This window comes from Dyadobacter sp. HNCC25DJ183 (genome assembly GCF_056895175.1).
The window spans coordinates 345059-402729 of sequence record NZ_JBXHAP010000007.1 but is presented as its reverse complement, the minus strand read 5'-3'; the positions used below and the strand labels follow the sequence as shown (position 1 = coordinate 402729).

The 57671-nt window shown below is 46.9% G+C and carries 49 protein-coding genes and 1 riboswitch (2 of these 50 running past the window's edge); of the genes, 18 read left to right on the top strand and 31 right to left on the bottom strand.

What is annotated here, in order from left to right; translation table 11 throughout:
- The 3 genes from AC1XTG_RS19555 to AC1XTG_RS19545 form a co-directional block, all read left to right on the top strand.
- Nucleotides 1-3056 carry the 3' portion of a DUF7948 domain-containing protein gene (locus AC1XTG_RS19555; protein WP_484843096.1) on the top strand. 403 nt of this gene lie to the left of the window's left edge, so the window shows 3056 of its 3459 coding nt (coding positions 404-3459); its start codon lies beyond the left edge, outside the window; it ends in the stop codon at nucleotides 3054-3056.
- A 77-nt stretch (nucleotides 3057-3133) separates the two neighbouring features.
- Nucleotides 3134-3583 carry a DUF4920 domain-containing protein gene (locus AC1XTG_RS19550; RefSeq protein WP_484843095.1) on the top strand — a complete coding sequence of 150 codons (450 nt, stop codon included), beginning with the start codon at nucleotides 3134-3136 and terminating at the stop codon, nucleotides 3581-3583.
- A gap of 70 nt (nucleotides 3584-3653) precedes the next feature.
- The gene (locus AC1XTG_RS19545; protein WP_484843094.1) at nucleotides 3654-5432 is read left to right on the top strand and encodes an SGNH/GDSL hydrolase family protein; all 1779 of its coding nucleotides are present in this window, start codon (nucleotides 3654-3656) and stop codon (nucleotides 5430-5432) included.
- A 1-nt stretch (nucleotide 5433) separates the two neighbouring features.
- Here AC1XTG_RS19545 and AC1XTG_RS19540 read toward each other — a convergent pair whose 3' ends face one another.
- The 4 genes from AC1XTG_RS19540 to argS all read right to left on the bottom strand — a co-directional run bounded on the left by AC1XTG_RS19540 (nucleotide 5434) and on the right by argS (nucleotide 9233).
- On the bottom strand, nucleotides 5434-6327 hold the full coding sequence (locus tag AC1XTG_RS19540; RefSeq protein WP_056285468.1) for a 1,4-dihydroxy-2-naphthoate polyprenyltransferase: 894 nt from the start codon (nucleotides 6325-6327) through the stop codon (nucleotides 5434-5436).
- 26 nt (nucleotides 6328-6353) lie between these two features.
- Nucleotides 6354-6737 carry a DUF5618 family protein gene (locus tag AC1XTG_RS19535; protein ID WP_056285465.1) on the bottom strand — a complete coding sequence of 128 codons (384 nt, stop codon included), beginning with the start codon at nucleotides 6735-6737 and terminating at the stop codon, nucleotides 6354-6356.
- 77 nt (nucleotides 6738-6814) lie between these two features.
- A complete protein-coding gene (locus tag AC1XTG_RS19530; RefSeq protein ID WP_484843093.1) occupies nucleotides 6815-7372 on the bottom strand; it encodes a glutathione peroxidase in 558 nt (185 codons plus the stop codon).
- A gap of 82 nt (nucleotides 7373-7454) precedes the next feature.
- Nucleotides 7455-9233: an arginine--tRNA ligase gene (argS, locus tag AC1XTG_RS19525; protein ID WP_056285459.1), complete on the bottom strand. Its 1779-nt coding sequence runs from the start codon at nucleotides 9231-9233 to the stop codon at nucleotides 7455-7457.
- Between the two features lie 128 nt (nucleotides 9234-9361).
- On the opposite strand from argS, the gene AC1XTG_RS19520 reads away from it, so the two are divergent.
- On the top strand, nucleotides 9362-10945 hold the full coding sequence (locus AC1XTG_RS19520; protein ID WP_229238631.1) for a hypothetical protein: 1584 nt from the start codon (nucleotides 9362-9364) through the stop codon (nucleotides 10943-10945).
- Nucleotides 10946-10950: 5 nt separating this feature from the next.
- On the opposite strand, the gene pyrR is transcribed toward AC1XTG_RS19520, so the two are convergent.
- Nucleotides 10951-11490: a bifunctional pyr operon transcriptional regulator/uracil phosphoribosyltransferase PyrR gene (gene pyrR, locus AC1XTG_RS19515; protein ID WP_056286515.1), complete on the bottom strand. Its 540-nt coding sequence runs from the start codon at nucleotides 11488-11490 to the stop codon at nucleotides 10951-10953.
- A gap of 66 nt (nucleotides 11491-11556) precedes the next feature.
- On the opposite strand from pyrR, the gene pth reads away from it, so the two are divergent.
- Nucleotides 11557-12117: an aminoacyl-tRNA hydrolase gene (gene pth, locus AC1XTG_RS19510; protein ID WP_056285456.1), complete on the top strand. Its 561-nt coding sequence runs from the start codon at nucleotides 11557-11559 to the stop codon at nucleotides 12115-12117.
- A 559-nt stretch (nucleotides 12118-12676) separates the two neighbouring features.
- Here the strand turns inward: pth and AC1XTG_RS19505 are convergent.
- Nucleotides 12677-14065 (bottom strand): OmpA family protein, encoded by a 1389-nt coding sequence (locus AC1XTG_RS19505; RefSeq protein WP_056285451.1) that lies wholly within the window; start codon nucleotides 14063-14065, stop codon nucleotides 12677-12679.
- Between the two features lie 73 nt (nucleotides 14066-14138).
- Here AC1XTG_RS19505 and AC1XTG_RS19500 point away from each other — a divergent pair, with 73 nt between their 5' ends.
- Nucleotides 14139-15023, top strand: coding sequence for a DMT family transporter (locus tag AC1XTG_RS19500; protein WP_056285446.1), 885 nt, complete (start codon nucleotides 14139-14141; stop codon nucleotides 15021-15023).
- On the opposite strand, the gene AC1XTG_RS19495 is transcribed toward AC1XTG_RS19500, so the two are convergent.
- The gene (locus AC1XTG_RS19495; RefSeq protein ID WP_056285441.1) at nucleotides 15020-15811 is read right to left on the bottom strand and encodes a PhzF family phenazine biosynthesis protein; all 792 of its coding nucleotides are present in this window, start codon (nucleotides 15809-15811) and stop codon (nucleotides 15020-15022) included. The two genes, AC1XTG_RS19500 and AC1XTG_RS19495, sit on opposite strands and share 4 nt — an antisense overlap.
- A gap of 122 nt (nucleotides 15812-15933) precedes the next feature.
- Nucleotides 15934-17484: an alpha,alpha-trehalase TreA gene (gene treA, locus AC1XTG_RS19490; RefSeq protein ID WP_056285436.1), complete on the bottom strand. Its 1551-nt coding sequence runs from the start codon at nucleotides 17482-17484 to the stop codon at nucleotides 15934-15936.
- 232 nt (nucleotides 17485-17716) lie between these two features.
- Nucleotides 17717-17824, top strand: a riboswitch (SAM riboswitch).
- Between the two features lie 156 nt (nucleotides 17825-17980).
- On the opposite strand from treA, the gene AC1XTG_RS19485 reads away from it, so the two are divergent.
- Nucleotides 17981-19030 carry a homoserine O-acetyltransferase family protein gene (locus AC1XTG_RS19485; protein ID WP_056285431.1) on the top strand — a complete coding sequence of 350 codons (1050 nt, stop codon included), beginning with the start codon at nucleotides 17981-17983 and terminating at the stop codon, nucleotides 19028-19030.
- Between the two features lie 21 nt (nucleotides 19031-19051).
- On the opposite strand, the gene AC1XTG_RS19480 is transcribed toward AC1XTG_RS19485, so the two are convergent.
- From AC1XTG_RS19480 to AC1XTG_RS19460, 5 genes are all read right to left on the bottom strand, one after another.
- On the bottom strand, nucleotides 19052-19822 hold the full coding sequence (locus AC1XTG_RS19480; protein WP_056285428.1) for a glycerophosphodiester phosphodiesterase: 771 nt from the start codon (nucleotides 19820-19822) through the stop codon (nucleotides 19052-19054).
- Nucleotides 19823-19935: 113 nt separating this feature from the next.
- Nucleotides 19936-22260: an FdhF/YdeP family oxidoreductase gene (locus AC1XTG_RS19475; protein ID WP_484843092.1), complete on the bottom strand. Its 2325-nt coding sequence runs from the start codon at nucleotides 22258-22260 to the stop codon at nucleotides 19936-19938.
- A gap of 2 nt (nucleotides 22261-22262) precedes the next feature.
- Nucleotides 22263-22631, bottom strand: a complete 369-nt coding sequence (locus AC1XTG_RS19470; protein WP_056285422.1) for a DUF7009 family protein — start codon at nucleotides 22629-22631, stop codon at nucleotides 22263-22265.
- Complete coding sequence (gene fdhD, locus AC1XTG_RS19465) at nucleotides 22628-23467, bottom strand: formate dehydrogenase accessory sulfurtransferase FdhD (RefSeq protein WP_484843091.1); 840 nt, start codon at nucleotides 23465-23467, stop codon at nucleotides 22628-22630. Before fdhD ends, AC1XTG_RS19470 begins: the two co-directional genes overlap by 4 nt.
- Nucleotides 23460-24062: a molybdenum cofactor guanylyltransferase gene (locus AC1XTG_RS19460; RefSeq protein WP_484843090.1), complete on the bottom strand. Its 603-nt coding sequence runs from the start codon at nucleotides 24060-24062 to the stop codon at nucleotides 23460-23462. Before AC1XTG_RS19460 ends, fdhD begins: the two co-directional genes overlap by 8 nt.
- Nucleotides 24063-24134: 72 nt before the next feature.
- On the opposite strand from AC1XTG_RS19460, the gene AC1XTG_RS19455 reads away from it, so the two are divergent.
- Nucleotides 24135-25178 (top strand): hypothetical protein, encoded by a 1044-nt coding sequence (locus AC1XTG_RS19455; RefSeq protein WP_056285414.1) that lies wholly within the window; start codon nucleotides 24135-24137, stop codon nucleotides 25176-25178.
- Nucleotides 25179-25321: 143 nt separating this feature from the next.
- Nucleotides 25322-26425 carry a tRNA 2-thiouridine(34) synthase MnmA gene (mnmA, locus tag AC1XTG_RS19450; RefSeq protein ID WP_484843089.1) on the top strand — a complete coding sequence of 368 codons (1104 nt, stop codon included), beginning with the start codon at nucleotides 25322-25324 and terminating at the stop codon, nucleotides 26423-26425.
- A gap of 159 nt (nucleotides 26426-26584) precedes the next feature.
- On the opposite strand, the gene rlmB is transcribed toward mnmA, so the two are convergent.
- The 4 genes from rlmB to AC1XTG_RS19430 form a co-directional block, all read right to left on the bottom strand.
- Nucleotides 26585-27361 carry a 23S rRNA (guanosine(2251)-2'-O)-methyltransferase RlmB gene (gene rlmB / locus AC1XTG_RS19445; RefSeq protein WP_484843088.1) on the bottom strand — a complete coding sequence of 259 codons (777 nt, stop codon included), beginning with the start codon at nucleotides 27359-27361 and terminating at the stop codon, nucleotides 26585-26587.
- A complete protein-coding gene (locus AC1XTG_RS19440) occupies nucleotides 27337-28623 on the bottom strand; it encodes a GWxTD domain-containing protein (protein WP_484843087.1) in 1287 nt (428 codons plus the stop codon). The genes rlmB and AC1XTG_RS19440 overlap by 25 nt, the downstream gene beginning before the upstream one ends.
- A gap of 71 nt (nucleotides 28624-28694) precedes the next feature.
- On the bottom strand, nucleotides 28695-29585 hold the full coding sequence (locus AC1XTG_RS19435) for an SDR family oxidoreductase (RefSeq protein WP_484843086.1): 891 nt from the start codon (nucleotides 29583-29585) through the stop codon (nucleotides 28695-28697).
- 30 nt (nucleotides 29586-29615) lie between these two features.
- Nucleotides 29616-30536: an aspartate carbamoyltransferase catalytic subunit gene (locus AC1XTG_RS19430; protein WP_056285402.1), complete on the bottom strand. Its 921-nt coding sequence runs from the start codon at nucleotides 30534-30536 to the stop codon at nucleotides 29616-29618.
- A 360-nt stretch (nucleotides 30537-30896) separates the two neighbouring features.
- Between AC1XTG_RS19430 and AC1XTG_RS19425 the strand changes: the two genes are divergently transcribed.
- Entirely contained in the window at nucleotides 30897-32609 is a 1713-nt protein-coding gene (locus AC1XTG_RS19425) for a T9SS type A sorting domain-containing protein (RefSeq protein WP_484843085.1), read from the top strand.
- 78 nt (nucleotides 32610-32687) lie between these two features.
- Nucleotides 32688-33134: a hypothetical protein gene (locus AC1XTG_RS19420; RefSeq protein WP_056285397.1), complete on the top strand. Its 447-nt coding sequence runs from the start codon at nucleotides 32688-32690 to the stop codon at nucleotides 33132-33134.
- Here the strand turns inward: AC1XTG_RS19420 and AC1XTG_RS19415 are convergent.
- Nucleotides 33131-33844, bottom strand: coding sequence for a YebC/PmpR family DNA-binding transcriptional regulator (locus tag AC1XTG_RS19415; protein ID WP_031526785.1), 714 nt, complete (start codon nucleotides 33842-33844; stop codon nucleotides 33131-33133). The genes AC1XTG_RS19420 and AC1XTG_RS19415 overlap by 4 nt on opposite strands.
- Nucleotides 33845-33945: 101 nt before the next feature.
- Between AC1XTG_RS19415 and AC1XTG_RS19410 the strand changes: the two genes are divergently transcribed.
- Both AC1XTG_RS19410 and metF read left to right on the top strand, forming a co-directional pair.
- Nucleotides 33946-34422 carry a GNAT family N-acetyltransferase gene (locus AC1XTG_RS19410; protein WP_484843084.1) on the top strand — a complete coding sequence of 159 codons (477 nt, stop codon included), beginning with the start codon at nucleotides 33946-33948 and terminating at the stop codon, nucleotides 34420-34422.
- 433 nt (nucleotides 34423-34855) lie between these two features.
- A complete protein-coding gene (metF, locus tag AC1XTG_RS19405; RefSeq protein WP_056285396.1) occupies nucleotides 34856-35812 on the top strand; it encodes a methylenetetrahydrofolate reductase [NAD(P)H] in 957 nt (318 codons plus the stop codon).
- Nucleotides 35813-35824: 12 nt separating this feature from the next.
- Here metF and AC1XTG_RS19400 read toward each other — a convergent pair whose 3' ends face one another.
- Nucleotides 35825-36145 carry a heavy metal-binding domain-containing protein gene (locus tag AC1XTG_RS19400; RefSeq protein ID WP_056286506.1) on the bottom strand — a complete coding sequence of 107 codons (321 nt, stop codon included), beginning with the start codon at nucleotides 36143-36145 and terminating at the stop codon, nucleotides 35825-35827.
- A gap of 217 nt (nucleotides 36146-36362) precedes the next feature.
- Here AC1XTG_RS19400 and AC1XTG_RS19395 point away from each other — a divergent pair, with 217 nt between their 5' ends.
- Nucleotides 36363-36938 (top strand): nitroreductase family protein, encoded by a 576-nt coding sequence (locus AC1XTG_RS19395; protein WP_484843083.1) that lies wholly within the window; start codon nucleotides 36363-36365, stop codon nucleotides 36936-36938.
- The gene (locus AC1XTG_RS19390; protein WP_484843082.1) at nucleotides 36938-37909 is read left to right on the top strand and encodes an ABC transporter ATP-binding protein; all 972 of its coding nucleotides are present in this window, start codon (nucleotides 36938-36940) and stop codon (nucleotides 37907-37909) included. The genes AC1XTG_RS19395 and AC1XTG_RS19390 overlap by 1 nt, the downstream gene beginning before the upstream one ends.
- A gap of 3 nt (nucleotides 37910-37912) precedes the next feature.
- On the opposite strand, the gene AC1XTG_RS19385 is transcribed toward AC1XTG_RS19390, so the two are convergent.
- The 5 genes from AC1XTG_RS19385 to AC1XTG_RS19365 all read right to left on the bottom strand — a co-directional run bounded on the left by AC1XTG_RS19385 (nucleotide 37913) and on the right by AC1XTG_RS19365 (nucleotide 46522).
- Entirely contained in the window at nucleotides 37913-40483 is a 2571-nt protein-coding gene (locus tag AC1XTG_RS19385; RefSeq protein ID WP_484843081.1) for a DUF5686 and carboxypeptidase-like regulatory domain-containing protein, read from the bottom strand.
- Entirely contained in the window at nucleotides 40467-41072 is a 606-nt protein-coding gene (locus tag AC1XTG_RS19380; protein ID WP_056285390.1) for a SanA/YdcF family protein, read from the bottom strand. The genes AC1XTG_RS19385 and AC1XTG_RS19380 overlap by 17 nt, the downstream gene beginning before the upstream one ends.
- Before the next feature lie 165 nt (nucleotides 41073-41237).
- Entirely contained in the window at nucleotides 41238-44018 is a 2781-nt protein-coding gene (locus AC1XTG_RS19375) for a DNA gyrase/topoisomerase IV subunit A (RefSeq protein ID WP_056285386.1), read from the bottom strand.
- A 156-nt stretch (nucleotides 44019-44174) separates the two neighbouring features.
- Nucleotides 44175-44831: an NUDIX hydrolase gene (locus tag AC1XTG_RS19370; RefSeq protein ID WP_484843080.1), complete on the bottom strand. Its 657-nt coding sequence runs from the start codon at nucleotides 44829-44831 to the stop codon at nucleotides 44175-44177.
- A 116-nt stretch (nucleotides 44832-44947) separates the two neighbouring features.
- A complete protein-coding gene (locus tag AC1XTG_RS19365) occupies nucleotides 44948-46522 on the bottom strand; it encodes an NAD(P)/FAD-dependent oxidoreductase (RefSeq protein ID WP_484843079.1) in 1575 nt (524 codons plus the stop codon).
- Nucleotides 46523-46661: 139 nt separating this feature from the next.
- On the opposite strand from AC1XTG_RS19365, the gene AC1XTG_RS19360 reads away from it, so the two are divergent.
- A complete protein-coding gene (locus AC1XTG_RS19360; RefSeq protein ID WP_484843078.1) occupies nucleotides 46662-47585 on the top strand; it encodes a sugar phosphate isomerase/epimerase family protein in 924 nt (307 codons plus the stop codon).
- A 59-nt stretch (nucleotides 47586-47644) separates the two neighbouring features.
- On the opposite strand, the gene AC1XTG_RS19355 is transcribed toward AC1XTG_RS19360, so the two are convergent.
- From AC1XTG_RS19355 to AC1XTG_RS19345, 3 genes are all read right to left on the bottom strand, one after another.
- Entirely contained in the window at nucleotides 47645-48616 is a 972-nt protein-coding gene (locus tag AC1XTG_RS19355; RefSeq protein ID WP_484843077.1) for a sterol desaturase family protein, read from the bottom strand.
- Between the two features lie 155 nt (nucleotides 48617-48771).
- Complete coding sequence (locus tag AC1XTG_RS19350; RefSeq protein ID WP_056285364.1) at nucleotides 48772-50262, bottom strand: helix-turn-helix domain-containing protein; 1491 nt, start codon at nucleotides 50260-50262, stop codon at nucleotides 48772-48774.
- A 177-nt stretch (nucleotides 50263-50439) separates the two neighbouring features.
- Nucleotides 50440-51111 (bottom strand): porin family protein, encoded by a 672-nt coding sequence (locus AC1XTG_RS19345; protein ID WP_056285361.1) that lies wholly within the window; start codon nucleotides 51109-51111, stop codon nucleotides 50440-50442.
- 288 nt (nucleotides 51112-51399) lie between these two features.
- On the opposite strand from AC1XTG_RS19345, the gene leuS reads away from it, so the two are divergent.
- Complete coding sequence (gene leuS / locus AC1XTG_RS19340) at nucleotides 51400-54267, top strand: leucine--tRNA ligase (RefSeq protein WP_484843076.1); 2868 nt, start codon at nucleotides 51400-51402, stop codon at nucleotides 54265-54267.
- Nucleotides 54268-54341: 74 nt separating this feature from the next.
- Here leuS and AC1XTG_RS19335 read toward each other — a convergent pair whose 3' ends face one another.
- Nucleotides 54342-54719, bottom strand: a complete 378-nt coding sequence (locus AC1XTG_RS19335) for a DUF3244 domain-containing protein (RefSeq protein ID WP_056286498.1) — start codon at nucleotides 54717-54719, stop codon at nucleotides 54342-54344.
- 159 nt (nucleotides 54720-54878) lie between these two features.
- Here AC1XTG_RS19335 and AC1XTG_RS19330 point away from each other — a divergent pair, with 159 nt between their 5' ends.
- A complete protein-coding gene (locus AC1XTG_RS19330; RefSeq protein ID WP_484843075.1) occupies nucleotides 54879-55679 on the top strand; it encodes a glycoside hydrolase family 25 protein in 801 nt (266 codons plus the stop codon).
- 130 nt (nucleotides 55680-55809) lie between these two features.
- Here AC1XTG_RS19330 and AC1XTG_RS19325 read toward each other — a convergent pair whose 3' ends face one another.
- From AC1XTG_RS19325 to AC1XTG_RS19315, 3 genes are all read right to left on the bottom strand, one after another.
- Nucleotides 55810-56868, bottom strand: a complete 1059-nt coding sequence (locus AC1XTG_RS19325; RefSeq protein ID WP_484843074.1) for an agmatine deiminase family protein — start codon at nucleotides 56866-56868, stop codon at nucleotides 55810-55812.
- An 82-nt stretch (nucleotides 56869-56950) separates the two neighbouring features.
- Nucleotides 56951-57532 (bottom strand): Hint domain-containing protein, encoded by a 582-nt coding sequence (locus AC1XTG_RS19320; RefSeq protein WP_484843073.1) that lies wholly within the window; start codon nucleotides 57530-57532, stop codon nucleotides 56951-56953.
- On the bottom strand, nucleotides 57529-57671 hold the 3' portion of the coding sequence (locus AC1XTG_RS19315) for an AEC family transporter (RefSeq protein ID WP_056285352.1). 952 nt of this gene lie beyond the right edge of the window; 143 of the gene's 1095 nt are visible here — the last part of the coding sequence; its start codon lies beyond the right edge, outside the window — the gene reads right to left on this strand; the stop codon is at nucleotides 57529-57531. The genes AC1XTG_RS19320 and AC1XTG_RS19315 overlap by 4 nt, the downstream gene beginning before the upstream one ends.

Below are 57671 nucleotides of genomic sequence, written 5' to 3'. Positions count from 1 at the left end.
TCCGCGGGTTTGAAGAAGTTTTATATGAAAATATCTACCCCGGCATTGACCTGCGTGTATATCTCCACCGTTTGAAACTCAAATACGAGTTTGTCGTCAGACCTAATGCCGATCCATCGCTGATCAGATTGAAATACAATGGGGCACAGGAAGTTACACTCAATAGTGATAAGCAGATTCTCGTAAAAACGTCGGTCGGGCAATTCAAAGAAGCAGCGCCTTATTCATTTCAGACGGTCCGTAACAAAGCGGTGGAGGTACCTTCTGCCTTCAGGCTGTCGGGCAGCACAGCTGAATTTATTCTCCCAAATGGTTTTGATAGAAAATTGCCTCTGACGATAGATCCGGAGCTTATTTTTTCAACTTATTCTGGTTCCGTTGCAGACAATTGGGGGCACACTGCTACCTACGATGCACAAGGAAATCTGTATTCCGGAGGTACGGTGTTCGGGGCTAACTTCCCGGCAACAGTAGGCGCATTTCAGACGAAATTTGAAGGTTTGGTTGATGTTTCGATCCTGAAATTCACACCCGATGGAAGCAGCCTGGTTTTTGCCACATTCCTGGGCGGGGAAGATACCGATGTACCGAATAGTCTGATTGTCAATTCTAAAAACGAGCTGTTGATCCTGGGTACAACATCTTCCAAGAACTTCCCGACGCGGGTCAATGCATTTCAAAGGGCTTTTGGCGGCGGTACACCCAGCATACCTATCTCGGGCCTCGACATGGCCAATGGAGCGGATATCTTTATATCAAAACTGAGCGCAGACGGAAAACAGCTCGCCGCTTCCACTTACCTGGGAGGCAATGGAAACGATGGGGTAAGTAACAGTCCCGCATTCACGATCCGAAACTACGGAGATACTTTTCGTGGTGAAATCGTGGTAGATCAAAGCGATAATGTGCTGGTGGTTTCGTCAACAGGCTCCGGTAATTTTCCATTAAAAAATGCGGTACAAAACAAGCTTAACGGATCGCAGGACGGAATTGTGTCTAAACTCAATCCCGGCCTGAGCACCCTTCTGTGGAGCACTTATCTGGGGGGCGAAAAGGCTGACGCGGCACATTCATTGAAATCGCTGCCAAATGGAGATATCTACGTAACAGGATCTACCAAAAGCGCACAGCTGACCACCAGCGCCACTTCTTACCAGAAAATGCTAAAAGGTACCGAGGACGGATTTGTGGCAAGGTACAATGCAGACAAGCTTTTAAATATCACCTATATCGGTACCGACAAAGAAGACGGCGCATATCTGCTCGATACCGATGCCGGCGGAAACGTTTTTGTGTACGGACTTACGACCGGCGACTATCCCGTCAGCGCAGGTGTTTATAACAATGCAAAAAGTGGCCAGTTTGTCCATTCACTTGACGCGTCACTTTCAAAAAGCAATTTTTCCACAGTTATCGGCTCCGGCCGGGGCGCACCTGATATTTCTCCTACTGCTTTTCTGGTCAGTGAGTGCGGCAACATTTATATAGCGGGCTGGGGTGGCAATGTAAATAACAGCACCAATAATAATCCGCTTAGCAGCACCGTGGGACTTCCTGTTACAGAAGACGCGATTCAGCCTGTAACGAATGGACATAATTTTTACATCGCTATCCTCGAACAAGGCGCGAAGTCGCTTTTGTACGCTACTTATTTTGGCAGCCAGAGCAACACGCCGGGTATTCAGGGCGACCACGTGGACGGCGGTACAAGCCGGTTTGATAAAAATGGAACGATTTACCACGCGACTTGCGCTTGCGGCGGCAGCCATTTTCCAGTAACACCACAAGCGTGGTCAGAAACGAATAATAGTGATAATTGTAACAATGCAGCATTCAAAATAGATATCGATCGGTTGAAGGCTGACTTCGACGTGTACTCGGGCAGCTCCAAAAATGTACTCCGTGGATGTGCGCCATTGTCGCTGTCTTTCGTCAATACCAGTGAAGGTGGCATTGATTATATCTGGGAAGTGGGCGGCAGTACAATCTCGCGGGAAGATGATCAGGCAGAATATGTTTTTACAAAACCGGGGGAATATAAGGTGACGCTGAAAGCATACAACCGGCTGAGTTGCAAACGGATCGATATCGCAGAAAAAACGATCATAGTAGAGACGCTCAATGCGAAAGTGACGGCAGATACGGCTGTTTGCGAGAATTCATCCGTACAATTACTCGCACAAGGTGGTACGCAGTACAAATGGTCTCCGGCCACCGGACTGAGTAATGCTTCCATTGCCAATCCGGTTGCGATCGTAAAAGAAACCACTGAGTACAATGTGGAAATCAGCAATGCAAGTGGCTGCAAGGTTGATAAGAAAGTCAAAGTGTTGGTAGAAAAGAAAAACGATTTCGTGGAAATGGCGGATACCGAAGCTTGCCAGGGAGTGAGTGTGGTACTTACGGTATCCGGCGAAGCAACCCGGTACCGCTGGTTACCCGTAAAAGGACTGCCCGAAACAATCGGGAAAACGGTAACTGTAAAGCCCGAGGAAACAACAACGTATGTTGTTGAAGGAATTTATGCTGACGGTTGCCGGCCAGTGCGTGAGATAACGGTGAAAGTGGATAAAGCACACGCGCCTGATTTCGAGATTGTCACTTCCGGCGGCGCATGCAATGAACCTTTCAGCTACTCACTATCTAATAAAACGCGCAATGCAGCCCGCTACGAATGGAACCTTGGCTTTGGTAATACAATCACCGATGAGCAGGTGGGAGAGTACCAGTATGAAACGCCGGGAGAATATACGGTTGTGTTGACCTCCTACAATGCAGCCGGCTGCCCGCTGACAACATCCAGGAAAGTAAAAGCGTCGCCTCCATTTACGCTGACTAATGTGATTACGCCAAATGGGGACGGTAAGAATGACACTTTCATAGTTCCGGTGTCGCCCGCTTCGCTTGAAGTATTTAATCGGTGGGGGAAATCGGTTTTCAAAGCAGCTTACTACAAAAATGACTGGGGTAAAGGGATCGGCAACGGGACTTACTTTTACGTGGTCGATACGCCGCAGGGAAATCACTGCAAAGGCTGGGTGGAGGTTCTGGAATAAACGGATTTGTACATTCGTGATAAGTTGTAGTACATTTGAAATCAGGTAATTATTTGATCATTTAATATTTAATTAAAATGAAAAAACTATTCATACTACTATGCATGACAGTAAGCAGCTATGTAGCCAGCGCGCAATCTGCAAACACTTTTGGAAAAGAAATCAATGATAAAAAGGCGATAGAAGCGAGTGCATTGCCAGCTAAAATGGGCGACAAGTCGGAGATGGAAGCGAAGGTAAGCGGCACAGTTGAGTCGGTTTGTCAGGTGAAAGGCTGCTGGATGAAAGTGAAGCTGGATAATGGGGAGACAATGCGTGTAATGTTCAAGGATTACGGTTTTTTCGTGCCCAAAGATATTGCTGGTAAAACCGTCGTTTTCGAAGGAGAAGCTCAGAAGAAGATGGTACCTGTTGAGCATTTACAGCATTATGCGAAAGATGCCGGTCAGAGCAAAGAGGAAATTGCAAAAATCACCGAAGGAAAGCAGGAACTTACATTTGTTGCCGATGGCGTGCTTGTGAAATAGTTGCCCGATATAGAAAAGAAAATGACCGGTGGGTACTTTGTAGCAATACAAGTACCCATTTTTTGTGTTTATGAAAATCAAGCTCCTTATCCCTGCTTTCGTTTGCTATTGCTTTGCCCTGCAAGCTCAAAATTTAAAAACCAGTTGGTGGAATCCGCAGAGCGCGTCTTTTCCGGTCATTGAAGGTCAGGCTTGGCCTGCGAAGGAGTTGAAAAATCCTTATGACAGGTTACCTGCGAAAGCGGAAAAGCAGGTGAGGGAAGCAATTTGGGGATTGTCAAACCAATCTGCCGGATTGATGATCAGGTTCCGGTCGAACTCTTCCGAGATCAAGATAAGATATACCGTCGGCGGTAAACATGCATTGCCTCACATGCCGGCTACAGGCGTGAGCGGCGTAGACTTGTATGCGGTCAGCAGCGACGGTGCGTCGAGGTGGTGTGCCGGGAAGTATGCATTCGGCGATACGATTACCTATACTTTCAGGGGACTGGAACCTAACGATAACTACCACCAGAAAGGGAGGGAGTACCGGCTGTTTCTGCCACTTTATAATAATGTGAAATGGCTGGAAGTAGGGGTGCCGGAAGGTGTTGTGTTTACTCCGCTGCCTGTTCGGCCCGAGAAGCCGATTGTTGTATATGGTACCTCCATTGCGCAGGGGGCCTGCGCGTCGCGGCCGGGTATGGCGTGGACTTCCATTGTCGGCCGGAAAATGGGCAGGCCGCTGATCAACCTGGCGTTTTCGGGTAATGGCCGACTGGAAAAGGAAGTGGTGGATCTGGTGAATGAGATTGACGCCCACATTTTCATTTTAGACTGTTTACCCAACCTGACAATCCGCCCAGACTCCAAGATGCCCGTTACGGCGGAGGAAGTTCGTGACAGGATATTGGCTACTGTTAAATCACTGCGTCAAAAACATCCGCAAACTCCCATTGCACTCGCCGAGCATGCGGGCTATACCGATGAAGACATAAATCCGGAAAGCAAGCATTTTTATGAAGAGGTGAATGTAATCCTGAAAGCCGCGTTTGCCAGGTTAAAATCAGAAGGAATTGCGAATCTTTATCTGATCCCAAAAAAGGACTTTAACCAGGATATCGAAACAACCGTGGACGGCACGCATCAGACAGACTTAGGTATGATGCGGTATGCGGAAGGTTATGAGAAGCACTTGCGCAGCATTTTACATGAGTATACCGGTGAAGCTTCCACAACAAAGCCTATCACCCAACTTCGCGAGCTCAATAATTATGACTGGGAAGTGAGGCACAGGGAAATTCTTGAATCAAACAGGAAATCGGCACCTGAGATGATTGTGATCGGCAATTCCATTACGCATTTCTGGGGAGGCTTGCCAAAAGGTCCGCGTGCTGTGAGCGATGCTTCGTGGAACGACACTTTCGGGAAGGATTCACGTAACCTGGGCTACGGCTGGGACCGCATTGAAAACGTACTCTGGCGAATATATCACGGCGAGCTGGCCGGGTTCAGTGCCAAGCAGATTTTTGTGAACATTGGTACAAATAACCTTCACCTGAATACAGATGCGGAGATCGTGGAAGGCTGGAAGCTGCTGATCAAGGCATTGAAATACCACCAGCCTGATGCAAAAATTACGATGCTGGGGATTTACCCGCGGAGAGACCAGGAGGCCCGTGTCGCTGCATTAAACGAACAGCTTGCACAACTGACTGGTGAGGAAAGTGTAGGTTATATGGATCCCGGAAAGGTGTTTCTGACATCCAGCGGAAAAATAGATGAAACACTGTTCAGCGACGGCCTGCACCCGAATGCGAAGGGTTATACCTTGCTAGGGAATGCAATTAAGCAGTACATGAAATAGCTTACAGTACTACGCCAATGCCAAACAGGATTACAAAAAACAAGGTTGAAAGCGCCATTTGTTTGAGGTAGGGGTCAAGTTCCTGTGCTTTCTTCAACGTGGAAATTGCCAGTCCATTCCTGATAAATAATGGGAAGCTGAGCAGGAACAGCAGGTTTTGTAACCCGGAAAAATGAAGGTATGTATAAACCGACACGCAGAGCATCCCTGTAACCAGGATAAACCAGTGATAAGCTATTGCTTTTTCACGTCCAAGCCGAACGGGAATTGAGTTCTTGCCTGTGGCTCTGTCGGAATCGATATCGCGAATGTTGTTGATATTCAATACGCCCACTGCAAATAAGCCGCAGCTGCTTGCAGGAAGTAAAAGCGACCAGTCCCATAAATGCGTGTGCAGGTAGCTGCTTCCGAGTACGCCTACCCAACCGAAAAAGATCAGCACGGATAAGTCGCCAAGTCCCACGTAGCCGTAGGGCCGCTTGCCGGCAGTGTAGGTAATCGCTGCAATTATGCAGGCCACACCAACTCCGAAGAATACCCAGAATGCGCTCTTTGGTGCATCGTTCAATGCGATTACCAGCAGGGAAATGCCGGATATCAATGCCAGCGCAGAAAACCAGATAATCGCTTTCAACATCAAAGAGGCCGTAATGTGGCCGGAATGAACAGCACGGCGCGGACCCTCGCGTAAATCGGTATCTTTTCCATTTACAGCGTCACCATAATCGTTGGCAAAATTGGAAAGTACCTGTAAAATAATGGTGGTAAGTACGCTCAATGCAGCAACCGACCAATGGAAATTTCCCGTTGAAGCCGCCAGGAAGCAGCCCATGATAATGCAGGATAATGACAGAGGTAACGTTCTTGGCCGGGCGGCCTCAATCCAGGGGTTCATTCTAGGTAATAAATTGTTGGGAAATGCTAAGCCTCGGCTTTTGTCTTTTGCTCGGCCCAGTTAATGATTTTTTCTGCAAGGTACAGGCCATCTGCTGAAACACTAGCTCTCAATATTCCATCGTAGCTCATGGAAAGATGGAGAATGTCATATACTGCCATAAAATCAGATAAAATCTTTTTGTCGAGTGAAGCCAGTTCCTTCTGGTACCATTCCAGGCTCTTTCTCGTTTTCTTCTTCTTTTCTCCTAAAATGCTGTCAAGAGCAACAAGCACGCCGGCGTAAGCAGTGTGTCCCGCCATCTTTACATATTTTCTATCTTTATAATAACCGTCCTCTTTTTGTGCTTTCTCGCTCAGTATCGCTTTTGCATTTGACAGATAGCGTTTGGCTTCGATAATGTCTTTCATGTTAATGTGTGTTTGATTTTGATGGAGAAGGTAATGCGAGCTGCCGATGTAACACTGGCAGCTCGCATTTTGGAATATTAAATTCCGACAGATTTCAAAAACTCAGGATCTGTTGGCAATACTTTTGAAGCGAAGAAGTTGGTCAGCTCGCCATTTTCATTAATAACGTACTTGCAGAAATTCCAGGTTGGTACTTTGTCATTCCAGCCGTTCAATTCTTTTGTGCTCAGCCACTTGTAAATAGGCGCCTGGTCTTCTCCCAAAACAGACACTTTCTCAAACATCGGGAAAGTAACGCCATAAGTAGCGGAGCAGAATGTCGCGATTTCTTCGCTCGTACCTGGTTCTTGTCCGCCGAAATTATTAGCCGGGAAGCCGAGTACAACCACTTTGTCGCCATGCTCTTTGTTGAATTTTTCCCAATCAGCATATTGCTTGGTGTAGCCGCATTTGGAAGCAACATTGAGTATAACCACCTTTTTACCTTTGTACTTGCTCAAATCCACTGTTTTCCCGCCAACCAGTGATTTTACCTTGAAATCGTAGAGTGTTTGTTTCGCAGCTTCGTGTGTAGCAGGACGCGATGCGGTTTCACTTTTATCAGCAAACAAACCGCCGATCAGAGATGTACTCATAATTAAAATCGATTTAAGAAAGCTCATATTAGTTTTGGTTATGGTTTATACAAATCTATCAATAAACGCGTGAAACTCAGCTTTACATACGCTCCGGAACTTCTATTCCCAATAACCCTAAACTTTTTTGAATTGTTTCCGAAACAACCTGCGATAATGCAACCCTGAAACGAACTGCGTCCGGATTTGGATCGGAGAAAATGGATACCTCTGCATAGAACTGGTTATAAACTTTGGCCAGCTCAAATGCATATAGCGAAATAATCGACGGGGCAAACTCGCTTGCTGCTGACGTCACCTTGGACGGAAACTGGGCCAATGCGAAAATCAGCTCGCGTTCCGACTGGTGCATTGCGTAATCGGGGCTTGGAATAACCGCTTCAATACCCGCTTGCTCCGCCTTTCTCATAATGGAGCGTATCCGGGCGTAAGTATATTGAATAAATGGCCCCGTGTGTCCCTGGAAATCAATGGATTCGGCCGGGTTAAAGAGCATTCTCTTCTTCGGATCCACTTTAAGTAAAAAGTATTTCAGCGCGCCCATTGCCAGCTGGTTATAAAGCTGCTTCGCTTCTGCACTGTCAAAATCGTCTATCTTTCCCAGTTCCTGGGTGCGGTCGGCGGCTGTCTGGATCATCTCTGCAATGAGATCATCTGCATCCACTACGGTTCCCTCACGGGATTTCATTTTACCCGATGGCAGGTCGACCATTCCGTAGCTGATGTGGTAGCAACCTTCCGAATAGGTTCTTCCCAGCTTTTTCAAAATCGCAAAAAGAACTTTGAAATGGTAATCCTGCTCGTTGCCAACTACCCACAGATAGCGGTCGTTATGAAAATCGCTGTTTTTTAGCTCGGTTGTTCCTAGATCCTGTGTGATATAGACAGAGGTACCATCGCCACGGAGTACCAGTTTCTCGTCCAGACCTTCGTCTGCCAGGTTAATCCAAACAGAATTGTCGTCTTTGCGGTAAAAAACTCCTTTTTGCAGCCCCTCTTCGATAATATCTTTTCCTAGAAGGTAAGTATCTGATTCGTAGTATGTTTTATCAAATGTTACGCCAATCTTTTTATAGGTTTCTCCAAAACCTGCATAAACCCAGCTGTTCATTTTCTGCCAGAGCGCAACAGTATCTGCGTCGCCTTGTTCCCACAACAGCAATATCCGCTGGGCTTCCAGCATCCAGGGCGCCTTTTTAGCAGCTTCCTCTTCCTTCATTCCCTGCCCAACCAGCTCCTGGATCTGCTTTTTATATTCCTGGTCAAACTTTACGTAGTATTTACCAGCCAAATGGTCGCCTTTGATCCCGCTGGATTCCGGCGTTTCCCCGTTTCCAAGCTCACGGTAAGCTAGCATTGACTTGCAAATGTGAATTCCACGGTCGTTTACAAGGCACGTTTTGACGATATCGTAACCACTCGCTTTCAGTATCCTCGACAAGGAATCGCCCAGGAAGTTGTTTCTTAAATGCCCCAGGTGCAGGGGTTTATTGGTATTCGGGGAAGAAAATTCGACCATAACCGACGCGCCGTTCGAAGGCGAAGTGCCATAGTCAGGATCGCTTTTCATCTTTTCAAGCAGGTCGAGCCAGGTTTGATCCTTTAAGCTGATATTAAGAAACCCCTGAACTACATTGAAGCTCTGTACCACAGAAGAGGCTTCAACAAGCGATGCGCCGATGATTTGTCCGATCTCGGCAGGCGCTTTGCGGGTTGTTTTGGTAAGCGGGAAGGTTACGAATGTATAAAAGCCCTCAAATTCTTTTTTTGTTGGTTGCAAAATGACTTCCTCAACATCAATATCGAAATGCTTTTGGATCGCTTTTTGGATATCGTCTTTTAATATAGCTTCAATTGTCATGAAAAATGGTGTAAGCGGAAGTGTGCTCCTGAATGCCGGGACGCATTTCCTGTCGTTTTTATTTGAATGAAAATATTTCTTATATTAATAGTGATGTTATCTTTTTTGATGCAAAATTAGGGTAAATATTGAAGAGAGTTACACCCCACCAGGAAGAAGTTATGTCCAATTACCTGCTTCGTTTTTTCCGGACAAATATACTGCTGCTTATTCTTCTGGCTCCATTCACCGGCGCGTGGGCGCAGCTCCACCAGTCTGATCGGTTGGAGATCCCGACCAGTTCTTCTACCTCGGAGCAATTTGAAGTATTTAGTCTGGGTGAAAAAGGTATTCTCTCCGTAATCCGTGGGGATGAATATTCGAGCAGTCGCAATGAGAAATGGAATTTTGTAAAGTACGATACAACGCTGAAAGTACTCTGGCGGACTGCTTACAAGCTTGATTTCCGGTATATCCCTGTCATGGCGTACAAGGGAGAAGAGTCGGGATACTGGCTTTTCGCAGAACCGGATACCGACAAGTTCCTCTTCTTGCAACTTAACTTCAACGATGGGTCCATTGATACGTTCAAAGGAAACCTGTTGTCTGGTGTGGATGTGCAGCAGTTCAAAGTTATCGGCAGCAAAGCGTTGGTTTCCGGCTACTATCGCTCCCGGCCCGTGGTGATCGTCCATTCCTTTTTCGACCATACCACCCGGGTCTTACCCGGGCTCTTCGAGAAAAATACTGAGCTGAACAATGTAGATATCAATGAGATCGACGGCTATATCAATGTAATTACCTACGCTTACCGGAAGAAAAACTGTGTTTTCGAGATCAAAACTTACAATTATGACGGGAAGTTTTTAAAGAAAACAACATTAAGCGACCCAAGATACAGCTTCATTTCAGGACAAATTGTGCCACTTAATTCTGACGATTCTTACCTGATTGGAAACTATTCAGTGGGCTGTACCCAATACTCTCAGGGTTTGTATGTTACGCACATTGAGGATGATACGCCCAAAGAAGCGCAGTTTATTGAATTTTCTGATCTGCAAAATTTCTTCAATTACATGAAACCGAAACGTAGGCAGCGCGTTTTGGAAAAAATTGGTAAAAGAAAGAGTCTAGGCAAGGAAAACCGTTTTCGGTACCGCCTGCTGGTTCACGAGCTGATCCAGACACCCGAAGAAATCGTGCTGGTTGCCGAAGTTTACTATCCCAATCAACGTTCATCTAATCCGATTATCTCCGGTGGCATTACCCGTCCTTACATTTCCCGCTCGCTGGAAGGCTATCGGTACACGCACGCAATAGTTTGCGGGTTCGACAGGAATGGAAAGTTTATGTGGGACAACACGATCACCATTAAAGATCTTACCAGCTTCGATCTGCAGGAAATGGTGCAGGTAACGCCCGTTGACGATTATTTTGTGCTCGCTTATCCACAGGAAGGTGAAATTCACACCGAGGTGATCAACCGGGACAAAGTGGTGGTGGAAACTGAAAAATTCAAGATTAACCCGAAATCGGAGAAAGAGAAAGTGCTCAATAATGAAGACGGCTACCTGTCGCCTTGGTACGGCCAGTATTTCCTTGCCTACGGAATGCAGCGAATCGGTACTTCAACGATAGGGCAGGGCAGGGAGGTTTTTTATGTCAACAAGCTGACTTACAATACAGAAGAGATCGGAAAAGTGGGCTTGAAAGAAGCTTCACGCCCACGCTGACTTATCTAGTCTACCAGCCAGATGTGGTCCTGTTCAAAACCTTGTTCTTTCCATTCAACTTGAACACGCTGGCTCTCAACTGTACTTACTTTCATTCCCGCATAGTCTGGACCAAGAGGCAGCTCGCGATTATAGCGGCGATCAATCAATACCATTAGCTCAACCACTTTTGGCCGGCCAAATGCAGTCATTGCGTCCAGTGCAGCACGTACCATTCTGCCGCTGGCAAGAACATCGTCAATCAGGATCACTTTTTTGCCCTCGATCAAAAACGGCACATTGGTTTTATTTGGTACCAGTGGCGACTCTCTTCTTCTGAAATCGTCCCGGTAGAATGTAGCATCCAGGTAACCCAATGGAATATTCTTCCCTGTTCTTTCGCGCAGCTCGGCAACAATGCGCTCGGCAAAGTAGATCCCGCGCGGCTGCAGCCCCATTACCACCGAATTGGAAAAATCCTGGTGGTTTTCAATCAACTGCTGGCACAACCGGCTGATCATGATTTCCAGCAAAGGGCTACTTAGTATCAATCGTTTTTGGGGCATCATGTATTTTCCCTGAATTTTAGCCTAAATTAAGTGCTCTATTACGAAATCAAAAACTTTTGACAAATGAAATACCTTATTGCCGGATTGGGAAATATCGGTCCGGAATATGCTTTTACCCGGCATAATGTCGGATTTATGGTACTGGACAGGCTGGCTGCGCAGCACGATTTTAAGTTCAGCTTTGAGAAGCTGGCGTTTGTAGCAGAATGGAAATACAAGGGTAGGCAGATCTATTTTATCAAGCCCACAACATATATGAACCTGAGCGGAAAGGCTTTGCGGTACTATATGGACCAGTTCAAAGTCTCTGCCGAAAACACGCTGGTGATTGTTGACGAGCTGCAACTTCCGTTCGGTACATTGCGTATCAAGCCCAAGGGAAGTCACGGCGGGCACAATGGTTTGAGAAACATCGAAGAATTGCTCGGCTCGTCGGAATATCCCCGGTTGCGCTTTGGGATAGGTAACAATTTTCCTCGCGGCAGGCAAGTAGATTATGTGTTAAAGGCTTTTTCCCCAGAGGAAATGATCGAATTACCGATATTCCTGGACAAGGCTGGCGACATGGTTACTACTTTTTGTACTTTGGGAATACAATCGGCAATGAACAATTATAACCAATGATTGTACATTTTTAAGAAAATATAATTATTTCAAGATTATAGAATATTTGGTTTTTTTCTATTTATTCGAAATAATATAAAATACTACCTCTCGAAAAAAAGATAAAGTTGCAAAAAGGAGGTTAAAATTGATATTTAATTCCCAATAAAATTTTGTTGCCGTAAAATCAACAACTTTGTAATTTCAAAATTAACGCTGATATTTGTATCACGGTTGGCGGAGGTTAAAATTGAATTAAACCATGATGCTAATCGAAATTGTTTTATATTTGTATAAATAAAACAAGAATATGCCCTCCTCAGTGTCAGGCAGCTATAAAATGAGATGATACGGAGGAAGTCAGCGCGTTGTTAAAAACCAGGATTGATCTTTTTACCATTAAAAGCCGTAAAAGTGATTAATCATCAAAAAAGGGAGTAGCATTAACAGCGACATTACTTTAGATATGCAACCCGCTCGCAGGATCTTTTATTAACTGCAAACGGTTTAAGATATAAAAGAAAAGAAAAGGTTAAGGGTTTAGGAATAGTCAGTATAAAGCCATCTCAATGAGATGGCTTTATCTTTTTACAGGCTCCGCCCAAATGTCTACCCGACGGTTCGAGCGCTTGTCTGTCTCCGACCTGTTCACCCGCTTCGGCTGTGCCGAGCCGTAACCGTTTCCTTCTATGCGGTCTGCCGGAATTCCTTTTCCGATCAAATGCGTTTTTACCGTTTCTACCCGCTTATTGGATAGTTCAAGGTTCTTCTCAAAATTCCCGGTATTGTCCGTATGGCCTTTCAAAAGGATCTTTAAGCCAGGATGTTTTTGAAAGTAGCCGGCAATGGAATCCAGGTCAGTCAGTGACTGCCCGTCTATTTCTTCCGTTCCCTGGTTGAAGTACAGTGTTGTTAATGGAGTGGTGTAGGTTTCCGGTGCCAGACTGATCAGCGACTTGATTTCCTCATACCTATTGGTGGTTTTGACGGCTACACTCTTGCTTTGAAACCCGTCTGCACGTGCCGAAATCCGGTAAGACTCGTACGGAGTCAGTTCAAAATTATAAACTCCTTCTACCGTTTTAGTCTGCGCAACCAGAGAATCGTTGTCCGACTTTCTTACCATTACCTCCGCATCATGTACAGGTTTGAGGTTGCGGCCGTCGTAAACTTTCCCCGTAACCAGCGAAAGGTTTTTGTTCCGCCCTGGTTTTTCTGCCACCTTTTCCTCCGGCTGAGGAGCAGTTTCTTCCTCCTTTGCAACTGGCTCTTTGAAGGTTTTGCTGATCGTCTGGTAGCTTCTCCTTACAAAAACAGGCGTCATCACACGATCATAAACACGGATCAATGCAATGGAGCCTGAACTGGCTTCGTGGTTGGCAACCAGGTCATCCTGAAAAAAGTTAAGTACCTGGTCCTGGTCCAGCATTCCCTCACTTCCGGGATCTTTGAATTCCAGCTTCGACTGACCATTGATGTACATCTTGATAGTCTTGGTATCGAAGTCACGCGAGTACACATAATGCACATACTGATTGGCTCTCACCGGAGCTTTCTCACCGATCGCGTAATCGTAGAAATTCAGTTTCCCGTCATAGATGTAACTTCCGTAATCGCTTTTGCGGTTTTTAAAATCGAGAACCCGCTTCCAGCTGTCGAGCTCCGTCATTTTGAAATATATCTCGACAGTAAACGATTTGCTCAGAAATCCCTTCGCTTCCGTATTGTTAAACTGTAATCCGCTGTTGTTTTCAAATTGATAGATCGTGCGGTTGAGGTAATCGGAGCCGGGGATCTTTTCTTTGATGTACTGCCCTGGTTGCCCAAGTACTTTCAATGCAGGTCCGCCGCTTTCAATCGGATTCAGCCCATTGTTAAAGTCGTACGTCCATTGATTTTGGGAAAATGCAGGAGTGCACCAGCTTGTCAGAAGAAATGCGAAAAGCAGTACATTTTTTCGAGTAATCATGCTCAAAAATATGAAAAGTGCCGGCGGAAGCCGAAATGCATCCTGTATTTTTGATCCATAATCTGTTTCGTGTGTGAAAAATATAGGTATTGGTCTTCTTTTTTCCATTTTGTGGTCCTCAGCCTCAGTTGCAACCAAATTCGGGGTGCAATCTGCTCCTCCTTTGGTGTTGGCAAACGTGCGCTTCTTTATTGCGGGCATTTTGCTCCTTTCATTTTCTTATGCATTTGGCAAAGGTTCAACCTACCGCATGCCGAATAAAAAAGAATGGAAGCAATTGGCCGTCTTTGGTTTTTTGAATACAACGTTATACCTGGGCCTCTACGTGTGCGCAATGAAATATACCGCTGCCGGCATAGGTAGCCTGGCAGTGTCCACCAATCCGCTGATTATCGTTTTGCTATCATCGTGGTGGTTAAAGCGCAAGCCGCAGAAGGAAGAGTGGCTCGGGATTGTGCTGGGAATGGCGGGGATCGGCATTGCTACCTATCCTTTGCTGGCAGACAGCTACACGACTGTCGGAGGAATAACGCTGCTGCTGATCAGCATGGTAGCAGTATCCGCAGCCAGTGTTTACTACGCATCTGTCAATTGGGAGCTGCCCAACTTGCTGATCAACGGCTGGCAGGTTTTCATTGGCGGCATATTGTTATTGCCCGCAACATTTCTGCTCAGCGATCTGTCAGCAACTGTTTATGACAAAGTTTTCTGGGGCTCCGTTTTATGGTTGAGCCTGGCGGTATCAATCGCAGGGTTGATCTGCTGGTTCTACCTCTTGCGCATTGATACCGTCAAGGCTTCATTGTGGCTGTTTCTCTGTCCCTTGTTCGGTTTCTTCTTCGCCTGGTGGTTGATGTCCGAGCCGATTACAGGCTATACCATAGCCGGAACAATCCTTGTAATTGGCGGATTGTATGCGGGACAACGAACAAAACTTTCAGGAAAGCGGGCGGCTTAATCGTCGACCAGAATTTCTCCTTTGAGGTACAATTTCGCCTGGCCGCCAATGTAAACACGGTCGCCGTCGAGCTCGCATTTAAGATAGCCACCTCTCTTGGAAAGCTGCTTGGCGACCAGCTTGTTCTTTTCAAGCTTCTCAGCCCAGTAAGGGATAAGGGTGGTATGCGCCGAGCCAGTGACCGGATCTTCGTCAATACCAGACTGAGGTGCAAAGAACCTTGACACAAAATCCACATCTTCACCCGGCGCGGTCACGATAATGCCTCTTGCAGGAATAGTAGAAAGAATAATGATGTCAAAATCCAGATTGCGCACGATATCTTCTGACTCGACAACGACCATGTAATCTGTTTTTCCTTTATAAACTTCCAGCAGATGCGTCGTGTTCAGACTTTCTGCCAATGCCGGAGGCGGTACTGCCACATGGTATTGATCTGCCGGAAAATTAAGTGTTAGCCAGTCTTCTTTGCAATCCACGCGCAGCTCGCCGCTTCGTGACTGAAATGATATCGTATAACCCTCGTAATTCTGAATATTAAAAATCACATAGGCAGTAGCCAGTGTCGCATGCCCGCAAAGATCAACTTCTACCGAAGGCGTAAACCAGCGGATATGAAAGCCATTTTCAGTAGGAATGTAGAATGCAGTTTCAGCAAGATTGTTTTCTGCTGCTATATTAAGCATGGTTTCGTCCGGCAGCCATTGCTCTAATGGAACAACTGCGGCAGGGTTACCTCCAAAAAGTTTATCGGTAAAAGCATCAATCTGATATATAGGGAGTCTCATCGGGGTTGGTCGTGTTAGTAATACAAGGTATTAAAAAAATATGCTATTGAAAGAAGGTCTCAGGCTAAATTTTCAATATAATTTATTGGAATGATATAAATTATTTTATGCCTGAACCGCGTCTATCTTTTCTTGTTTTTCATTCTCAAATATACTCCGTTTGTCCAGCCGAAACCTTCCTGAACTTCATATTCACCGCCGCCTGCAATCAAATTGGTGTTGGACACATTGTATTTTTCAAGCATTTTTCCTGAATGTTTAAACTCCTTTTCGATCAGACCAAGCCACTCGGCAGACAGTTCATTGGCAGTCCGGTGAAAGTTGTAATTCCTTAAACCTTTATAGGCAATCCACTGCAATGGAGCCCAGCCATTTGGCGCATCCCACTGCTGTCCTGAGTTCAATGTGGTAGTCAGCAACCCGCCTGATTTCAGAAAGTTGAGCCTGATGTAAGCTCTTACATAATGTGAATTCTGCTTGGGCGCGAGTTTGAAAAATAGTGGAAATGTTCCGGCCAGCGTAACGGCTTTTGTGAAACTTTGTTTTTTAAAATCGTAGTCCATATAAAAATTCTTCTCGGTATCCCAGGAATACAGCTGGATTGCCAGCTTACGATCGATGGCTTTTCCGGTATAAACCTGGTGCAACGTAAGATTGCCACTCAGCAGGTAAGCTTCGGCAAGTGTTTGTTCCAGGTAATACATCAGACAGTTGAGGTCGATCGGTATAATGTCGGTAGTGTGGATAGTTGAAAAGTCATTTTCATTTGAAAACCACCTGCTGCTGAAATCCCAGCCCGATTCAGCTGCGGCGCGGATGTGGCGGTAAATCTCTTCGGGCGCGGTCCCGTGATTTTCCTTTGCATGAGCCGCAAGTTCCACATCTTCGCGGTAAGATTCCGGTCTCGGTGCCGCCTTGTCATCCCAGTACCTGTTCAGCTTCATTCCGTTGGGAAGGTATACCAGACGGCGGTAGGCTGTAAACGGTTCGCCGGTGCTGCTGCCCGAATCCATCCAGTAATCGTACTCTTTCTGCATTTGAGGCAGGTACCGCTTCAACACTTTCTTGCCTTCCATTTCACTGAAAAGTCTGACCATCAATGAAAAGAACGGTGGCTGGGACCGGGACAGATAATAGGTCCGGTTGGCTGTGGGAATGTAGCCGAAGTTGTCGATGAGGTAAGCAAAATTATCTATCATGCTTTGAACCAGATCCGTTCGTCCGGCCTCTTTCAAGCCCAGTAATGTGAAGTAGCTGTCCCAGTAATAGATCTCCCTGAACCGGCCGCCCGGAACCACATAAGAGTAGGGCAGTGGGATCAGTGAGCCGCCGCGTTCCTGGCTCTCCGGTTGCCTCGTCAGCACGGGCCACAGCCTCCTGATATGTTCCGAAACAGAAGCATTTTTATCCGCCTGAAAAGTCAATGCGATATGAGCAGGCAGACGAAAATACTTTTCCACAAATCCTGCCATATCAAAATCAGCAGCGATTTTCTCCCGGTGATAACGCTCTATAATCAACACCGGATCTTCAAGCGGGATCGCATCTGCGAAGGTTTTTGAGTCCGGGAAAATGTGACTATTCTGTACGTCTTTGAAGAGGGTACCGTAAAGATCCTCCGGTGAAACATGGGACTGTCCGTAAGTAAAAGCAGGTGCAATAAAACCGTACAAAACAAACTGATTTTAAAGGGTTAATACGCTAACACTGGCCCAATAACATCATTTTTGAGCTCCAATGCACTTCTATTTGCTATAAAAATTCAACGAGCTGACCTGTGCTTTTGTTCCTTCCGGCCCATAAAACCAGCTTGCCGAGGCCAATAGAATTTGGTAGTTTGTTTGCATTTTCCCGCGTCCCGGCTTAATATTGTACCATCAAGTCAATTGCTCCACCAAAGCGGTTGATTTATAAAGAAGAGGCGAGAGAATGGGCTCAATGAACCTCTGGCAACCTGCTACCAATGTGGAGAAAGGTGCTAATTCCCACCTAATTTATTAGGAGATATAAAATCAATTCGCGTGTTCTTACAGTTAGAAATTTCCGTAAGCCGAATGGCTTTATTCTCGCACCTGCAACTGAAAGGAATTTTTCAGATGTATTAGTCACTATGTTTTTTGTCAAAAAAGGTGACCTTACTATTTTGTACTTAACTGTGCTTGCGCACCTATGCAGTCGGAACAAAAAATATTCAAACATCCCTATCCTTATTCCCTGGAAATGGGCGGCGAACTGGCCGGTTTTGAGCTATCATACACTACCTACGGAACAATCAACCCGGAACAGAACAATATTATCTGGATCTGCCACGCACTTACCGGCAGCTCCAATGCAGCCGAATGGTGGGACGGGCTTGTAGGCGATGATAAATATTTCAACCCCTCAAAGGATTTCATAGTTTGTGTGAATGTGCTGGGCTCCGCATATGGTTCCACCGGGCCTCTTTCGGTAAATCCCAAAACACAGAAACCTTACTACCGGGATTTTCCTGTGATTACCGTCCGCGACGTCGTTGGTGCCATGGACCTGTTGCGACAGGAGTTGGGTATCAGGAAAATCAAGATCTGTATCGGCGGATCGCTGGGCGGACAGCAGGCGCTTGAATGGGCGGTTGAAGTTCCCGATTTGTTTGAAGAGCTGGTACTGATTGCTTCCAATGCATTGCATTCGCCCTGGGGAATTGCCTTTAACGAATCCCAGAGAATGGCGATTGAGGCAGATCCTACTTTTAAAGACGATCATCCCGAAGCAGGCGCTATGGGAATGCGGGCAGCCAGGTCAATCGCATTGCTGTCTTACCGCAATTATGACACTTACAACTTTACCCAGGCAAGAGATAACCCCGACCAGATCGACGATTTCCGGGCTTCTTCCTATCAGCAGTACCAGGGAGATAAGTTTGTGAAGCGTTTTAATGCATATTCCTATTGGGTTTTGTCCAAAATCATGGACTCGCATAATGTAGGCCGTAACCGCGGCGGGATTGTGCACGCGCTGGGTCTGGTGAAAGCCAAAACGCTCGTGCTCGGAATTAAGTCCGATCTGTTATTCCCGCTTTCAGAGCAGCAATTTTTGGCCCGCCATATTCCTGACGCAGTTTTCCAGGAGATAGATTCGCTTTATGGTCACGATGGTTTCCTGATTGAGTACAAGCAGCTTACGCAGGTAATCAGGGCGTGGCAGGAGACAAACGGACAGTTGGAAATGGCTAAGATCTAGCCATTTCCAAGTCGTATTGTGTTATTTTGAAATGCTGAGCAGCAATTCAGGTTCGTTGGTAGTAATGTAATCCACATCTTTTTCCAGGAACCATTTCAATGCAGATTCGTCGTTTACAGTCCATACATTCGTAGTCAGCTTCTTCGCTTTCATCGCAGGAATGTAATCCTCGTTTTTCTTATAAACATTGTAATGGTAGTCGATTCCGTCCAGTCCGGCTGCGGCGATTTCATCCGGCGTTTTATCTCCGTTTAAGTATTCCACGTGCGCTTTTGGTGCGAGTTCCTTCACTTTTTTACATACATCAAAATCAAAGGCGATGTAGTCGGTGATCTTCTCGACTTTCAGCTTTTTCACCATTTCTACGCATTTGGCAGTCAACGCAAGTGATCTTTCCTTGCCCATTGAAGAGGTTTTGATTTCCAGGATCAGCCTCGTTTTCTTCTGTTTCGCGCCAGCCTTCAGGTAAGCTTCCAGTGTGGGTAGCGACTCGCCGTTTTCCAGCTTGATCTGCGACAATTCGCTCGCATTGGTTTTTTCAACATGGGTACCTTTAATGGAGTGATCGTGCAATACAAAAAGCACGGAGTCGGCTGACATATGCACATCAAACTCGCTTCCATAGCAGCCGAGCTTGATCGCGTGCTCCAATGCACCAATTGAGTTTTCAGTAGCGCCGGTATGCTTCCATGCGCCGCGGTGAGCGATCACCTTGTTCTTGTTTTGTGACATTCCTTCAAATGCAGTCAAGCTCAAAAAACCTGCCGCAAGCATAGCAAATACTTTCTTCATTTTGTAAAAAATTAAACTGAACTAACTGGAAATACAAGTAGCCCTGAACCAGGTACTACTGCTAAGAATTGCGAAAATTACGGCTTGTAAGTCGCAGCTGTATTAGGCGAATGTTAAGATTGCGTGCCAACATTCGTATGTTTCACAACCGTTATCGCTACCATCTTGGAAGTTGGTGTGTTACTTTTCTCCGCTACACTGCCAATCGGCACCAGTACATTGGTCTCAGGGAAATAGGTGGCCGCACAGCCTTCCGGGATCCGGTATTCTACCACAACAAACTTTCTTGCAACCCTTTCCACACCGTCAAACCGGTTGTACAAATCCACAAGACTACCGTTTTCCAAATGCCGCGCTGAGATATCACGGCGGTTCATCAGAACAACCCTTCGTTCGTTGAAGATACCCCGGTAGCGATCGTTCAGGCCGTAGACTGTCGTGTTAAACTGGTCGTGACTCCGGATCGTCATCATCATCAGCTCACCTTTTTCCAGTTTGTTTTCGATCACCGGAGCGACATTGAATTGCGCCTTTTGTGTGTCTGTATCAAATTTTCCTTCGCGGTTGCAGTTTGGCAGGTAAAATCCGCCGGGTTGGCGCACAAGCTCATTGTAGTTTTCAAAACCGGGTATGGTACGTTCGATATCCGCGCGGATCACATCATAATCTGCAATGTAACGGTCCCAGTTGATCTGGCTCTTTTTACCCAGAGTAGCCTTGGCCAGCCGAACTATAATTTCCGGTTCACTAAGTAACATATCGGATATCGGCGGCAGAATGCCCTTTGACATCTGAACCACACCCATTGAATTTTCACACGAAATAAACCGGCTTTCACCTTCCCGCAAGTCCGCATCGCTTCTTCCGAGGCAAGGCAGGATCAGTGCTTCTTCGCCGTGCACAAGGTGGCTCCTGTTCAGTTTGGTTGAAACGTGGACAGTTAATTTGCAATTGCTTAAAGCCTGTGCGGTATATTGTGTGTCCGGAGTAGCCGAAAGAAAGTTGCCGCCCATTGCAAAAAACACTTTTGCGCGGCCTTCGTGCATCGCCTTAATGGATTCCACCACGTCAAAACCGTGTTTCCGGGGTGGGCTGAACCGGAAGTTACGTTCAATTGCATTCAGCAGACTTTCAGAAGGTTTTTCAAAAATCCCCACAGTACGGTCGCCCTGTACATTGCTATGCCCGCGCACGGGACAGGTACCAGCGCCGGGCTTGCCGATACTTCCTTTCAGCAGGAGCAAATTGACTACTTCCTTAATGGTATCTACCGCATTTTTATGCTGCGTCAAACCCATTGCCCAGCAAACAATAATCTTGCTTTTTGAAGCGAGTAATCGGGCTGTCTCTTCGATCTGCGCCAGCTCAATGCCGCATATTGCCGCCAGCTCCTCCACGTTCAGCGTGTCCAGATGTGCGGTGAACTGCTCGTAACCTTCTGTATTTTCACGAATGAAATCCTGGTCAAAAACGCTGCCCGGAATTCTCCTTTCCTCTTTCCACAACAGTAACTCAATAGCTTGCAGTAAAGCATGGTCGCCATTGATCCTGATCTGCAGGAAAAGATCGGTAAGTGTCGGATTGATGCCCAAAACGCCGGTTACTTTCTGCGGGTTATTGAAACCCATTAAGCCGGTTTCAGGTAATGGATTAATTGAAATAATCTTGGCGCCGTTTGCTTTTGCTTTTTGCAGCGCAGTCAGCATGCGGGGATGGTTTGTGCCCGGATTTTGGCCTAAAATTATGATTACCTCTGCCTGATGCAGATCGTCCAGCTTCACGGATCCTTTCCCGATACCTAACGATTCAGTGAGCGCGACCCCGCTGCTTTCGTGGCACATATTGCTGCAATCGGGCAGGTTATTCGTGCCAAATTCGCGGACGAACAGCTGGTAGAGAAATGCAGCCTCATTGCTGGTGCGCCCGGAAGTATAGAAGATGGCTTCATCCGGCGAGGAAAGCCGATTGAGCTCCATTCCGATTTTTGTGAAAGCTGCATTCCAGGTAATTGGCTGGTAATGGGTGCCTCCGGCGGGTAAATGCATCGGTTGGGCAATGCGGCCTTTGCTGCCGATCTCGTGATCAGAAAGCTTTCCGAGTTCAATAACGGAGTGTTGGGTAAAGAATTCAGGCGTCAGCTTTTTGAGCGTAGCCTCCTCCGCTACTGCTCTTGCTCCATTCTCACAGTACTCGGCTATTCCCGAGCGTTCGTCATCAGGATCGGGCCAGGCACAGCTTGGACAATCAAAGCCGCCTTTTTTATTGAGATTAAAAAGCGCCTTCATACCGCGGTTCACGCCAGCTTCCTGTACTGTTTTTTCAAAACTGGAAACCACGGCTGGAATTCCGGCGGCAACTTTCATAATCGGACCTTTTTTCAGTCCGGTCAGTTGGTCCGGGTTTTCGGAGCCGGGAATGGATGTGGGCTGGTCTTCCATGGTCAGCAGGTTTGATTTGGATTTTCGTAGTTGTCCGACTGATCTTCTGCATCATTGTCGAGACATTTAAAATCCTTTTCCACAAGGATATACAATGAATCGCCTGCATTCAAAGGCATATGGAAATCTGTTCCGACTACATTGTTGTCGGGCCACGTTTTGGCGAAACTTTCGGGGATATAAATGGTAATCTGCTGGTTTTCAAAAGAAGCGGAAAGTGAATCCGTATCGGGCAGGCTTTGCAATGCATAAGTCAGCTGACCCTGCGGGAAAGTTGTTTTTTCTTCCAGGTAACCCTCAGCGGCCAGTTGTGCTACATCGCTTTTGGACAGTCGGTACCTTACTTTATTTTGTTGGATTCGAATTTTCATAGACCTGAAATCCGGTGGAAGCCGGTGTAAACATTAAACCTATCTTGTTTTAAAAAACCTGCCAGTGTGATATTGTTATCCTCAGCCAGCTGCACTGCCAGGCTTGAAGGCGCGCCAATGGAAACAACCATTTCGATTCCCGCCATCAATGCTTTTTGAATTAACTCAAAACTCGCTCTTCCGCTAAGCAAAAGCATGTTACCTGCGAGGGGAAGCTGGTCGGATAACAATGCAGCACCAATCAGCTTGTCCAATGCATTATGCCGCCCCACATCTTCGCGCAAGTGCAGCAGGTTCCCGTTTCTATCAAAAAGAGCTGCCGCGTGCAATCCTCCTGTTTCTTCAAAAACGCGCTGACTGCCCGAGATCTTGCCGGCAAGTCCGAAAAGCACCTCGCGCGTTACCAGCAGTGTATTCTCCAAAACATATCGGGAAACTGTTTTGACAGCCTCGATACTCGCCTTTCCGCACACACCGCAGCTCGACGTAGTATAGAAATTCCGCTCCGCATTGTGCAGGTTCGGCACGCAGGAATCAGCCAGCGTTACCAGGACCAGATTTTCTTCGAAAACCGAATTTTCTACTTTTTTGATCTGATGAAGATCCTGGATAATACCTTCTGTAAAAAGAAAACCTGCCGCCAGCTCGTGATCATTTCCTGGCGTACGCATGGTAACCGAGATATTTTGCCAGCTTGCATCTCTATTTTGTCGGAATGCGACACGGATTTCGAGCGGCTCTTCAACCGCCAGGAAATCTTCATTATGATCTGTTCCGTAGCTGGTTACCCGCCTGATTTGCCGGCGCATTACGGAAGCAGGTGGTGTTTTAACCATTGTTAGTGCGGTTTATAAAAGCTTGCATCTCTTCAAAATCTTTCACAGTATCTACGCTCTTCATCGCATTTCCGGATTCTGGGAAAAACTTTTGTGCATTGACTTTTCGCAGCAGCGATTGCAATGAAAGATCATTCATTCGATAATGGTGATCCGCGATCTCACCTAGCTTGCACGAATACCACGCAAGCAGCGGCTCAAACTTTCCTTCCGTATTATAAAATGCGGCAGCAATGGTGTTTTCCCTGATTGAACTCAAAAAAGAGGAGATATCCTCCGCTGAAAGCAATGGATAGTCGCAGCCGATGAAGACGAAATCTTTGTGTGGGAAGGTATGGTATGCCGTCATTAATGCAGCAATCGGACCGGTGTTGGCATATTCGGGCAAGTCAGGCAGCTTATCGTATTGTGTTTTCAGTTGCGCCAGTTGTCGGTTATTGCACGATATCATTACCTTTTCGCAGTAGTTGTCAAGAAGATCGCCCACATGCTCACACTGGGGTTTCTGGTGATAAATAAGCATGCTTTTATCCTTTCCCATTCGTGAACTTTCTCCTCCGCAAACCACAATTCCGATCAGGTCCGTGCGATTCATTTTTCTAAATCTGTCATTTTTTGCTAAAAACGTCGCTTGATACTATCAGCTAATTATGCGTAACTTCCTTTTATGGAAAAGGGTGATGTTAAAATATTAAAAAAGAAGCCGATCTACCCGGTGAGTCCTGAACTGCGGAAGTACCTGCGTTTCTATCAGCGGGATGCCCGTCTTCCGGTAAGTTACCATGATTTGCTCAATTTTTATGAATCCTTTCCGGTAATGGACAAGAACGGGAAGGATACGTTGTGGGAGAGTCCGCTTTACCCGCCGCATGAAATCGACCGGCTGCACAGTGGTCTCAAAAAAGCGTATGCAATGCTCAAAGCGTCGGGTAACCTGCGTATTGTGGAGCACAAGTACATTGACCGCATTGATTATTGTAAATTCGGAAATTCCAATCCGTTCAGGATCAAGATTGTCAACAGGCTCAATGATATTTACGATTATTTCTACGTCAAAAAAGCCGACGCATCGCGGATTTATGGTTTGGAACTGGAAGAAATATTCTCGCCCAACCAGGTTAATTACCTCGTAGACGGCGACTCGCTGGTCGAAGAGCACATTGCCGGAATACCAGGTGACGAATTTGCCAAAACCCGTCTGCGGCATACCGATTATAATCCGATCCGCATTGCGAAAGAATTTGTGAAGTTCAATGAGCGCTGCATGATCACATTGCTCGGAGATATGCGGTCGTACAATTTTGTAATGCAAATCACGCCTGATTTCGACGATTTCCAGTTCCGTTTGCGCGCGATCGACTTTGATCAGCAGTTTTACGAAGGCAACCTGAAAGTGTATATGCCGCAATTTTTCAAGGAAAACCTGCCTTATGTGGAGCTTGCAATGGAGTACCTGACGGATAAAACGGTACTGCAGTACCAGCAGGAAGAGCAATCGTCTATTATGTACCAGGCAAGGAGCGAGCGTCACCGCCTGCGCGAGCTGCGGGATGTTTCGATCAAAGATAAAATTTCAACTGCGGACAATATCCACCAGCTGAGAGATGGACTTTTCACGCATTTTAAAGATGCGCATTACCGGCATTGTGAAAGTATGACGGAGATTATTGAGCTGAATATCAAGAATATTATTAGACAGGTTATCTCGTAATTATTCAAATGTGTCGGTTTGGCAGCCTGCCGCTCTAAACAATTCACTACCTTTGCGGAACCGCTGCACAGCATTAGTCTGTTCAGCGGTTTCATATTTATATCACCAATCGGAAGGCGTTCAACCTTCGGCAGATTACTACCATGAGCAAACACGGCAGAATTCTTGTCGCCATGAGTGGCGGCATCGACAGCTCTCTCGCAGCTGTTATGTTACACGAACAAGGTTATGAGGTCATTGGAATGACCATGAAAACCTGGGACTACGCCAGCAGTGGCGGGACCAAAAAAGAAACCGGCTGCTGCTCACTTGATTCTATCAACGACGCCCGGAATATTGCCGTTGAGCTTGGCTTTCCCCATTATATTCTCGATATCCGCGCTGAGTTCGGCGACTATGTAATTGATCATTTTACAGGAGAATACCTGGAAGGCCGCACGCCAAATCCCTGTGTTTTATGCAATACACACATTAAATGGGATGCGTTACTCCGCCGCGCTGACAGGCTCGATTGCGAATTCATTGCGACCGGGCATTATGCGAATATGCAATTCAATGACGGCCGGTATTATGTGTCAAAAGGCATAGATAGCTGGAAGGATCAGAGTTATGTGCTTTGGGGCGTATCTCAGGAAAGCCTGGCCCGTACCAAACTGCCTCTTGGCTATCTGCATAAAACCGAGATCCGTGAAATGGCGAAAGAACGCGGTTTTATCGATCTCGTAAACAAGTCTGAAAGCTACGAGATCTGCTTTGTGCCTGATAATGATTACCGCGGCTTCCTGAAAAGAAGGATTCCGGGGCTGGAAGCAGAAGTGGCCGGCGGCAATTTCGTTTTTGAAGATGGCACCATTGTCGGAAAGCACGAAGGTTATCCATTTTATACAGTTGGGCAGCGGAAAGGTTTGGGCATAGCGCTTGGGAAACCTGCATTTGTTACCGAGATCAGGAAAGATACTAACGAAGTTGTATTGGGAGATTTACCTGACTTGTTCCGCGATGGAATGTACGTGGGCAAATTGAACCTTCAAAAATATGCTTCCATTGAAAAGCCTTTGGAAACAGTGACAAAGGTGAGATACAAACACGACGGCACCCCCGCATTAATAGAGCAGATCGACCCCGACAAAATAGTAGCCCGCTTCCACGACGGCGTAAATGGCATCGCCCCCGGTCAAGCAGCAGTCTTTTATGAAGGTGACGATGTTGTCGGAGGAGGTTGGATTTTGAAGAGTTTCCGCCAGTAGTAGCTCGGCACGTTGCTAAATAACCCTGCAGTATTGCAAGTCGGATCTTACAAGTTTGTCACCTTGAGCGCACCGGGCCGCCGGGTGGTCGAAGGGAATGCGTTATCGCTCCTCCCTTCGACTCCGCTCAGGGTGACAAACTTGTAGATTTATAAAGTCTTAAACCTTTGTAAGTCGCTGCCTCACTGCCTCATACAACACAATCGAACTAGCCACAGAAACATTCAAAGATTCAACCTGGCCTGTTAATGGAATCCTGGCGCCGCTATCTGCAAGCTGGATAAATTCCTTTGAAATACCATCTTCTTCCGATCCCATTATAATCACCGTCGGAACTGCAAAGTCGATTTCGTAAAGTGATTTATCTGTTTTTTCCGTACAGGCAATAATTTGAAGGCCGCTGTTTCTAAGGTACAAAAGCGTTTCGTACAGGTTGGGCTCCCGACAAACCGGAAGGAAGTTCAATGCACCGGAGGAGGTTTTCATCGCATCTGCATTGATCTGCGCGCCGCCTTTTGTGGGGACGATGATCGCCTGTACGCCGGCACATTCCGCTGTTCTTGCGATTGCACCGAAATTTCTTACATCAGTAATGCGATCCAAAAGCAGGAGCAAAGGTGTTTTTCCATCTTCATACACCTGTGTCAGCACATTGTGCAGCGGCATGTATTGAATCTGGGAGACAAATGCGATTGCTCCCTGGTGATTTTTGCGGGTAATTCTATTCAGTTTCTCAATGGGAACCCGCTGAAAAGGTACTCCCTTTTCTTTGGCCAGCTTCTCTATTTCTGAAAAACCTAATTCTCTCTGAAGGAATAAACGCTCTATCTCTTTTCCCGAGCGGAGCGTTTCAATTACTGACTGTGTCCCGAATACCATATCGGACTGGGACTGTTTTGGGGCGGGTTTTCTTACCGTATACTGCCGTTTCTCCATGCTTCTACAACTGGATACCAAATGGGCTGGTATTCGGCATACCGAACCAGTTCATAATGATCATCCACGAATTGATTGTTTTTTCTGTTAAATGTAAAATTCACGTTCTGTGCATTACCGCGCTGGTCGTAACTCCAAACTTCACGGTCTTTGCTTCTCTGAACTTTGTCAGGCGGGCCGAGTACGATGTAAATCATCCCTTTGTCGGTTTTCCATCCTTCCTTATATGTTGTAAACAGCTGGTTGGCTTCTTCCACGCGGCTGTAAAATGAGCGGATTGATTGCTGCGCAAGCGGCGCATTTCCGTTCATGAGCGTCAGCCAATACCTATCAAGCGCTTTCTTATAATCTTCTGCCTTCTTGATCTCGTTAATCTCATTATTGGTGCTCATATAAAGCAATGGGCCGAGCAGAAGCTGAGGTTGCGTCACTTTTGGATAGCGCTCATTCACCACCAGAATGCCTAATCCTTCTGATTGCGTGGTATCAGCGAAAATGTTGTACAAACCTTCTTTTTCGAATTTCAAAGTCTGGTTTGCCTGTATCGTAAACGTACTGTCAACTTCAAGCGACTTGGCAACTCCTTTGGAAGCAATGTTCATCGGGGAGCCGGCCGGTTCAAAGTCGTGATTGTAGTAATATACGTGCAGCGGCTGCTCTTCTCCGGTTAACTTTTTAACAACAAATGATTCGTTACTGCTGATATAATGCCGCTGTAACGGCAGCGTACTGTTGGAGGTATAAACTCCATAAGTCTGATTTACATCGAGCTTCTTAAATCTAATCGTCAGGTCATTGAGTACTTTTTTCAAAGTTCCCACCTGGCTTATTTCACTTAGCAGGACTCCGTATTCTCTGTCGGGGCTTTTCAGATCGTAGGATATAATGATTTTATTGCCGGTGCTGGTCACATTGGACGAATCCATTTTCACATTCCCGTAACCCAGCCGCTCCCTCGTTCCGTAATCAGAATAGATAACGTAGTTCAGGTTGTATGTTCTGATAAAATCCGCGGGAGAAATCGGGTTCTTGCCTTTGTAAGCATCTACGTAAAGGTAGACTTTGGCTTGTGTGGTGTCTTTGAGAATGTACTTGCTCTGGATCGCGACGAGCGAAGGCTCCTCGCTTACACTGGGCGCTGCTTGCTGGGTAGATCTTACCTGGGCCTCGGGTAGTGGCTTGGAAGTCTTATTGGAAGACGCGCAGCCTGCTAGTGCAGCCACCGTCAATATATGAGCCAAAACGCTTAAACTTGTTCTCATGTGTTTTCTTCAACCTTTGTCAAATAACGAAGGAACCGCCAAAATTACCCAATAAAACGGTAAGAAAATTTTCATTCACCGGCCTTGCTGTTCCGGTTGGCGTTTTTGATCTGGTTTTCGATCGTATCCCATTGATCGCTAGTCACTTCATCCAAAAAGTTAAATTGCCCGGCAGAAAGAACTTCGCCTCCGTCCAGCGTGATCACCTCACCTGTCATATACGCTGAAAAATCAGACATCAGGTAAGCCGCCAGGTTGGCCAGCTCCTGGTGATCGCCGACCCTTTTTAGCGGTATCCTGTTTTCAAAAGCAAATTTCTCTGAAAGTTCTTCTGGAAAAAGACGGTCCCAGGCACCTTTGGTAGGGAATGGTCCGGGCGCAATGGCATTCAGCCGGATACCATGGCATGCCCATTCAAACGCGAGTGATTTGGTCATGGCCAATACTCCCGCTTTGGCCATCGCGGAAGGTACCACCCAGCCCGAGCCTGTCCAGGCGTAAGTGGTGGATATGTTGAGAACTGTTCCTTTTATTCCTTTTTCAATCCAGTATTTGCCCAGTGCCAATGTAAAATAGTAGGAGCCCCGAAGCACGATATCTACCACTACATCCACCGCTTTGTACGAAAGCCGCTCGGTTGGACTGATGAAGTTGCCTGCCGAATTGTTCACAAGGCCGTCCACCTGGCCAAACTTTTCAATGGCTGTCGCGATTACCTGCTCGATTTGATCTGGCTTGCGGACATCGCACTGTACCGAAATGATGTTTTCTCCGGCGCTCTGTTTGAGTTCTTCAACCGCTTTTGTCAGAACATCTTCTTTCCTGCTGCAAATCACAATATTAGCGCCTAGTTTGAGAAAGTAGGCTGACATGGATTTGCCCAAACCCGTTCCTCCGCCAGTCACAATGATCGTCTTGTTAGCCAGCGAGTCTTCCCGGAGCATTCCTTCGGTGTTTGACATTAAATTGGGGATTTAGAATAAAAACAAATCCTATTGCTGCGCAAGCAGGTACAAAACCGCCATTCTCACGGCCACACCATTTTCAACCTGGTTCAGGATAATCGAGTGGTGCGAATCTGCTGCATCAGAAGATAACTCAACGCCGCGGTTAATCGGGCCGGGGTGCATGAGTACAATCTCTTTGTTCAGGTCGTCGAGCATCTGTTTGTTGATGCCGAAATAAAGTGAGTATTCCCTGAGTGAGGGGAAGTATTTGATCTGCTGTCTTTCCAGTTGAATGCGGAGTACATTGGCTACATCGCACCAGTCCAGCGCCTCTTTCACATTGTGGCTGATCCGGACACCAAGCTCGCCCAAATGCTTGGGGATTAATGTAGACGGGCCGCATACCATCACCTCAGCACCCAGTTTTTGCAGGCAGAATATGTTTGACAGAGCTACCCTTGAATGAGTTATGTCACCTATGATAGCGATCTTTTTACCCCCTAGGTCCCCCAGTTTTTCCCGCATTGAAAATGCATCCAGCAATGCCTGAGTAGGGTGCTCGTGAGTCCCGTCACCTGCATTGACCACATTGGCGGGAATGCGTGTCGAGAGATAATGCGGCGCGCCCGGACTGCTGTGGCGCATTACGATCATATCTACCTTCATTGCAAGGATATTGTTGACCGTGTCGAGCAGCGTTTCCCCCTTTTTTACCGAACTCCCGGAAGCCGAAAAATTTACAACATCCGCAGAAAGTCGCTTTTCGGCCAGCTCAAATGAAAGCCTGGTACGGGTTGAATTTTCGAAGAAAACGTTGGCAATGGTTATATCTCTGAGGGAGGGGACTTTCTTGATCGGCCGGTTAATGACGTCCTTGAATTCAGTAGCAGTGTCTAAAATCGTATGGATGTCGTTCTCGTTCAGGTTTTTGATGCCAAGTAAATGCCGGACCGAAAGTTTTGTCATTGTGAATTGTCAATGAATGTTTCGCAAAGATAATAAGTAAGCTGGCATTGAGAAAAAACAATGGCCAAATAGGAGAGGAACCCCGGCCGCGGGGCTGCGAAAAGCACCGCTATTCTGGTATAGATAATTTATAGAATTATTTTGTTACCAATAGTTGAATTGTCATAGGAATTGGTATTTTTGTTACAAAGGATTTTGCCAATGTGCTTCCGGTAAATCCATCGATCTCCTCCTTGCTTTTTGATAATCAACTAATTACTTGATGGTGAAATAAGGTCAATCTGTGCTGTTTTGGCATTTGTCAATTCCTGAGACAGGTGTGTCTGCTAGTGTCGATTTTCCACCTAAATCTTACATTATATGCACTTGAAATTTTTTACTTTCATCAACTTCCTACTGGCTTCATCAGCACTCTTCGGACAGGTCAATGTGACTTTTCCACCATCGCGTATGGTATACCAGCGCGATCAGTCAGGCGACGCAAAAGTGTTTATCAACGGTACTTACCTCAACGATCCCGACCAGATCCAGGCCAGATTAAAGACCCGCGACGGAGAGCCGGGATTCGGTGTGGACTGGACCACCATTGTCAGCAATCCTTCGGGTTACATATTCTCAGGCTCACTCAATGCGAGAGGAGGAAGGTTTGATCTGGAAGTGAGAACCATGAAGAATGGCGAACAGATCGGCAACAGTACGATTGTTGAAAAAGTGGGCGTAGGAGAGGTGTTCCTGATCGTGGGACATTCCAACGCGGCAAAGGCCGAGAGCGAGATGAAGCCGGCAAGCAGCGATCTTGTTAATACCATTGATCCCAATGCAAATGTAGAGCTGTACAATAAATATCTCGAATCGGGCAGCCCGGCTGATCTGCCGCCCCTTGCGCCCGTGCAGTTCTGTCTTAACTGCGGGATTGCGCCGATGGCACAATATCCCTGGTTCTGGACACAGCTAGGCGATTTACTGGTCAGCTCGCTCAATGTACCCGTGCTTTTTTACAGTGCCGCATTTGGCGGGAGCAGCATGGGACATTTATACAAAGCGGCATATAACATCAACTTCGACCACGGGTTTATCAAATACAGTATCAGAATGCCCTACGTCAATATCAGGAATACCATTACCACCTATATGCCCCGCACAGGCTTGCGCGCGATACTTTCGGCACACGGTGTCAACGATGGGGATACAACCGGCGCAGGGTTTTATTTCAGGAATAAAATGGTGATTGAGAAATCCAGGAGTGAGGCCAACTACGATAATCTTCCCTGGATGATCGCGACTTCCTGTTATAACAATGGGATTAACCAGGAGAAAACTGATGCACAGAATGCATTGATTAATGAAATACACGACGTTTTCCGCGGCGCTGACCTCAACCAGATCGGACAGTCGGGACGATATGACGGGCTGCATTTCAATGAAGAAGGCCAGCGCCGCGCGGCCGAGCTGTGGCGAGACGCTATTACCAATCCTCAGACAAACCTTCTTGGCAATGCCAGGTCTCTGATGGCCACCGCGCCGCCGCTGCCCGGACCGCCGCTACCGGTAGATCTGGTAAGCTTTACCGGACAAAAGGATGCTGCCGGCAGGAACCGTTTAACCTGGGTAACTTCCTCAGAGGAGAACAACGACTATTTTGAAGTTCAAAGAAGCCTTGATGCAGTCAATTTCGAGGTGATCGGACAGGTGAAAGGCTTCGGCGACAGCCGGGTAAGTAATACCTATACTTATGCAGACGAGCAGGTATCCGAGCGGCTGACTTACTATCGCCTTTATCAGGTCGATTATGACGGAAAAGCTTCATTATCCAGTATTGTGGCTGTCAAAACTGCCATTGCACGCGAGAACGATTTTGTATATCCAAACCCGGCCCAGCATTTTGTGGAAGTGGTGCTGAATAACGGCGCGACTGTCGATAACCTGAACGTGTTCGATCTGAGCGGGAAACTTTTGATACAAAAAGAAAAAACAAGTCAGATAGATATTTCTGCCTTGGGCAAAGGCGCTTACATCGTCGAGATCAAAACGAACGGCGGTCAATCTGTCCGGAAGAAGATCACGAAAATGTGATTTGAGTTGTCCAAAGCTTAACTTTACCATCAAGTGTAGTTTTAATAGGGTTACCATATTGGTAACCTTTATTTTTTTATGGACAAAGCAAACGTTTTAGAAAAGCTCAAAGCAATACTCGACGACAAGCTGCTGGTATCGTGGAATGCGATGGAGGCGGCGCAGGAGTCGGCTAATGATCAGGGTAAAAGCTCGATGGGCGACAAATACGAAACCTCACGCTCCATGGGGCAGCTCGACCGCAACATGCACGCGCGGCAATACGAGCAAACGCGCATGGAGAGGTTGGTATTGGAGCGGGTAAATGCAAATGAGGCAAGTCAGCGCGTCGGAGTAGGTTCTCTGCTGAATACTACTGCCGGGTGGTTTTTCGTAGCCGTCAGTCTGGGTGCCGTAAAAATAAATGAAGAGACCGTTTTGGCAGTCTCTTCATCGTCTCCGGTAGGTGCTTCTTTACTTGGGAAAGAAGCCGGGAGCAAATTTGAATTTATGAAAAAGCAACAGGAGATAATCAGCCTGCATTAAGCCATATTGTGGTAAACGCGCTGAACATCGTCGTCGTCCTCGATCTTTTCGATCAATTTCTCAACTTCTGCGGCCTCTTCTTCACTCAGTGTTTTGGTATCATTTGGAATGCGCTCGAAATCAGCTTCCACGATCTCGTAGCCATTTTCCTCGAAATAATGTTGCAATGCACCAAATGCGGCGAATTCACCATAGATGTTGATCAGTCCGCTTTCTTCATCCAGAAATACCTCTTCTCCGCCTAAGTCAATAAGCTCAAATTCGAGTTCTTCCAGATCCTTTCCATTGTTTTTGATCTTGAAAATGCATTTACGGTCAAAAATAAAGTCGAGCATACCCGAAGTACCCAGGCTGCCGCCGAGTTTGTTGAAGTAGCTCCTCACATTCGCAACGGTACGCGTAGGGTTATCGGTAGTACTTTCCACCAGGATCGCAACACCGTGTGGCCCGTAGCCTTCGTAAACCATTTCTTTGTAATCTTCCTGATCCTTCGAGGTTGCCCGTTTGATCGCCCGCTCGATGGTATCCTTCGGCATGTTGGCTGCCCTGGCATTTTGTAAAAGAACACGTAGCTTCGCATTGGTGGCGGGATCCGCAGTTCCGCTTTTCACCGCGAGGACAATCTCCTTACCAATCCTCGTAAAAGTTTTGGCCATCTTGTCCCAACGCTTAAACATTCTAGCCTTTCTATATTCAAAAGCCCTTCCCATGCTTGTTAATATTAATTGTTAAGTTTTTTATTGATGCTAAGGTGATCAATTTTGCAGCAAATTTAAAAAGACGAACAGATCAGGCAAATATATATTTTATCGTGACCATTAATAATCCTATGCTACTCGACTGGCAGTTCCAAACCTTTGAAACACTTACGAATGAAGCAGTTTATCAATTGCTGCGTCTGAGAAACGAAGTTTTCATCGTTGAGCAAAAATGCTGTTTCCAGGATCTTGATAATAAAGACCAGCAATGTCACCATTTGCTGGGTTATCGTGAAGGTAAGCTCGTGGCGGTTTCCAGGATAGTTCCGGCTGGCTTATCCTATATATATCCTTCCATCGGCAGGATTGCAGTCGCGCGGGAAGCGCGGGGAATTGGGGCAGGCGTGGAGCTGTTGAATGTGTCAATTGAAAAACTCGAAATGCTTTATGGAAAAAGCATTATCCGCATCGGGGCGCAGCTTTACCTTAGAAGATTCTATGAATCGTTTGGTTTCCGGCAGTCGGGCGACATTTACCTGGAAGACGAAATCGAGCATATTGAGATGACGCGTGCGCTTGATTACGCTTAAAAAGCAGGAAAACGGCATTCAGGAGAGTGTATTGTAGAGTAATGGGGAACGAATTCCCGGATTTGCTGAATTTCGAAACACCGTCTAAAATGGAGTGTTGTATGATTTTTAGAATTTCAGTGCAATATTCAGCTAAATTGTAGTACTAAAACTACAATTCTTGAAAAAAAACTTTGATATAAATTGTTCCTTCTCACATTGTTTAATAATTTGGCACAGAATTTTAGTTATTAGTATTCAGTCAAGCAAATTGTTGCTGTGGGACTGACGCCCGTCAGAAACCCAATAACATTTTTGACGAACACTGATAGAGGAGGGTTTACGTGGAATGGCCTACTGTAATGCGGTAGGCCATTTTTTTGTACTCACTAATTGGTTCGCATTTTCAAATCGTGTTCATTTGTAGCATCATCAGAACACGCCACTTTCTTTCATGACCAAAGTAACCGATTTCATTCAGCAGGCAAACGGCAAAACCCTGTTTTCCATCGAAATTATCCCGCCGCTGAAAGGTCAGAATATCAATGAATTACTGAATTCGATAGAGCCGCTAATGGAATTTAAACCTCCGTTTGTGGACGTAACATATCACCGCGAAGAACTGATCGACCGTGTCCGCACGGACGGGACTATCGAGCGGATACCGATCAGAAAACGGCCAGGTACTGTCGGCATTTGTGCAAGGTTAATGGAGCGTTTCCATGTAGATGCAGTCCCGCACGTGATCTGCGGCGGCTTTACCAAAGATGAAACCGAGGATGTCCTGATCGATCTGCATTACCTGGGTATCGACAATGTGCTTGTACTCAGAGGCGATCCTGAAAAATCAGCCGGCGTATTCCAGCCTAAAACAGGCGGACATACCTACGCTTCTGAACTGGTCGCGCAGGTTCATAACATGAATAACGGGATTCTGCTGAATGCGGAAACGGAAATGTCACCTACCAATTTTTGTATCGGCGTAGCGGGCTACCCTGAAATGCATTTTGACGCAGCCAGCATTGATGCAGATTATGAGCACCTTCGCAAGAAAGTAGCGCTTGGTGCAGATTATATCGTAACACAAATGTTTTTCGATAACGAGAAATACTTCCGCTTTGTCGAAAGATGCCGCGCCGAAGGTATTACTGTTCCCATTATCCCGGGATTGAAACCGCTGGCCACGCGCAAGCAGCTCAGCGTACTCGCGCAGATTTTCCATCTGGAATTTCCGCAGGACCTTGTTAAAGAAGTTGAAAAATGCGCTACTGACAAGGAAGTCCGCCAGGTTGGTATCGAGTGGGGAATCCAGCAATGCAAGGAATTAATGGCTTACGGCGTGCCTGTTCTCCATTTTTACACAATGGGTAAGTCGGACAATGTCGCCCAGATAGCAAGACAGGTGTTCTGAAAAGAGCACCTGTTACTCAAAACAGACCGCAGTTCCATTTGCGCTTACCATTAACATGGAACTACCGCTGCCAATCGTTTCCAGGTCAATATCCACACCAATCACCGCATTGGCTCCGAGCCTTTGCGCCTGGTCCATCATTTCACGGATCGCAATGCTTTTTGCTTCCCGGAGACCCTGTTCGTAAGAGCCCGAGCGGCCACCTACCACATCACGTACATTTGCGAGGAAGTCTTTGAAGAAATTGGCGCCGATAATAGCCTCACCATTTACCAGGCCAATGTATTTGATGATCTTTTTACCTTCGATGTTCGGGGTAGTCGTAACAAGCATATAAGTCAGGTTTTGGTTTGGATTAATTTCGGTGATGAAATTAGGTCTTTGGGAAAGGCAGGGCGAAAAATAATTGTTTAGCGGCAAAGAAGCATGCTATGCCGGCAAATTTTAATTATAACCACCAAATTTGTCAGCTAAAAACCACCATTGTTCCGGTCAGCGAGCGAGAAATGGTTAGCTTTGTTTTTGAATTTTTCAGATTAAAAAAGTAGTTATGGAACAGTCTATTCAGACGATCAACACAATTATCAGCACCAGACGCAGTATTTTTCCACCCAGTTATATCGAGAAAGAAATTCCGGATGAAGTCATTAAGAACATCCTGGAAAATGCAAACTATGCTCCTACACACAAGCTGACCGAGCCTTGGCGGTTTATCGTTTTCAAAGGTGCAAGTCTCAATAAGCTCGCCGGTTTCTTTTCAGAGCGGTACAGAACAGTCACTCCTCCCGAGTCATATTCCCAGGCGCGCTATGATGCCGCTGGTGAAAAAGTGCTGAAATCGGGTTGTGTGATTGTGATCAATGCAGAGCTGCATCCCGAAAAGCTCCCCGAGTGGGAAGAAGTTGCTTCCACAGCCTGCGCAGTGCAGAACATGTGGCTCACGGCAAATGCATACGGACTTGGTTCCTATTGGAGCAGCCCGGGCGTGCTGAAAGAGCTCGGTGAATTCCTCGGTCTTCCTGACAATCAAAAATGTCTCGGATTGTTTTTCATGGGTTACCACGACGCGCCCGAAACACCCGCACGGCGTACACCTATTGAAAGCAAGGTTACCTGGGCAGAATAATGACAAAAAATAAAACAGTTCTCCGCGCCGATCAGGTTTCAAAGCAATTTGGCAACCAGCCTGTACTATCAGATGTGAGCCTGGAACTGAGGGCGGGAGAGTGGCTGGCGATTTTGGGCGAGAGCGGCTCTGGTAAGAGCACGCTCCTGCGCATTTTCGGCAGGTTCCTGGATTCTGATCAGGGGAAGATTATTTTCAATGGAGAAGAGTTGAAGTCCGTGAGGGGCGAGCTGATTCCGGGGCACGAGTCTATCCGGCTGATCCACCAGGAATTTGAGCTTTTCCCCAACCAGACTGTTGAAGAGAATATTTCCTATTCGCTCCGGTTTTATGACCCCGCATATCGTACTGAGCGCGTGCGGGAACTGCTCGAAGTAGCTGGTCTCGATTATGTAAAAAGTCAGAAGGCCAAGCTGCTGTCCGGCGGTGAAAAACAACGTACTGCCATCGCCAAGGCACTGGCAGAGCAGCCGGAAGTACTGCTGCTGGATGAACCTTTCGCACACCTTGACAACCACAACCGCAGGGTACTTGGCAATGCGATCGAGAAAATGCGGAATGAGCAGAAAACCAGCTGCATTTTTGTTACCCACGAATCTTCCGATGCACTTGCGTGGTCCGACAGGATTGCGGTATTGCGTAATGGAGAGATTATTCAGGTAGGTACCCCCGAAGAGGTTTATAACAAACCTGCGAACAGCTATGTGGCGGAACTGACAGGCGGAATCAACTGGCTTGGCAGCGGAGAAAAGCGGTATTTTATCAGACCGGAAAAGATCAAGCCGACCAGGTATCCTGAAAAAAGTAAGTGGAAAGGGAAAGTGGAGACGATCCGTTTTCATGGAAACTATTGGGAAATCCGCTGTACAAATGGAATGGAGCAACTTTCATTTTACAGGAATAAGGTAAATGTGGCAGTCGGCGAAGAGGTATTTCTGACTTACGCTGCCAAAGACCTGGGTAGTATCTGAGTGTTACAGGCTGAACCAGAATGAGATCTTCACCGCAAATGGCTGTACGTTGGGATTGTTGAGATAGGTAAGGCGGTGTACGAAATCAATGCGGCCGGTTTTCAGGATATTGTCAATCCCATAACCCAGTTCAACGTAAGGCCGGTCTTTCAGCTTGCTGAATATCTGCATTTCCTGACCGGTTTCGTCGGTAGTTGTTGTAAGCGACAAATTGGCGTCGCTGATGCTACCGTAAAACAGCTTACCAGTTGCCAGCATTCTCCATTTCAACTTTCTGATTGCGGGAATGCGGTTGAGCAGAAATCCTTCAAAGTTATGCTCCATCCGGAGTACAACATAGCGGTCACTGATGAATTCGAAATACCGCATCATATTGAATGCATTATCCACATAAAAGAGCGATTCATTGCCTAGTGGCGTATAAAGCAGCGGATAAGGCAGCGTGGAAGGGATCAAACCAAATGTTACATTGTAGTAAGTGCGGCCGATCACGCCTGTCCGGAAGCTTTGTTTGATATTAAATGAGAGCTTATTATAATTAAAATCGCCTCCCAGCAGATTTTTGACACCAAGTGTGTAGCGGAATGTAAATGCAGGAGAGTTGCCGTTTCCCATACTGATCCGCTCATTATCATTCTGTAAAAAGGTTTCCTTACTGGCCAGCCTTGTTTCGAAGTTGATTTCAGTAATGTCAAAAGCACTTTTCATCGGAGAATCAATGCCGGCTTCCGGGCGGACTTTGTATGCAAATGGGAATAGCGGATCGAAAGTACGGTGACGAATCTGGACACTGCTAGTCAATCCTTTTACAACCTCTCTTTTGAAATAAGCTGAAACATCCTGCTGCCAGTAAGCTCTGCGAAAAGCACCAAATCGTGAGAATGCGCCAAAAAGGGTATTTGGACCGATGGTCTCGGCCGAGATACCCAGCCGTTCCAGATCTTTGGAGTAGGAGATACCTGCCATTGTCCAGGGCTTGCGGTCAATGATATAATCCATTCCGGCGCCGTATTTAAATGCATTGTCGCGTGTACCGTAAGCGCCATATCCACTGAAAATCCATTTGCGGCTGAATCCGGGATCAGTTCTGAAACCCAGACGAAAACGATGGCCTTCTACCTTGTTGTTCGCATATAGAAATAGGTAAGGTCCGATGTCGATATTCCACTTATCGATCTTTTTGTAACCATTTACAAAGATGTTGAGGATCTCCGTATAGGTTTTGACAACCGGCAGCACGCGAAGCGAATCTACAAGCTGGAATGTAAGTTTTTCAGTAGGACTCAATGCTTCCGGCCGGCTCTTGATCCAGAACGCGGAATCATGCTCCATGTAATCCTCCTTCAATTCTATCGCAGTATCATAAAACTTGCTGTCGCGTGGCGCATTGATCCTGAATTTTGAATTGGCAGAATAGAATTTGAGCAACATACCCGCAGTTTGCTTCGTAGGTTCGTCCACATCGATCAGAACCCTTGTTTTTAGCGGTACATACTTGTTTTCGTCTTCTACCAGCTCATACGATTGCTGGATTTTGATCTTCTCAATAAAATTCAGATTCGCCCGCTTGCTTACAGTTACGTCCATTTGGGTAAGCGCAAATGTGCTGCCGTCGACCCAAAAAGAGCCGGTAAATGCAAGATCCTGTTCCTGACGCGGTTCGAATTCAATGTGGTAATCGTAGCTCGCGCCATTGTATACGCTGTCGGCCAGGAAGTATTCGTAATACAGCTTCCAGTTGTCGCTCACAGGGGATACGAAATCCTTTTCCAGGATATTCAGCCAGTTGTTATAGAAATTGTATTGCTGGAATGAAGAGCCGATGAGCTGGGAAGTCAGGCTGCCGTCGGTAAGACCTACGCCGGATATTTTTGTCTTATTGATTACCTCCTTTTTCTTCTTCGGATCGCGGCGGTAAAAAACATTGGAAACAGATTCGGATATAAAGATCGGAATGATCGTCTCCCCATTTTCGCCTTTCACCTGGTCAAACTGATCGACGATGTGGGTCATTTTCTTGACCGGCTTCCGGTTCCTGAAACGCTCCGACAAATTATCAATGTCGATCTGGATTTTATTGTAGCTCTCGTACTCATAAGCGCCGAGGTTATCCGGGTTGTTGACCCGCTTGTTGGCGACTATTTTCCTCAGCACCGCCCAGGCGGGATTCTCACCTGCAAAGATTTTCACTTCCCTGAGCTGCAATGATCCCGGCGCGAGCTGGACATCAATAACCTGCTCCGTCAAAGAGGCATTGATCGCCTTACTTCTGTTGTCATAACCCACATAAGTAACACTGATCGAATCTGCCGGGGGATTGTAATTGAGCTGGTAAAAACCGTCAAAATTGGTCGTAGTGCCGTATAGACTCGCTTTAATAGCAATATTGGCGAATGGAATCGGGTCGCCCGTACTCGCGTCGGTAACCCTGCCTTTTATAACGTGGGTAGTTTGCGAAAATGCATTTGCCGACGTAATAACTACAATGCAAATAGAGTAAAGTATGATGCTGAGAAAACCATTTATCCTAACCGACACGCCCGCAGTACATTTTCCCTCATTTCGGTTTCTCATTTTTCCTGATTTCATTATTGGAGGTTACATCAGCCGACGGCCGCAGGATGTGAACATCCAGCACTGCTTTGGGCCTTGCAAGGTACTCCCTGACCAGCGTACGCATTGAGTAGCCATCGGGAACATCCTGTGCAGCAAAAGATATCGCATCAATCCCTTCATTGTGAGCAATATAAAGTGCTCTTGCATTGTGGAAATTCTGAGAAATGATCGTGAAATTATCCTGGTTAAATACTTCCTTGCACCGTACCACGGAGTCGAAAGTCCTGAAACCTGCATAATCGAGCGTCATCACATTCTCGGGAATACCCAGATTAAGAAGCGCTTTCTGCATATCGAGCGGCTCATTATAGTACTGGGAATCGTTATTTCCACTTAATATAATATACTTGATTTTTCCCTCCTTAAAAAGCCTTGCCGTAGCCTCCATCCGGTACTTGAAAAAGAGGTTATCTTTTCCTTTTTCCGACTTCGAGCTCGTACCCAGCACCAGCGCCACGTCGTTGGAAGGCAGGTTTTCAATGGAAAAGTAGTTGTACTGCCTTGTACAATATACCACCCATAAGTTACAAAGCAAGATGAAAACCATGCAAGCGAATAGTAGGGCTAATATGATCTTTATTGCTTTTTTCACCGAAACTTAATGGTTGCCTTTCTGTTTCTTCCGGACTGTCGCAACGAGCTGTATTCTCTCTCCTTTACTGTACGCACGCGAAGGTGTTGTTCGTTGCCGCAACCGGCGCGTCAGCTTTATTTATTCAAACAAACCCAGTTGCTTCTTAGGGTCTGAGCCTTTTTTACCTGCTTTTTTCACTTTCGGGCTACTTTTCTCCTCTTGCTCAACCGGCGGCTCCTCCTGCACATTAGCTGTTTCTTCCTGCACTTCCGGCGTTTCTTCTTCTGATAGCGTAGTTAACTCAGCCTCACCTTCTGGCTGTTCGCTGGTTTCAGTTTCGTCAACCGAGGGTGCTTGTTCGTCTTCTGCATCTGGAATTACCTCCGGTTCTTCCTGCGGCTCCGGTTCGCTCACCGGCTCAGGCAGCGGCGACAGCCAGTGAATGTCCTTGAATTTGTCGTTTGGCAGCTTGGTGCCCATTGCGCGCCAGCCGCGTACTTCCACCATTTCTTCGATCAGATACTCAACACTGGTTTGCTCTTTCTGAGCGGTTTTGGGGTAAACGATTTCAAGTCTGGGGCGCTTGTCTGTACTTGCAAGCAGCAGCTTGCTATTTTTTGCGTCACTGATAAAGACGAATTTCTTGTCCAGTGAGGAAGTCTCAATGTTAAAACGTTTGATAAAATGCTGCTTTTGACCGCCATCAAAATAGATGGCAGTGACCGCCATTGAAGGATCAAATTTCTTGACAAGCAGTACTTCGTTTGGCACATAATGGTTTGTGAGGTCGAAGTTGGTCAGCTCGTAGGATCCGTCTTTATAAATCACGAGAATACTGTCCGACGGACCGAAGTTGCCCAGGTATTCGCCCCTTTCATCGCGGTTGAGGCGGCCAATGGTTGGATCAAACCACATATCCACGCCGCCAAGCGTTGAGCGTCCTGCCTGCTTCATTACAATTTTCCTGACCGGATATTTGGTCAGGATGTTCCCCATTGCACTCCGGTTTTTGATCAGTAACTCGGCAAAATTGAAGTCAAACTGCTTGACCTTCGCCTTGCTTTGCGCAGTAAGACTGACCGAAATAATCTCAGCCTCTCCATTGTCATTTGCAGTGAAGTAGGTGATCTTGGATTTGGGGGTACCCTGTGTGAGATCGTACTCGCGGTCACGCGTCACCGCCGTGATCTGGCAGCGTTTAATGTACGAAACACCCGTTTTTCCGTCGAGATAAACCAGGTTGTATACCTTTCTCTCATCATTTTTCAGGAAAACAGCGCAATGGATAATGTCTTTTCCAACGAAAACCTTGTCCTGAATTTTTGTAACAAGGCATTTTCCGTCCGCTTTGAACACGATAATGTCGTCAATATCCGAACAATCCATTACGAATTCGTCTTTCTTCAATCCGTATCCGATAAAACCCTCGGCGCGGTTGACGTAAAGCTTCTGGTTATTGGCCGCAACTACATTGGCCGAGATCTGGTTGAATGCGCGTATTTCAGTTTTGCGGCCTCTTCCTTTTCCGTATTTTTTCAAAAGATCCCGGAAATAGTCGATCGCAAAGCGGGTAATGTTGGCGAGATTATCTTCCGTTTCTGCCAGATCTTCTTCCCACTTACGCATCAGCTCGTCGGCTTTGAAACCGTCGTATTTGGAAATCCGCTTGATACGTATTTCGGTCAATGCGACCACATCGTCGTCGGTAATCTCGCGGTAAAATTGCGGTTTAAATGGTTCAAGTCCCCTGTCAATCGTCCTGATCACATCTTCAAAGGTTTCGCATTCCTCTATATCGCGGTAAATGCGGTTTTCGATGAAGATTTTTTCCAGCGATCCGTACAGTATTTTTTCAAGAAGCGCGAGCCGCTTTATTTCCAGCTCACGTTGAAGCAGGTGGACAGTTTGTTGGGTATTGTATTTTAAAATTTCGGTAACACCAACAAAATGTGGCTTGTCTGCGATGATGATACATGCATTGGGAGAAATGGACACTTCACACTCGGTAAAAGCGTACAATGCATCCATTGTAATATCCGGCGACACGCCCGGCGCGAGGTGCACCTGTATTTCTACGTCAGCAGCCGTGTTATCCACCACTTTTTTGATCTTGATCTTCCCGCCGTCATTCGCCTTTACGATCGAATCGATCAGTGAAGTAGTTGTGGTACCGAAAGGAATGTCGCGGATCACGAGCATTTTTTTGTCTTCCTCTTCAATCCTGGCCCGCACGCGCACTTTCCCGCCGCGGTGCCCGTCATTGTAATTGGACACGTCGATCTGTCCGCCGGTCAGGAAGTCGGGGAATATCGTTACTTCTTTTCCCTGCAAAACAGCAATGGAAGCTTCGATCAGCTCACAGAAGTTATGCGGGAGTATTTTGGTTGAAAGCCCTACTGCAATTCCCTCCACGCCAAGAGAAAGCAGCAATGGGAATTTGACAGGAAGTGTTACCGGCTCTCTTTTCCGACCGTCATAAGACAGCTGCCATTCAGTCGTTTCATCATTAAAGACGATTTCTTTGGCAAACCTGGAAAGCCTTACTTCAATGTATCGTGCAGCAGCGGCACTATCGCCGGTACGTATATCGCCCCAGTTTCCCTGGGTATCAAAAAGCAATTCTTTCTGGCCAATGTTAACAATCGCATCGTAGATCGACGCGTCACCGTGCGGGTGGTACTGCATGGAGGAGCCCACCACATTTGCCACTTTATTAAAGCGCCCGTCGTCCATTTCATTGAGCGCATGCATAATGCGTCGCTGAACGGGTTTTAAACCGTCTTCAACCGCAGGTACGGCACGCTCAAGAATTACATAAGAGGCATAATCCAGAAACCAGTTTTCATACAAACCCGAAATGGGCAACTTATCATGCAATCCGCTATCTTCTACGTCAGGCGTAGCTCCGTTTTCGTCCATAAATGAAGGAGGAACCAGGTTTTAACTATCAGTACTGTAAGGTTTAAATCAAGCGACTTCGTTGAAGGACCGTGCTGCCGCCGGTGAGCGGAACAGGGCGAAGATTACCGTAAAATGGGCTTGAATTAAGTGCTAATATAGCAAATAAAGCGATAACTATCCGTTTGCAGGGCCGGGTTCCTCCGCATTCAGCACAGTAAGCAGCTCGCTGATCATCATCGCAGTAGCACCCCAGATTTTGTACCCCTGTACCATATAGTGCGGGGCATGTACCTGTTCTCCACGTACTTGAATATCACTGGATCCGATGATGTTGACATCTGAGATTTCTTCCAGCCTGATCTCGAATATATCCTCTACTTCGCGGGGGTCGGGATAGAAGTCGGGGCGGTAAGGCATAGCAGCGATCACCGGTAAAACGTAGAAGTTACTGGCGGGGATGAAAAGCTCCGTCAGGATACCGAGTATCCGCACATCATTAAGCCGCAAGCCGATTTCTTCCTGGGCTTCCCGCAATGCAGTCCGCACGAGGTCTTTATCGGCAAGCTCATAGCGGCCTCCCGGGAAAGCAACCTGTCCTGAGTGTACGCCGTCGTATGCGGGGCGGAGGATGAGGGGGAAGAAAATCTCGTTTTTGTGGGGATAAAACAGAATGAGGACGGCGCTTTTGCGGGTACGAGCATTCGGTTTAAATGTGAGGCGCAACCTGGAAGAGGCTTGCATAACCTGGTGAGCCGTTTCGCCGGGAAGCGGGTATTTAAGTTTTTGGGTTAACTGTTCAGTAAATAACGAAAACGATTCCAGTGCGGCCATCGGGGCAAATTGGTGTCAAAGTAAATTAGGCTCTCTTAACTAGATCTTGGCATAGTGTAATTCTCTGTTATGTGAGGGTATTTCACAAATATAGCAATTATCAATCTCGGACATTTTTACTGTAATCGCAACTTTGCAAGCTGCTCTGCGCAACGTTCGCCGTCCATTGCAGCTGACATTATCCCGCCAGCATAACCCGCGCCTTCACCGCACGGAAACAGCCCCTTTATTTCGGGGTGTTCGCAGCTTTCCCGCTCTCTCGGAATGCGGACCGGTGAGGAAGTCCGGCTTTCCACGCCGATCAGCTGGGCATCTGGTGACAAGTAACCCCGCATTTTCCTTCCAAAATCCTCTAACGCTTCTTTGAGCGGAAATGCGATGTTTTCAGGTAATATATCATATAAATCAACCGATTGCAAACCCGGCTGATAGGAAGTCTCACGCAGTTGAGACGAGATTCTTTGCCTTACAAAATCGGTTGCAAGCTGGGCCGGGGCAGTTTGCGTAGCACCTGCCAGCGCGCAGGCGCGCTGCTCCATTTCAATCTGGTACTGCAATCCCGCCAGCGGGCCGTACGATTTGAATGGGGCAAGATCGGCTTCTTCTACGGAGACAACCATGCCTGAATTGGCGAATGGAGAATCCCGCTTCGAAGGCGACATGCCATTTACAACCACTTCGCCTGTGGCAGTTGCGGCGGGTACGATAAAGCCTCCCGGACACATACAAAATGAGAACGCACCGCGCTGTACGCCCTTATAATGCGTTTGCGTAACCAGGCTGTACGAAGCCGCAGGCAGGTAAGGCCCGCGGTCGGTCGCGCAGTGGTACTGGATTTTGTCGATCGTATTCTGGGGATGCTCAATGCGCACGCCCATTGCGAAAGATTTACTTTCGATCAGGATGTTTTTGACGTGAAGCAGATTGTAAATATCACGCGCGGAGTGGCCGGTTGCCAGGATTACGCCGATTCCGGTATGTTCGGTATAGTCGTCGGTGATGACCCCCTTTAATTCCCCCTGCGACACAATGAAGTCCGTCACTTTGGTATTAAAGTGTATTTCTCCACCCGCTTTCAAAATGCTCTCGCGCATTTCCGAAACTACCACCGGCAATTTATTGGTGCCGATATGCGGATGTGTATCGACCAGTATCTGCTCGTTTGCTCCATGCTGAACGAATATCTCTAGAATGCGACGTATATCGCCCCGCTTGTTGGAGCGGGTGTACAGTTTTCCATCCGAGTAAGTCCCCGCGCCGCCTTCACCGAAACAATAATTGGATTCGGGATTAACAATATGTTCTTTATTGATCACTGCCAGATCGCGCCGGCGTGCCCGTACATCTTTACCCCGCTCAAAAATGACCGGCTTGATACCCAGCTCTATCAGGCGCAATGCAGCAAACATACCCGCCGGACCACAGCCCACGATAAGTGCCTGGGGGCGGGAGGATACGTTTTTATATTCAAAATGAGTCGTGATCAGTGATGTAGGCAGTTCATTTACATAAACCTCAACCTGTACATTTACCTTCACCTGCCTGCTGCGGGCATCGATTGACTGGCGTGTTTTGCGGATAACAGGCGCGTCGGTATCACGCAGCCTGAGTTTTCTTGAAATATGGAGACGAAGCTGTTCTTCGTCCAGCGCCACTTCCGGCGCAAGCGTTAATTGAAGAGTCTGGTGCATTGGAAAGGGATTTATCCTTTAATGGTACAAAGTTAAAAATTTCTTTAACTGAACCGTTCGAAAACGTAGATCTGAATGCCGGGTAGCTATGCAATGTCAGCTACTTTGATAGCTAAATCAGCTTCAACCAGATACCAAGATGGATACGAACCGGCGTCAGTTTATAGCATCGTTAACAGGCATTCCTGTCGCAATTGCCTCCATCCCTGCATTTGCCGGGAAGCAGGAAGCGGTGAAGTTCCCGTTATCGTGCAACCAGTATTCCTGGATTACATTTTACGCAAGAGAAGGAAAAGACTGGTCAGCTAATCTTGACGCTTCTCTCGCCGACTTCGCCTCCACCGGGTTAAAAGCTTACGAGCCTGCGCTCAACAATGCAGACGAGGTGGCCCGGCTGCTGCCGCTTTTACAAAAATACAAGTTGGAGATGCCGTCGGTCTATGTAAATACTTCGTTACACGAGGCCAAAGAAGCCGGAACCTCCATTGAATCGGTGCTGGCAATAGCGGGTGCATTGACGCCTGCCGGCACTAAAATCGTGGTTACCAACCCGAACCCGATCAAGTGGGGGAGTAGTGAGAATAAATCAGACGAGCAACTGGCAGAACAAGCGAGGAACCTGAATAAGCTCGGCGCCGAACTCAGGAAAAGGGGAATGAAACTCGCTTACCACACGCACGATGTAGAACTACGCGCAGCAGCACGCGAATTTCACCACATGTTGCTGGCAACCGATCCTGAAAACGTGTCGCTTTGTCTGGATGTTCATTGGGTATACAGGGGCTCGGGTAATTCGCAGGTTGCATTGTTCGATGTGGTCAAATTGTACGGAAAGCGTATTGTGGAGCTGCACATCAGGCAATCTAAGAATGGGATCTGGCAGGAGACTTTTGGGGAAGGTGATATTGATTATCCGCGCCTGGTTCGCGAGCTCGCCGCACAAGGTATCAAGCCGCATCTGGTGCTGGAACAATGCCTTGAAAAAACATCTCCCAAAATCATGAATGCAGCCGAAGCGCATAAAGTGGATATGGTTGAGGCAAAAAGAATCTTTGGAATTTAGCTTGTCAATTATGAATAACAAATATGAGCTGATCATTTATTGGAGTGAAGAGTAGTGCATCAGCTGTCGGTATTCGGCTGTCGGTTTTGGAAGTTATTCGACGGCTGATAGCCGACTGCCGAAGTCAAGCCTGCCAACTTCCTTTGCAATTCTTTACTCGTCTCCCGCGATCCATTGTGCGACCAGCCGGGGGATTTTAGCAGGTACTTCAATTTTACCGGCAGTCCGACGGGCAGCATTAAATCATTCCCTATTTCTTTCCATTCGTGAAAGAGGGTTTCAGTAATGTTCTCTTTTGCAGCAGGTTTGGTTAACCCGTACCTTGGCGGAACCTCGGGTATTTCCTCCTGAAATGTACCGAAAATGCGATCCCAGATGATCAGACACATGCCCATGTTCTTATCCAGATACTGAATGTTGCTCGCGTGGTGCACGCGGTGGTGAGAAGGCGTTACGAGGATATATTCCAGCCAGCCCAGCTTTTTTACGTACTCTGTATGAACAATGATCCCGTAAATCTGCGTCAGTGAATACATCACGATGATATCTGCCGGATCAAAGCCGAAAATGGCGAGCGGCACGAAATAGATAAAGCGATAAAGCGGCTGGAAAACCGAAGACCTGAAACCGGTAGTCAGGTTGAAATGCTCCGAAGAATGGTGGGTTACATGTACTGCCCAAAAAAGCCTGCAATGGTGATCTACGTAATGTAAGGTGTAAAAAGCGAGGTCTTCAAGAAGGAAAAGCGAAATCCAGTACAGGTAGGGATTTTCAATGCCCGGAAACAATGCGCGGTTGAAAAACCACATCAATACACCCACGTAAACCGCCCTGAAAAGAAGGTCAATGCCGCCGTTGAGGAGCATCAGGATTGCATTTGTGAGACTGTCTTTAAAAGTGTAAGCCGGCCGGGAAGGTTGGTCGTGCCGGGAATGCCGGTATGTGAGAAAAATCTCTAAGCCAATTAAAAGCAGATAGAACGGAGTGGAGACCTTTAACAGAAAATCCTCAAAGTCATAAGTGCCCGGCATAGCATTGTGTCCAAATGATTACAAATATAGTTTACCAGTGACTTGTAGATTTTGCCTTCCCGTTTTTTAAGAAATTTTTAATCTGATTACAAGTTTCCTCTTAATCAGACATTTCAAATGGTAAAATCCCCTATGTGAAGCTGCAAGTACAAGCTTTAAGGTATTATCTTTTTCAAAGCTTTCCGCAATGCTTCGTTTTTATGCTTTTTCTGCAGAATGATCGGGGCAGCGATACGCTCGCGGCAATCGAAGAGCGAGCATCTTTCGCACGTTTGGTTCACTTCCCGTGAGGGTAGGTTCGGGTCGTCGAGGAAGGCCAGCTTTTCGCGTGTTTGCGCGTCGAGGTAAATGCCCATTGAAACACTTACATTCAGGTTCGGCGTAGGCGACATGGGCTGCGCGAAGCTGATCACCAGGTACTCGTCCTGCGTATCGACATAGGTGGATTTCTGCGCCTTGCAGAGTACCCGGGGCGGTTCTTTACTCCTGATGTTATCAGCCAGATCATTCAGGATCGTCAATGCAACCCACCGCCGGCAGTAATGCTCGTCGCGAACTGTATGCGGATAGTGTTTCCTGGAAATGTGCATTTCCTTGGTCATATCGAATACATTCTGACCCACGAAGTTATTGAAACGCGAAAAGAAGATCTGGTTAATGCCAAAGTATCTCGGCAGCACATTGCTCAGCCGGTAGCAAAATGATTCGGGAGTGGTGTTGAAATCCTGTATCAGCTGGATCAACTGTTCTGGCTGCCAGGTTTTTTGCTCAAAAAAGCGGGTAATCGCTGGTACAAGCAAACTCCGCTTGATAATGATCGCGCTGGCAAAGTACGAGGCTTTAAAGTTGTTCAGCAGCTGTTCGAAAGATTCCGCTTCGACCAATGCAGTGGTGTGCAGCCTGTTTTTCAGTCCGAGTGTGAGATACCCGATTTCACGACCGTAAATAAACGCGCGCTGGACGGAAGACAAATGCACATTCATCAGCAAACGGTTACCCAGTGGGTTCGTGATTGTCAGCGAGCGAACAGTGGAAAATTCAGGGTTAACGCGCTCGTTGATCGTTTCAATGGTATAATTGAAGCGGGTGATCAGTATGTCGGCGAGGTCTTTTTCACTTAGTAGTTTCTCAGGCGCCACGTTGTAAGCTTCCAGGAAACGCTCGGCTTCCGTCTCGATATCTTCAAAATAATTGTCGTGCATTTCCTGATAGGTCCGCAATGCAGAGAAATAGAATTTCTCGATCGACATATTATAATTCCGCGCGATTTCGATCAGCGTACCTACGAAGGCACTGATCTTCATGGGCGCGTCGGAGAGGATTTCAAGCAGGTTGGCCGGGTCAATCCCGAAAAGTTCGAGCGGGAGCTCGGTCAGTATGTTGGAGCTGAGCAGGTCGGAGATCGGTTCCAGCCTTTTGCTCAGTTTGAGGGAGACCAGCGTATCGTAGTCTACATCAATAGCGCGTGCAAGTGCCAGGATCTTATCCGACTTCGGATATTTTTTTCCTTTCTCAATCTCATTGATGTAAGAAATGGAAAGCCCCGATTTTGATGATAGCTCACTGAGCGACATGCCTTTATCGAGCCGCAGCTGTTTCAGCTTCAATCCAAAAACCAACCTGACATTATCTGTGTTTATCGCCACTATTTTGGATAGAAAAGGCCCGAATCAAAAAGGGTTTCGCGTTCAGGCAATTTAATTAAAGAAATACAAAAGTAGAAATCCCGGACTTCGCATTGCATTCACATCGCATTTTGTATAAATAAAAACGGGATCCATCGTTGACAGATCCCGTTTTAAGTGACTTGGATTTTGCGTTTTTTACAAAATAGAGAAGCCCAGTGTTGCCTGGAACAAATTCCCTTTTTTGCCAAATTGTGACGCAGTAGTACTGTTGTTAAAATTGACGTTCACTACCTCGGTGAAGTTTCCTTCGTAACGAACATCAAGGCTCAGGCGACCGAAGTCAAAGCCTACACCAGCCTGGTAACCGTAAGCAAGGCGGTTTTTGAATTCCGCTTCTGAGTTGCTGCCGGTAACATCGTCAAAAGAATCACCCAGCTTTCCGTTGCTGTTCAATCTTAATGAAGCCATCGGACCCACATTGATCCTGAAAAAACGGGCAATACGCACACCGAAAAGAACAGGTACATCCAGGTTAGAAAAACGTACATCTACTTTTCCGTCAGAATTCTGAACACCGTCTTCGTATACATTAAATCTTCCACCTTTTTGAGACAAAAGGAATTCTGGCTGGATATATACATTTTTACCAAACCGGAAAAATACACCACCTACAAAGCCGAGAGAGCGGTTGTCGTTATCTTTAAAATTAAATGCGTTTCCACCTGAATTCAGTGACAAATCATTGCTTCCATTGATATTCGACAGATTAGCTCCTGCCTTAATCCCGAACCGGAAAGCCGGGTCGTATTGAGCCGATGCGGAATAGCTTATGCAGAGTGCACACAGCACAATAAACATGTTTTTCATTGTATTTGTAGTTTTTGGTTTTTAATGATGAACACTGTTTTTCTGTAAAAACCTGTGCCGGGTTTTCAAGCATGGATCTTCGCTTTTATTGGGCAGCAGATTCCCCAGACGCCAGCTGAGGCGGCTCTTTTTAGCAGGTTAATGCAGGATTTAGCAAAGTGAATACAAGCAAAAAGCCTATTTTTGCGGTTTGATCAGAAATCAGTTAACATAAGTCACCTTCCTTTAAGGAAAACATTCCCTGCGCTGAATGTATCGAAGCCCCGGAATGCATTTAAATCAATCATTATGAGTGAATATAGCCATAGGGAAATAGAACAGAAGTGGCAGCAATACTGGCAGGCCAATGAAACCTACAAGGTTTCAAATAACGCAGAGCAGCCCAAGTTTTATGTGCTGGATATGTTTCCGTATCCATCGGGAGCTGGTCTGCACGTGGGACACCCGCTGGGGTATATCGCTTCTGATATCTACTCGCGCTACAAGCGGCTGAAAGGCTTTAACGTGCTGCATCCGATGGGATTTGACAGCTTCGGCTTGCCCGCGGAACAATATGCGATCCAGACGGGCCAGCATCCTGCAATTACTACCGAACAAAACATTGCCCGGTACATTGAGCAGCTGAGAAACCTGGGACTAAGCTACGACTGGAGCCGCGAAGTGCGTACTTCTGATCCGTCCTATTATAAATGGACACAATGGATCTTCCGCGAACTTTTTAACAGCTGGTACAACAACGATACGGATCAAGCCGAATCGATCGATACCTTGACGGAGCAGTTTAGCCAGTCAGGTAACAGCAGCGTCAATGCGCCTTGCGACGAAGATACCCCTTCATTTACCGCAGCAGAATGGAATGCGTGGTCGGAAGAAGAGCAATATAAAATGACATTGAAATACAGACTGACCTACGTGGCCGACGCTACCGTTAACTGGTGTGCGGGATTAGGTTCTGTATTGTCGAATGATGAAGTAAAAGACGGGGTTTCCGAAAGAGGCGGATTCCCGGTAGTACAGAAATCAATGCGCCAATGGATGATGCGCATTACTGCATACTCGCAGCGCCTGCTGGACGGTCTGGATACCGTAGAATGGACAGATTCACTGAAAGAGCAGCAACGCAACTGGATCGGAAGGTCGGTAGGTGCGTTGGTCAGGTTTGAACTGTTTGATAAAGGGAATAAAGGGAGGATGGAGGAAAGGGAAGATAGGGAGGATAAAGGAGGCATTAACCCTTCCTCCTTCATAGAAGTCTTCACCACAAGAGTCGACACCATTTACGGGGTTACTTTTATGGTGATTGCGCCGGAGCATGAGCTGGTGGACCAGATTACGACTCCGGAGCAGCGGGCTGATATCGATGCTTACATTGCAATGACGCAGAAGAAGTCGGAGCGGGACAGAATGTCGGATGTGAAAACGGTCTCTGGTGCATTTACCGGTGCTTACGTGATCAATCCGTTCAGCGGCGAAAAGGTGCCTGTTTACATTGCTGATTATGTTTTGGCAGGTTACGGAACCGGCGCAGTAATGGCGGTACCTTCCGGCGACCAGCGTGACTGGAACTTTGCAAAGCATTTTGATCTGCCCATTGTGCCAATCCTGGACGCTCAAAAAGACATTGAAACGCAGGCGGACAATACCAAAGAAGGTAAATACATTAATTCCGGGATCATCAACGGGCTTACATTCCATGAAGCAAATAAAGTGTTGATCCAGTGGCTGGAAGAGAAAGGCTTGGGTAAAGGAAAGATCAATTACAGATTGCGCGATGCGGTTTTCAGCCGCCAGCGTTACTGGGGGGAACCGGTGCCCGTTTTTTACAAAAACAGCAGCGACGGAACGCCATTACCTTACCTGATGGACGAGAGTGAGCTTCCATTGAATTTGCCGGATGTAGATAAATACCTGCCTACCGAGTCGGGCGAGCCGCCGCTGGGTCGCGCGCAGGGCTGGATGCACGGATCGGGTAATGCGTATGAGCTGAGCACAATGCCGGGCTGGGCGGGTAGCAGCTGGTATTGGTACCGGTATATGGACCCTAAGAACGAGTCTGCATTTGCTTCCAGAGAAGCGATTGATTACTGGCAGAATGTGGATTTGTACATGGGCGGAACCGAGCACGCGACCGGCCACTTACTGTACAGCCGCTTTTGGAATAAATTCCTGAAAGACAAAGGTTATGTGCCCCAGGAAGAGCCATTTAAGAAGCTGATCAACCAGGGAATGATCCAGGGACGCAGCAATTTTGTGTACCGGGTAAAAAGTGATGACTATAAGAACCCGACTTTTGTCAGCGCGGGCTTGAAGGACCAATATGAAGTATCTGCTTTGCATGTAGATGTAAATATCGTGCAGAGTGACGTGCTGGATATTGAAAGGTTCAAAGCGACGCGGGCAGATATCGGCGCTGAAAATGCTGTTTTCATCCTGGAAGACGGCAAATATGTGTGCGGCGTGGAAGTGGAGAAAATGTCCAAATCCAAATTCAATGTCGTTAATCCTGATGATATTGTAGATAAATACGGAGCGGATACTTTGCGGCTTTACGAAATGTTCCTCGGGCCGCTTGATCAGGCCAAACCTTGGAATACAAACGGGATTGACGGTACTTACCGATTTATCAGGAAGTTGTGGAGGTTGTTTTACAATGAAAATGGACAGTTCCTTGTGAAAGATATTCCGGCGAAACCGGAAGAGTTGAAGATCCTTCACAAAACGATCAAGAAGATTGAAGAGGATATTGAAAACTTCTCATTCAACACCGGCGTAAGTGCATTTATGGTTTGCGTAAATGAACTAAGCAGTCTGAAATGTCAGAGTAAAGCCGTTTTGCAGGAGCTGGTTGTGCTGATTTCCCCTTATGCCCCGCACATTGCCGAGGAGCTTTGGGCTGCATTGGGTAACGAAGCCGGTGGTGTTTCAAAGGCAGCTTTCCCGAAATGGGAGCAGCAGCACGTGACAGACGCCGTATTTGAATACCCGGTACAAATCAATGGGAAAGTGAGGATATCACTCCCATTCCCGCTCGACACGCCAAGCGCGGAGGTGGAGCAGGAAGTATTGGCGAATGAAACGGTGCAGAAATGGATGGAAGGAAAACCAGCCAAGAAAGTGATCGTGGTGCCGAAGCGTATCGTGAACGTGGTAACCTAGGTTTCGGTAATTGATAAAAGCAGAAGCCCGGTACAACCTAGATTGTACCGGGCTTCTGCTTTTTGCTACCCACCTTATTTAATGGCAAGTGCACGTTCGGCTGGTTGTTCCGACAATTGGAAGTGGCGGGTCACTTTTCCATCTTTTCCGCACACATCAATGGTATATTCTCCATTTGGCAAATCTTCAACATTCAGGGCTTTTCTGAATTTCGAAACGTTTTTGCCGACTACCTCTCTGTAAATCACAGTACCTTTTTGATCGGTCACAAGAATCACCGCATTATGATCTGTGTATTTATCCAGGTTGATATGGATCTTTCCGGATTTTGAAGCAAAAATGCCGGTACCAAAAGTTGCTTTCTTGGTTTCTTTGTCATCGGCAAAAGTATTTGAAACGAATACTACAGTGAAAGCTACTGCGAAGGCGATTGTTTTAAGTAAGTTTTTCATGGCTAACAGATGTTTAAAGGTTCTTCTCTTGTTGTCCCTGATGGACATAACAAAGATAGGTGACAACAGGTACTATGTATTGCAAAGTACATGAATGGTTACTGGCGAAAATGAATGGTTGGAAGCTGGTAATACTGAACTTTCGTATTTTTACACGGTATGGCAAAAAGGAAAGTTAAGACTGCGGTCAGTAAAACAAATTACCTCAAACCACTTCCGCCGAAAGGTTGGGCGATCATTGCCGGAGTGGCTTTACTGATCATCGGGATCATTTGGTGGCGCGATAGCAAGGATGAAAACCAATGGGAGTTTGTCAGCAAGTTTGGTATACGCTTACCAATGCGCTACGCAATTCATGGCATCGACGTATCGCATCATAATGCCAGGATCAACTGGGATAAGCTCAAAGCTACCCGATCGGGCGAAGTGGGGATTGATTTTGTGTATATCAAAGCCACAGAAGGCGCGACGCATCTTGACAGACAATTTAAACGCAACTGGACAGAAGCAAGGCGCGTGGGAATGAAGCGCGGGGCTTACCATTTTTACAATCCCCGTGTTATGTCCGACCGGCAGGTACAAAACTTTATCGGGCAGGTGCGGATGGAACCCGGCGACTTACCTCCTGTGCTCGACCTGGAAACGCATGCAGGCCGCCCGGACGATATCATCATAAAAGGCGTACAAAACTGGTTGACACAAATCGAAGCGCATTATGGCGTGCGTCCGATCATTTACGTCAACGAGCATTTTTACAAGAAATACATTGCAGGCAACTTTGACGATTATCCGCTGTGGCTGGCAGGCTATTCACGCACCGACATCGGCGACCTCTCCCGCGACGCTCAGGTGCTCTTCTGGCAACACAGCGAAAAAGGTTGGGCTGACGGGATCAGGGGTTTTGTAGATTATAATGTATTCCTGCACGAGGGCGAGGATTGGGAAGCGCTGGGGGAGTGATTACCCCTAAATCCCCTGACAGGGGACTTTTTTTTCTGTCATGCAGCAAAGTAAGCCCCTTTAAGGGGTTTGGGGTAAAAGGAGATAAATGCCGCCACAAGGCAAAGTAGAACCTGCAACCCCAACAACTTCAAACCATCGGCTCCTGCTGGCTCAGGCAATGGAAGCTTCCTTGTCCCCAGATGATCTCTGTCGCGGGCAGGGGAATAATTTTCCAGCCGGCGAATGCTTTTTCCAATATATCAATTGCGACCTCGTCATTTGGATTATTGAAAACAGGAACGATCACACCTGCATTGCAGATCAGGAAATTGGCATAAGAACCTGGCGTGCGGAACCCGTCTATTACTACGGCTTTCGGCATGGGGAGCTCGATGATATTCAGCTGTTTTCCATTTACAAGGCGCATGTTTTTGAGCATACCCAGGTTCGTTTGCAGGATTTCAAAATTCTCGTCGCTGCGATTAGGCTCTACGCATGCCACCACGGTATCTTCATTGATAAAGCGTGTGGTATCGTCAATGTGGCCGTCGGTATCGTCACCTACAATGCCGCCTTCTACCCAAAGAACCTGTTCCACACCGTAGTAATCGCAAAGCTTCTGTTCGATCTGTGCCTGGCTTAAATGCGGGTTCCGGTTGGTATTTAAAAGGCACGAGCGGCTTGTCAACACACTGCCTGCGCCATTAAACTCCACTGCGCCCCCTTCCATGATAATGCCGGGATTTACAAGCGGTAAGTTCAGGTACTGTGCAACTGCGGCCGGGGTTCTGTTATCGTCGTCGTAAGGCGGATACTTGCCTCCCCACGCATTGTGGCCCCAGTCTACGATCATTTTCTGCTTCGTTTCCGGGTTGATGACGAAAGAAGGACCGTGATCGCGGCACCAGGCATCATTGGTAGGTTTAACAATAAATTCAATTTTGTTCAAATCAACACCGGTACGTTCGAGCTCGGCAGTGATGAATGCTTTCAGATTTTCATCATTTGCAATAATCCCAACATTTTCACCTGCACTGATCGCCTTTATAAAAGCAAGATACTGAGGACGCATTTGCGCCAACTTGTCGCCTTGCCACGAAGCTTCATTATGCGGGAATGTGAGCCAGGTAGCGCGGTGCGGGTGCCACTCGGCAGGGAAAATGAAACCTGATTCTTTCGGGGTTGACGAAGTTTGAAACGCTGACACGGTAATGCGATTGAATTTGATTGAACCGCAAATGTCGGAAAGGTTTGGGGTTATGACAAGAAGTGAGGGAGGCTAACAGCTCCTAATTATTCGCTACCATCACATTCTCTACCAGGTAAGTCCCGTCGACAGTTTCCAGGTGATAGGCCTTGTTTACTTTACGCGCATTCTCTTTTACGGCGCCCACTTTCCAGGATGAAACAAGGTCGGTAGCAGGTTCATAATGGTAAAGAATGTCGTTTTTCGACAGTTTGCGCATTCTTTTCTTACCATTTTTGGTCTGCACGCGGTGATCTGGCGTGGCTTCAAGCAGGAGGGCAGGTACGATCTTCTGATCAATGTAACCAGGTTCTTCGGCGGGGCGAAGATAAATGGCGGTAAGTGCCGAGTAAGGTTCTGTAAATACGTTAATCTGCTTCACCTGGGTGGTTGTGCTTTTGCCGTCTTTGCAGGTTTTAACGTGTTCGCCGATTTTTACATCAGCGATCGGCTTTACACTTCCATCGGCCATGGTGACCGGCGCGCTGCCTGAAAAGTACTGGTACCGTTTCTTTTTCTTGGCAACTTTGATAGTTGCTTCCGATTGAATGCGCTCGTTGGTTGTTTGGGCAAAAAGATGGGCCGAGGCAAACAGCAGGAATGAAATGCTAAGTATCCGTTTCATGCTTTTGACACTTTAACAAAAACCTTACTCACTGCGTTGGGAATTGCACCCAGTCCGATCAGGATCAATCCGGCAGAAATAAGCGTGGTGTTATGGGTAAAGAATGTGCCCGAGGAAAGGATCGCGAGGATCAGGATTG

Excerpts from the sequence above, each read along its gene's own strand:
- AC1XTG_RS19460 (WP_484843090.1), bottom strand. The coding sequence starts at position 24,062 with ATGAATCGCACGGACCTGATCGGAATTGTGGTTTGCGGAGGAGAAAGT.
- argS (WP_056285459.1), bottom strand. The coding sequence starts at position 9,233 with ATGACAATTGAAGCTATATTAAAAGACGATATCCAAAAAGCGATCCAA.
- AC1XTG_RS19425 (WP_484843085.1), top strand. The coding sequence starts at position 30,897 with ATGCACTTGAAATTTTTTACTTTCATCAACTTCCTACTGGCTTCATCA.
- AC1XTG_RS19390 (WP_484843082.1), top strand. The coding sequence starts at position 36,938 with ATGACAAAAAATAAAACAGTTCTCCGCGCCGATCAGGTTTCAAAGCAA.
- AC1XTG_RS19430 (WP_056285402.1), bottom strand. The coding sequence starts at position 30,536 with ATGACAAAACTTTCGGTCCGGCATTTACTTGGCATCAAAAACCTGAAC.
- AC1XTG_RS19470 (WP_056285422.1), bottom strand. The coding sequence starts at position 22,631 with ATGAAAATTCGAATCCAACAAAATAAAGTAAGGTACCGACTGTCCAAA.
- pyrR (WP_056286515.1), bottom strand. The coding sequence starts at position 11,490 with ATGCCCCAAAAACGATTGATACTAAGTAGCCCTTTGCTGGAAATCATG.
- pth (WP_056285456.1), top strand. The coding sequence starts at position 11,557 with ATGAAATACCTTATTGCCGGATTGGGAAATATCGGTCCGGAATATGCT.
- AC1XTG_RS19485 (WP_056285431.1), top strand. The coding sequence starts at position 17,981 with ATGCAGTCGGAACAAAAAATATTCAAACATCCCTATCCTTATTCCCTG.
- AC1XTG_RS19365 (WP_484843079.1), bottom strand. The coding sequence starts at position 46,522 with ATGCACCAGACTCTTCAATTAACGCTTGCGCCGGAAGTGGCGCTGGAC.
- AC1XTG_RS19320 (WP_484843073.1), bottom strand. The coding sequence starts at position 57,532 with ATGAAACGGATACTTAGCATTTCATTCCTGCTGTTTGCCTCGGCCCAT.
- AC1XTG_RS19505 (WP_056285451.1), bottom strand. The coding sequence starts at position 14,065 with ATGATTACTCGAAAAAATGTACTGCTTTTCGCATTTCTTCTGACAAGC.
- AC1XTG_RS19375 (WP_056285386.1), bottom strand. The coding sequence starts at position 44,018 with ATGGACGAAAACGGAGCTACGCCTGACGTAGAAGATAGCGGATTGCAT.
- AC1XTG_RS19355 (WP_484843077.1), bottom strand. The coding sequence starts at position 48,616 with ATGCCGGGCACTTATGACTTTGAGGATTTTCTGTTAAAGGTCTCCACT.
- AC1XTG_RS19480 (WP_056285428.1), bottom strand. The coding sequence starts at position 19,822 with ATGAAGAAAGTATTTGCTATGCTTGCGGCAGGTTTTTTGAGCTTGACT.
- AC1XTG_RS19420 (WP_056285397.1), top strand. The coding sequence starts at position 32,688 with ATGGACAAAGCAAACGTTTTAGAAAAGCTCAAAGCAATACTCGACGAC.
- AC1XTG_RS19540 (WP_056285468.1), bottom strand. The coding sequence starts at position 6,327 with ATGAACCCCTGGATTGAGGCCGCCCGGCCAAGAACGTTACCTCTGTCA.
- AC1XTG_RS19395 (WP_484843083.1), top strand. The coding sequence starts at position 36,363 with ATGGAACAGTCTATTCAGACGATCAACACAATTATCAGCACCAGACGC.
- AC1XTG_RS19370 (WP_484843080.1), bottom strand. The coding sequence starts at position 44,831 with ATGGCCGCACTGGAATCGTTTTCGTTATTTACTGAACAGTTAACCCAA.
- AC1XTG_RS19345 (WP_056285361.1), bottom strand. The coding sequence starts at position 51,111 with ATGAAAAACATGTTTATTGTGCTGTGTGCACTCTGCATAAGCTATTCC.
- AC1XTG_RS19535 (WP_056285465.1), bottom strand. The coding sequence starts at position 6,737 with ATGAAAGACATTATCGAAGCCAAACGCTATCTGTCAAATGCAAAAGCG.
- AC1XTG_RS19495 (WP_056285441.1), bottom strand. The coding sequence starts at position 15,811 with ATGAGACTCCCTATATATCAGATTGATGCTTTTACCGATAAACTTTTT.
- rlmB (WP_484843088.1), bottom strand. The coding sequence starts at position 27,361 with ATGGAGAAACGGCAGTATACGGTAAGAAAACCCGCCCCAAAACAGTCC.
- mnmA (WP_484843089.1), top strand. The coding sequence starts at position 25,322 with ATGAGCAAACACGGCAGAATTCTTGTCGCCATGAGTGGCGGCATCGAC.
- leuS (WP_484843076.1), top strand. The coding sequence starts at position 51,400 with ATGAGTGAATATAGCCATAGGGAAATAGAACAGAAGTGGCAGCAATAC.
- AC1XTG_RS19545 (WP_484843094.1), top strand. The coding sequence starts at position 3,654 with ATGAAAATCAAGCTCCTTATCCCTGCTTTCGTTTGCTATTGCTTTGCC.
- AC1XTG_RS19360 (WP_484843078.1), top strand. The coding sequence starts at position 46,662 with ATGGATACGAACCGGCGTCAGTTTATAGCATCGTTAACAGGCATTCCT.
- AC1XTG_RS19330 (WP_484843075.1), top strand. The coding sequence starts at position 54,879 with ATGGCAAAAAGGAAAGTTAAGACTGCGGTCAGTAAAACAAATTACCTC.
- AC1XTG_RS19335 (WP_056286498.1), bottom strand. The coding sequence starts at position 54,719 with ATGAAAAACTTACTTAAAACAATCGCCTTCGCAGTAGCTTTCACTGTA.
- AC1XTG_RS19415 (WP_031526785.1), bottom strand. The coding sequence starts at position 33,844 with ATGGGAAGGGCTTTTGAATATAGAAAGGCTAGAATGTTTAAGCGTTGG.
- AC1XTG_RS19440 (WP_484843087.1), bottom strand. The coding sequence starts at position 28,623 with ATGAGAACAAGTTTAAGCGTTTTGGCTCATATATTGACGGTGGCTGCA.
- AC1XTG_RS19455 (WP_056285414.1), top strand. The coding sequence starts at position 24,135 with ATGGAAAAGGGTGATGTTAAAATATTAAAAAAGAAGCCGATCTACCCG.
- AC1XTG_RS19550 (WP_484843095.1), top strand. The coding sequence starts at position 3,134 with ATGAAAAAACTATTCATACTACTATGCATGACAGTAAGCAGCTATGTA.
- metF (WP_056285396.1), top strand. The coding sequence starts at position 34,856 with ATGACCAAAGTAACCGATTTCATTCAGCAGGCAAACGGCAAAACCCTG.
- fdhD (WP_484843091.1), bottom strand. The coding sequence starts at position 23,467 with ATGGTTAAAACACCACCTGCTTCCGTAATGCGCCGGCAAATCAGGCGG.
- AC1XTG_RS19380 (WP_056285390.1), bottom strand. The coding sequence starts at position 41,072 with ATGGTTTTCATCTTGCTTTGTAACTTATGGGTGGTATATTGTACAAGG.
- AC1XTG_RS19530 (WP_484843093.1), bottom strand. The coding sequence starts at position 7,372 with ATGAGTACATCTCTGATCGGCGGTTTGTTTGCTGATAAAAGTGAAACC.
- AC1XTG_RS19435 (WP_484843086.1), bottom strand. The coding sequence starts at position 29,585 with ATGTCAAACACCGAAGGAATGCTCCGGGAAGACTCGCTGGCTAACAAG.
- AC1XTG_RS19400 (WP_056286506.1), bottom strand. The coding sequence starts at position 36,145 with ATGCTTGTTACGACTACCCCGAACATCGAAGGTAAAAAGATCATCAAA.
- AC1XTG_RS19385 (WP_484843081.1), bottom strand. The coding sequence starts at position 40,483 with ATGAGAAACCGAAATGAGGGAAAATGTACTGCGGGCGTGTCGGTTAGG.
- AC1XTG_RS19475 (WP_484843092.1), bottom strand. The coding sequence starts at position 22,260 with ATGGAAGACCAGCCCACATCCATTCCCGGCTCCGAAAACCCGGACCAA.